We start from the raw sequence: 57,671 nt of genomic DNA on the forward strand, positions 1-57,671 counted from the left end.
GCTCCTCGAGCTGCTGCTCGTCGAGGACCTCGACGGTGAGCGGCAGGCCCTCCGCCTGGGCGACCGCGACGTCGGCGACGTCCGCCGGACCGAGGTCACCGGCGGCCGTGTTCACGAGGTCGCGGACGAGCGCTGCCGCGTCCGCGACGATCGCCGGGCGGACGGTGGTGTCGGCGGCGGTGTCGGCCGGTGCGACGACCTCGATGCGCTGGTCGCCCCGCGTCGGGGCGGTCGTGCCCGTGCCCTTGTGGCGGGTGAAGGCGTAGGAACCGAGTGCCGCGCCCTCGAGGGCGGCGTCGACGAGCTCGGCGCTGTCGGTGGGGAGTGCGAGCGCGATCGACGACACCTGGGGCAGCTGTCGGACGGCGCTGCCGGCGGCGGCCCGGACGGACGCCGCGTCGACCGTCGAGCCCAGGCCGACGAGTGCGATGCCGGTGGCGGCGACGCCGGTCCCGGGCAGGCGGACGAGCTGGTCCTTCGCGCCGGTGACGCCGATGGACCCGAGGTCGAGGTCGGCGAGGGCGTCGAGCGCCCCGGTGGCCGAGGGGACGATCGCGGGGGAGCCGCCGTCGGTGCCCGCGCGGACGCCGAGCACGAGGACGTCGGCGGCGACGTCGGAGGGGGTCGAGGTGGTGGTGGAGAGCGTCGGTCGGACCATGCGCCAAGCCTAGCCAGCACGTGTTCGCCGAGAGCGTCGGGTCAGTGCGCGGGACCGGTCGGGGGTGCCGCCTAGCATGGGGACGGTGAACCACCCCGAGGACCTGTACTCCGCTCCCGACGGCGCGCCGACCGTCCCGGCCGGGCTGCACCTGGTCGCGGGCCTGACCGGCTTCGTTGACGCGGGCGGTGCCGTCGCGCAGGTCGCGGCGTCGATCCTCGACGGCCTCGAGCACGAGCTGGTCGCTGAGTTCGACCCGGACGTCCTGCTCGACTGGCGTGCCCGCCGTCCGGTCATCACGTTCGAGCACGACCACATCACCGCCGTCGAGCCGCCGCGTCTGGCCCTCCACCTGGTGCGCGACGAGCTCGGGCAGCCGTTCCTCTTCCTCACCGGGTACGAGCCCGACTTCCAGTGGAACCGCTTCGTCGACGCGGTCACGGGGCTCGCCGAGCGCCTGCACGTGGCCGACACCACCTGGCTGCAGGCCATCCCGATGCCCGTCCCGCACACGCGCCCGATCAGCCTGACGGTGTCGGGGACGCGTGCCGACCTCATCGAGCAGATGAGCGTCTGGAAGCCGGAGACCCAGGCACCCGCGAACGTCCTGCACCTGGTCGAGCACCGGCTGACGCAGCTGGGCGAGCAGGTCACCGGGCTCGTCCTGCTCGTCCCGCACTACCTCGGCGACACCGAGTTCCCCGACGCCGCGGTCACCGCGCTGTCCAGCATCTCGGCGGCGACCGGCCTGATCTTCCCGACCGACGCCCTGCGTGAGTCGGACCGCGAGTTCCGTACCCGCGTCGACGAGCAGGTCGCGGGCAACCCCGAGCTGCAGCGCCTGGTCGGCGTGCTCGAGGAGCGGCACGACACCTACATGGAGGGCAACCCGGTCGCGTCGCCCCTCACGAACGTCGACGGCGAGGTCCCGACCGCCGACGCCATCGCGGCCGAGCTCGAGCGCTTCCTGGCCGACCGTCGGTCCGACGGCGACGCACCGACCGACTGACGGCGGGCTGACCGGCACCGCGTCCGGCCTGGAGGCTCCTCCACAGCCCGCACCGAGCCTCCCGTCCTCCACAGCGTGGGTCGGGCGCGGGGCGCGCGTCGGTAGCCTTGTCGGGTGAACTCCCGCCGTGCCTTCCTCGTCTGGGGCGTCGCGGTGCTCGCCTACGTCCTCGCCGTCGTCCAGCGCTCGTCGCTCGGTGTCTCCGGGGTCGACGCGCAGGACCGCTTCGCGGTCTCGGCGGCGGTCCTGTCCACGCTCGCGGTGGTGCAGATCGCCGTGTACGCCGGCCTGCAGATCCCGGTCGGCATCGCGCTCGACCGGGTCGGCCCGCGGAAGCTCGTCCTGCTCGGCGCCGCGCTGCTCGTGGTCGGGCAGGCCGTCGTCGCGTTCTCGCCGACCATCGGTCCGGCCATCGCGGGCCGAGTGCTCGTCGGGGCGGGCGACGCGATGACGTTCATCTCGGTGATCCGCCTCGTCCCGATGTGGTTCACCGGGCGGATCCTGCCGCAGATCTCGCAGTGGACGGGCAACCTCGGTCAGATCGGGCAGGTGCTGTCGGCCTTCCCGTTCGCCGTGCTGCTGCACACCGCGGGGTGGACCCCGGCGTTCGGGGTCGCCGCGGCTGCGAGCCTGGTCGGTCTCGTGCTGGCGGTCGTCTTCGTCCGCAACGGACCCGTCGCGGTGCGCACGGACACCATCCCGCTGCCCCTGCCGCACTCGTGGCGCGGGGCCTTCCGCACGTTCGGGCACGCGCTCCGTCGCCCCGGCACGCAGCTCGGGTTCTGGTCCCACTACGTCACGCAGTCGTCCGGCACGGTGTTCTCGCTGCTCTGGGGCGTCCCGATGCTGCGCGGCCTCGGCTACACCCCGTCCGAGGCCGCGGGCTTCCTCGCCGTGATCGTCGTCACGGGCTTCGTCGTGGGGCCGGTGCTCGGCGTGCTGTGCGCCCGGTTCCCGCTCCGCCGGTCGAACCTGGTGCTCGGCATCGTCCTGGCGCTCGGCGTGGTCTGGACGGCAGTGCTGCTCTGGCCGGGCCACCCGCCGACGTGGCTGCTCGTGCTGCTCGTGCTCGCGATGGGCGTCGGTGGCCCCGGGTCCCTGATCGGCTTCGACTTCGCCCGCAGCTTCAATCCCGTCGGCTCGCTCGGTTCCGCGAACGGGGTCGTGAACGTCGGGGGGTTCCTGGCCGCCTTCGTGATGATGTTCCTCATCGGGACGCTGCTCGACGCCGTGTCGGGCGTGACGGGTCGCACGGTGTTCGCCTGGGAGAACTTCCGCGTCGCGCTCACCGTGCAGTACGTCGTGGTCGGGTTCGGCGTCGTCATGCTGCTGCTCGCCCGCAGACGGACCCGGCGGGAGATGCACGCACAGGACGGAATACGGGTGGGCCCGCTCTGGGTTGCACTCGTTGCGCGCCTGCGGAAGAAGGCCGTGCAATAATGGAGGACGGACCCGTTCGGGCCCCCCGTGTCCACGTCGCCTCGTCGCGCCGCGGAAACCGGGGGACTTGACATGGGTCCTCATGCTGCCCGGAACGGTAGGACCTGACGACGCGGGGGACCGCGGCCCAGGCCCTGGGCGGCGAGGGAGGCCACGACCCCACGAACGTGGCACGACGAGAGAGGTGATCGCATGGCTGCCCGGAGCACGACGATCGATCCCACGAAGGACACCGAGCCCGAGGCCGTCGCGGCGGACGACGCCGACGCGGCCGAGGGGAAGGCTGCGCCGAAGAAGCGCGCCACCAAGACCACCGCCACGAAGAAGACCGCCGCGAAGGCCGCGCCGAAGAAGACCAGCACGCGCGCCAAGAAGCAGGCCGACGACGAGGACGAGGACGACGAGGCCGTCGAGCCCGCGGACGAGGCCGTCGACGCGACGGACGACGCCGAGGACACCGAGTCCGAGTCCGAGGAGAAGGACGCCAAGCCGGACGCCGCCGCAGCGGTCGCCGCGGGTGCGCTCGTCATCTCGCAGTCGGACGACGACGAGGCCCCGGTCTACTCGACGACCATCACCGGCGCCACCGCCGACCCGGTCAAGGACTACCTCAAGCAGATCGGCAAGGTCGCGCTCCTCAACGCCGAGCAGGAGGTCGAGCTCGCGATGCGGATCGAGGCCGGCCTGTTCGCCGAGGACAAGCTGCAGCACTCGACGGGCCTGTCGAAGCCCGAGGAGCGCGAGCTCCGCTGGGTCGCCCGCGACGGCCAGCGCGCGAAGTCGCACCTGCTCGGCGCGAACCTCCGCCTCGTCGTCTCGCTCGCGAAGCGCTACACCGGTCGCGGCATGCAGTTCCTGGACCTCATCCAGGAGGGCAACCTCGGTCTGATCCGTGCGGTCGAGAAGTTCGACTACACGAAGGGCTTCAAGTTCTCGACGTACGCCACCTGGTGGATCCGTCAGGCGATCACCCGCGCCATGGCCGACCAGGCCCGCACGATCCGCATCCCGGTGCACATGGTCGAGGTCATCAACAAGCTCGCCCGCGTGCAGCGCCAGATGCTGCAGGACCTCGGTCGCGAGCCCACTCCGGAAGAGCTCGCCCGCGAGCTCGACATGACCCCGGAGAAGGTCGTCGAGGTCCAGAAGTACGGCCGCGAGCCCATCTCGCTCCACACCCCGCTGGGTGAGGACGGCGACTCGGAGTTCGGCGACCTGATCGAGGACACCGAGGCGGTCGTGCCGGCCGACGCGGTGGGCTTCACGATGCTGCAGAAGCAGCTCGAGAGCCTGCTCGACTCCCTGTCCGAGCGCGAGGCGGGCGTGATCCGCATGCGCTTCGGCCTCGGTGACGGCCAGCCGAAGACCCTCGACCAGATCGGTGACACGTTCGGCGTGACGCGCGAGCGCATCCGTCAGATCGAGTCGAAGACGATGGCGAAGCTCCGCCACCCGTCCCGGTCGCAGTCGCTCCGCGACTACCTCGAGTAGGCCGATGCGCTTCCTCATCCCGATCCTGGTCGGGCGGATCCTCCGCGCCCTCGCCCGTGCGCGGGGCGGCGGGTCCGCCTACCCGGGGTACATCGTCCTGAAGCTCGTGCCGGACTTCCTGCAGCACGTGACGAAGCAGTTCCCGAACGGCGTCGTCTTCGTGCTCGGCTCGAACGGCAAGTCGACGACGACGCACATGATCTCGGACATCGTCCGCGCGCACGGCCTCCGCGTGTTCACGAACCCGTCGGGCGCGAACCTGCCGCAGGGCATCGCCTCGGCGCTGCTGTCCGAGGTGTCGCTGACCGGCAGGCTCAAGGCCGACATCGGCATCCTCGAGGTGGACGAGGCCTTCGCGGTCGAGCTCGCCGGCATCTTGTCGCCCTCGACGGTGACGATGCTCAACGTGCAGGTCGACCAGCTCTACCGGTTCTTCGAGACCGAGCGCGTCGCGACGATGATGCTCGACACCGCGGCGCTGTCGACGGCGAACGTCATCACGAACCGCGACGACCAGTTCCTCGACGCCTACGACGCCCGCTCCGGGCAGCGCGTGCTCCGCTTCGGTGCGAGCACCGAGGTCGTGGCGGCGGCGCCGAACGGCCTGCAGAACGCCGACGACTTCGACCGGACCGCCGGCGAGCCGAACCCGGCGGAGTCGGAGGTCGTCGCGAACACGGGTGACGGTGCGACGATCCGCTTCGACGGCGTGGACATCCCCGTCCGCCTGCCGGCGCGCGGTCTGCACTACGCGGTGGACGCAGCTGCTGCGACCGCGACCGCGAGTGCCGCGCTCGGCGCGCAGTTCCGCGCCGACGCCGTGACGAAGGCCTTCGGCACGATGAAGCCGGCGTACGGCCGCGGTGAGCGGCTGCCCATCGCCGGCGAGGCCGCCGAGTTCACGATGTTCAAGAACGCGGCCAGCCTGCAGCTCAACCTCGACGCCCTGCCGGACCGTCCGGAGCAGGTCCTCATGGCGATCGACGAGGGCACGCCGGACATCTCGTGGATCTACGACATCGACTTCTCGAAGCTCGACCACGTGGACGTCGTCTCCGGTGACAAGGCGTGGCAGATCGCGATCGCGCTCGAGCACGCCGGTGTCCGCATCGGCCGTGTCGAGCCCGACGTCGAGGCCGCGATCCGGCACATGGAGCAGCTCGGCTCGACGACGTCGGGCACGAAGAACTTCATCGTCAACTACGAGATCATGATGATCGCCCGCAAGGCCCTGGGCCACGGCGACATGGAGAAGACCGCATGACGGCCGACCGGCTGACCATCCTGCACGTCTACCCGCGTCAGATGGGTGTCTCGGGCGACCGCGGCAACGTCGTCGCCCTGCGGCGCCGTGCCGAGGCCGCGGACATCACGACCGAGGTCGTCGAGTACGCGCCCGGTGACGACCTGCCGACCGCGGCCGACGTCGTGGTGGTGGGCAACGGTCCGCTCAGTGCGATGCGCTCGCTCGGTGCCGACGTCGCGCGCATCGGGGCGCCGCTCCGCGAGTTCGCCGCGTCCGGTGTGCCGGTCGTCGCGGTCGGCGGTGGCTTCGACCTCGCGACGAACGAGGTCGTCCCCACCGAGGGCTCGCCGGTCGCGGGCTTCGGTGTGTTCGACGCGCGGGCCGTCCGCGGTGCCGAGCGCCGCGTGAACTACTTCGTGCTCGACACGCGCTACCCGGTGCTGCCGGGAGCGCCGAAGCGTCTCGCGGGGTTCGAGGACCACGCGACCCGGATCGAGCTCGGCGCGGGCGTGGAGCCCTTCGCCGACGTCGTCTCCGGCGGCGGCAACCAGGCCGGGTCCGCCGTCGAGGGCGCGTTCGCGGGCGCGTCCTTCGGGACGCACACGCAGGGCCCGATCCTGCCGCTCAACCCGCAGCTGACCGATGCGGTGCTGTCCGCGGCGACCACCCGCCTCGGGCGCGAGTACGTCGCGGACCCGGAGCGCACGGCGACGATCGACCGGTACGCGCGCGAGGCGCGCGCGACCATCGACCGCTACGTCGACAAGGCGTTCAAGCGGATCGCCTGACGCGACCCACCCACACCCACGCGACCCACGAACGGACGGGAGGCGCGGTGCCAGCTGGCACCGCGCCTCCCGTCCGTTCGTCTGGTGACGACTACTTCGACTCGTGGAGTCGGCTGCTCTCGTCGTGCCACTCGAGCGCGGTCGCCGCGAGCTTGTCCTTGAACTCGGCGCCGTGGTGGGCGCAGAAGTAGAGCTCGCCACTGGCCATGGTGGCGCGGATGTACGCCTGCGCTCCGCAGCTGTCGCAGCGGTCAGCGGCGGTGAGCTGGTGGCTGCTGGCTTCGTCGATGGAGAGGTCGTGCACGGTCTGGGTCATTGCTGTGCTCCTCACGGATCGCAGGTGGTGCGGGGTGGACCCCCATTTGAACACGTGGTGGCTGGGAGACGTGCATCGCGGACGGCCTGTTTCGCTGAGCGCGGACCGGATGTCCCCACTCCGAGGCGCGCCGCTCTCCGGAGCCGTGGCTGTCGGAGCCCGTCGGTACGATCGGGAGGTGAGCTCCGACTACTCTGCACGCCACCTCTCCGTCCTCGAGGGACTCGAGGCCGTTCGGAAGCGTCCCGGCATGTACATCGGTTCGACGGACTCCCGTGGGCTCATGCACTGCCTGTGGGAGATCATCGACAACTCCGTCGACGAAGCACTCGCCGGGCACGGTGACGAGATCGGGGTCGTGCTGCACGCCGACGGGTCGGTCGAGGTCCGTGACACCGCCCGCGGCATCCCCGTCGACGTCGAGCCGAAGACCGGGCTGACGGGTGTCGAGGTCGTGTTCACCAAGCTGCACGCCGGCGGCAAGTTCGGATCCGGGTCGTACGCGGCTTCGGGCGGGCTGCACGGCGTCGGGGCCTCCGTCGTGAACGCGCTGTCGGAGCGCCTCGACGTCGAGGTCGACCGCGGCGGCAAGACGTACGCGATGTCGTTCCACCGCGGCGAACCGGGGACCTTCGCCGGTGACGGACCCGACGCCCCCTTCACACCGTTCACCTCGGGCAGCGAGCTGCGTGTCGTCGGCAAGGTGAAGAAGGGCGTGACCGGGTCGCGCATCCGGTACTGGGCGGACCGGCAGATCTTCACCCAGGACGCCCGCTTCAGCACGGGTGACCTGGTCAACCGTGCACGCCAGACGGCCTTCCTGGTGCCCGGGCTCGGCATCACCATCACGGACGAGCGCCCGGCGTCGATCGAGGCCGCCGCGCAGCGCGCCGAGGCGACCGGCACCACGGTCACGCCCGGTCCGGTCATCGAGCGCTTCCGGTACGAGGGCGGCATCAGCGAGTTCGTCGAGCACCTCGCCGTCGACTCCGCGGTCACCGACGTCTGGCGCATCCAGGGCACCGGGACGTTCACCGAGACCGTGCCGATGCTCGACGACAAGGGACACATGGTGTCCACCTCGGTCGAGCGCACGTGCGAGGTCGACATCGCGCTGCGGTGGGGGAGCGGGTACGAGACCGTCGAGCGGAGCTTCGTCAACATCATCGCGACGCCCAAGGGCGGCACGCACCTGACCGGCTTCGAGGCCGGCATCGTCAAGGCCGTGCGCACCCAGGTCGAGGCGAACGCCCGCAAGCTCAAGGTCGGGCAGGACAAGCTCGAGAAGGACGACGTGCTCGCCGGCCTCACCGCCGTGCTGACCGTGCGCCTGCCGGAGCCGCAGTTCGAGGGGCAGACCAAGGAGGTCCTCGGCACCCCCGCGGTCCGCAAGATCGTCGACCAGGTCGTGTCGAAGCACCTGACCGACATCCTCAGCTCGACGCAGCGCACCGAGAAGGCCCAGGCCGCGACCCTGCTCGAGAAGGTCGTCGCCGAGATGAAGACCCGCATCTCGGCCCGGGCGCACAAGGAGACGCAGCGTCGCAAGAACGCGCTCGAGAACTCCTCCCTGCCGACGAAGCTCGCCGACTGCCGCAAGCAGGACGCCGAGGGCACGGAGCTGTTCATCGTCGAGGGCGACTCCGCACTCGGCACCGCCAAGCTCGCCCGCAACAGTGAGTACCAGGCGCTGCTCCCGATCCGCGGCAAGATCCTCAACGTGCAGAAGGCGTCGGTGTCGGACATGCTGTCCAACGCCGAGTGTGCCTCGATCATCCAGGTCATCGGCGCCGGGTCGGGCCGCTCGTTCGAGATCGACCAGGCCCGCTACGGCAAGATCATCATCATGTCGGACGCCGACGTCGACGGCGCCCACATCCGCACGCTCCTGCTGACGCTGTTTTTCCGCTACATGCGCCCGATGATCGAGCAGGGCCGGGTGTTCGCCGCGGTGCCGCCGCTGCACCGGGTCGTCGTGGTGAACCGCGGCAAGCCGAACGACACGCTGTACACCTACTCCGAGGCCGAACTGCAGGCGGTGCTGAAGAAGCTCGCGAAGCAGGGCAAGAAGTACCAGGAGCCGATCCAGCGGTACAAGGGCCTGGGGGAGATGGACGCGGACCAGCTCGCCGAGACCACGATGGACCGGGCGCACCGGACGCTCCGCCGCGTGAACGTGACCGATGCCGAGAGCGCCGCGAAGGTGTTCGAGCTGCTGATGGGCAACGACGTCGCGCCGCGCAAGGAGTTCATCCTCGCGGGGGAGGGCCTCGACCGCGACCGCATCGACGCGTAGCCGGCGCCCGCGCCGCGCCCCGCCCCCTGCCGACTTCACGGGCCCAGCGACAGTTCACGGGCACGCTGGCCCGTGAACTGTCGCTCAGCGCGTGAAGTGCCGAGCCCGCGCGGCCGCGCGGCCGCCCGGCCTACGCCTCGCCGGCGGTGCCGTCGAGGGCCGCGGCGCTGCCACCGATCGAGCCGATCACGGCCTCGAGCGGAGCCCCCGACCCGTCGCGCTTCGACAGCCAGTCGGGCAGGGTCCGAGCAGCGCCGTCCGACCCGACGGCGTGCGGCGGCGCGATGCCGGCCCACGCCACCGTCAGGCCGTCCTCGCCCTTCAGGAACGCGTGCGCCCGGACGCCCTGGGTCGCACGACCCTTCGCGGGGAACTCAGAGAACGCCGACACCTTCGCCCGCCCGGGGTCGGTGCCGGGCAGCGCGCCCGAGGCCGTCGACACCGTGGCCACCACGGCGTCGTCGGACCGGGCGACGGACCCGAACCAGATCACCGACGCGCCGGAGGCCAGGGAGACGCCGGCGACACCGCCTGCGGGCAACCCCTGCGGCCGGACGCCCGAGGCCGGGAACCGCAGCAGCTGCGCGTTCGACGTGATGAACACGAGGTCGTCCGACTCCGGCGCCTGCGCGGCCCCGACGACGGTGTCCTTCGGCTTGAGCCCGATCGCGACGAACTCGTCCTTGTCCGGCCAGGCACCGGTGGCGACGCGCTTCACGACGCCCTGCGCGGTTCCGATCGCGAGCGAGTCGATCGCACCGGCCGACAGGTCGACGAGCGCGACGACGGTCTCGGTCCGGGCGATCCCGAGGTAGTCGGACACCCGCACACCGGCGTCGAGCCGGACGGACGCCGGCGGCACCGCGGGGACGTCGACGGGGGAGAACCGCAGGACGCGCCCGGTCGAGGTCAGTGCTCCGACCTGCCCGCGGACGGTCGAGAGGACGGTCGAGCGGACCGCGTCGTGCTTCGACCGCTTCGGCACGCGCACGATCCCGAGGTCGGTGTCGGGGATGTCCACCCGCACGAGTCGCCCGGTGGTCGAGAGCAGCACGCGGCACGGGGCGTCGGCGATCTGCAGCGACTCGGGGTCGACCGCAGCCTTGCGGCCACCCCGCACCGGGGCATCGGCCTCGGTGAGCAGGGTGCGGCGCGGGGTGGCGAAGCGGTCGGACACCTCGGTGAGCTCCTGCGCCACCTGGGCACGGAGTCGGGCGTCCGAGGCCAGCAGTTCCTCGAGCGCGGCGATGTCCGCGAGCAACTGGTCGCGCTCGCCCTCGAGCTCGAGGCGGGAGAACTTCGTCAGGCGCCGCAGTCGCAGCTCGAGGATGTACTCGGCCTGCACCTCGGACAGGTCGAACACGGTCTGCAGGCGCGATCGCGCTGCCTCGGAGTCGTCCGACGAGCGGATGACCTCGATGACCTCGTCGATGTCGAGGATCGCGATGAGCAGGCCCTCGACCAGGTGCAGCCGCTCGCGACGACGGGCGAGCCGGTACTCGGACCGCCGGGTGACGACGTCGATCCGGTGCTGCACGTAGACGTCGAGCAGCTCGCGCAGGCCGAGGGTGCGCGGTGACCCGTTGACGAGGGCGACGTTGTTGATCCCGAAGCCGTCCTCGAGCGGGGTGTGCTTGTAGAGCTGCTCGAGCACCGCCGTCGGGTTGAACCCGGACTTGATGCCGATGACGAGCCGCAGCCCGTGGTTCCGGTCGGTCAGGTCGTTGACGTCGGAGATGCCGACGAGCTTCTTCGCCTGCACCCCGTCCTTGATCTTCTCGATCACGCGCTCGGGGCCGACCAGGTAGGGCAGCTCGGTGACGACGAGACCGGCCTTCCGCGGCGTGAGGTTCTCGACGCTCACCTTGGCGCGGGTGCGGAACGAGCCGCGCCCGGTGGCGTAGGCGTCGCGCACCCCGGAGAGCCCGACGATCGTGCCGCCCGACGGCAGGTCCGGCCCCGGCACGAACTCCATGAGCTCCTCGAGCGTCGCCGTCGGGTTCAGGAGCAGGTGCTTGGCGGCCTCGACCACCTCGCCGAGGTTGTGCGGCGCCATGTTCGTCGCCATGCCGACCGCGATGCCCGACGCGCCGTTGACGAGCAGGTTGGGGAACGCCGCCGGCAGCACGCCCGGCTGCATGATCTGGTTGTCGTAGTTCGGGACGAAGTCGACGACGTCCTCGCCAAGGCCCTCGGTCATCGCCATCGACGGCTCGGCCAGGCGCGCCTCGGTGTAGCGCGCGGCAGCGGGGCCGTCGTCGAGCGACCCGAAGTTGCCGTGCCCGTCGACCAGCGGCACGCGCATCGTGAACGGCTGCGCCATCCGCACGAGCGCGTCGTAGATGGCACCGTCGCCGTGCGGGTGCAGCTTCCCCATGACCTCGCCGGTGACGCGGGCGCTCTTCACGTGCCCTCGGTCCGGCCGCAGTCCCATCTCGGCCATCTGGTACAGGATGCGTCGCTGCACCGGCTTGAGGCCGTCGCGCGCGTCCGGCAGGGCCCGCGAGTAGATGACGGAGTACGCGTACTCGAGGAACGAACCCTGCATCTCCTCGGAGACGTCGACGTCCTCGATGCGCTCACCGTCGGGCAGGCCGACTGCTTCCGTGCGTGCCATGGGACCTTTCTGGGAGGATCGTGGGGTGCCCCCCAGCGTACCGAGCGCCCCAGACACCACCGCGAACCTCGCCGACGTGCTCCCGAGTTGCCTCGTCGCGCTCGGCGCCGCCGACGACACGTGGTTGCGCACCACCGGCCGGGAGGCACGGATCACCCTCCGTCCCGCCCGCTCGGTCGTCGTCGTCCTGGTCGACGGTCTGGGGTCCTCGGCGCTGTCGGCCCGCGCCGGACACGCTCGCTGGCTCACCGCCGCCACCGGCGGCGGCACCCTCAAGCGCCTGCGCAGCGGGTTCCCGACGACGACCGCGGCGGCGCTGAGCACCCTGACGACCGGCCGGTCACCGGGCACGCACGGCGTTGTCGGCTACAGCGGCTGGGACCCCGACGGCGAGCGGGTCGTCAACCTGCTGTCCGGGTGGGACGCCGAGGTCCCCGCGGGCTGGCTGCTCAGCGAGACCGTCTTCACCGAGGCCACCGCGCTCGGCGTCGACCCCGTGGTCGTCGGCCCGGCCCGCTACGAGTCCTCGGGGATGACCGCGAACGTGCTCGGAGGAGCGCGGTACGCCGCCGCGGACAGCATCGCGCAGCGGGTCGACGCCGCGCTGGCCGCGACCGCGTCCGGACGCTCGCTCGTCTACCTCTACGTACCGGAACTCGACTCGATCGGGCACAAGCGCGGGTGGGAGTCGGACCGCTGGACCGCGGCGCTCGAGTCGCTCGACGGCGAGCTCGCCCGGCTCGCGGCCCGCTGTGCTCCCGACGTGGGCATCCTCGTGACGGCCGACCACGGCGTGCTCGACGTGCCGGCCGAGGCGAACATCGCGATCGACCCGGCGCTGCTGACGGACGTCGTGGGCATCGCCGGGGATCCCCGCTGCCGCCAGCTGGCCGTCCGCCCGGGTACCGACGTCCCGGCGCTGGTCGAGGCCTGGCGCACGCGCTACGGCAAGAAGGCGTACGTCGCCAGCCGTGACGAGGCGGTGGCCGCGGGCTGGTTCGGCGCGGTCGACGACCGGGTGCTCCCGCGGATCGGCGACGTGGTCGTCGTGGCGCGGGGTTCGTGGGCGTTCAACGACGACCGCGAGGCCGACCCCCGGAAGGAGCCGAAGCGGATGATCGGCCAGCACGGCGCGATGACGGACGACGAGCTCTTCGTGCCGCTGCGCCTGGCGGGGGCGTTCGCGAGCTGACCGCACCCGACGCGTCGGCGGCGCCGGGGCGCCCGACCGGACCCGGGCACGGACGACCGCAGCCCCGCGACGCGACGAGCGTTGCGGGGCTGCACCGGGCCTCCAGTCCGGACGGACCGGACGGGGACCAGGGGATCAGGCGGGGTCCTCCGGGCGGGTGCCGAAGACGATCTCGTCCCAGCTCGGCATCGACCGACGGTTCCGCTTCTTGCGCTCGGAGCGGCTGTCGGTCTCGGGAGCCGATGCCGGACGGTCGTCGCGCTCGGGGGCAGAAGCCGGCGAGTCCCAGCCCTGCAGCGGCACGTCCACGACGCTGATCGAGGTGCCGCGCGGCTCGTCCTGCTGCTCGGTGAACGACGCAGCCTCGCGCTCACCGCGACGACGGCGGAGTGCCTCGAGCAGGTCGGCGGTCTCGTTGCCGGGCGACCGCTCCTCGACCGGCGCGGCGCCGATGCGGGGGAGGGGTGCGCGGAGCGGGCGCTCCTGCGCCTCGGGAGCCGGGGCGTCCTCGGTCTGCTCGACGCGGAAGGCGCCGGAGTCGAAGCGGGTGCCGTCGGCGTCGTGGTGGTCGTTCTCCACCGCGCGGAGGCGCGGGGCGATGCCCTCGTCGTCGGTGTGCGACAGGCGGTGCGCGTCGCCGTTGTCCGGGGTGAGGGTGGAGGTCTTCGGGTCGAACAGCCACTGTGCGTCGTGCTCGACCTCGGACGCGGTGTAGCGGACGCGCACCTGCCAGCCCTGCTCGGCGTTCTTCCACGAGGCCCACTCGACGCCGGTCGCGTCGCCGGACTCGAGCTTCGCCTCGATGGCCTCGCCGAACGTGTCGGGGGCCTCGGCGTCGGTCGGCGTCACCGGTACGCGGCGGGCGGCGTCGAGGACGAAGGCACGCTCGGCCAGCACGGGGCCCTCGAAGCGGCGGACGTACTCGACGTCGACGTCGAGCGCAGCGGCCACGTCGGCAGCGTCGGCACCGCCGCGGATGCGCGCCTGCACGTCCTTCGGCGACACGCGCTTCTGCGGACCGGCGTCGGGGTTCGCCTGACGGACCTGGCTCGACAGCGCCGCGGTGACCGGCAACCGGAACTCGGTGCCGCCGTCGGTCGCGAGCAGGAGTGCCCCGGACTCGACTCCGATGACTCTCACGTCTTGCATGGTTGCGCCTCCCGAGCGTTGCGTACGGTCGTGCTCGTACCTTGCAGGAGTATGCAGCCGCGGGCGTCCGATCCCGCGGAGGCGCACGGGCGTGCCGCGCACTCCCGCACCCCGGGAATGTCCGGGTCCGGCACCGGGTTGCACGGCCTGACGATCCCGCACGGCGTTCGGTTTGCGCTCTCGCGGGTCGTGGTGCAAACTGTCGCCGCCGATCATCGGCGACGACCTCTCGACACGAGAAACGGATGGGCATGGCCACCGATTACGACGCCCCCAGGAAGACCGACGACTCCTCTGACTCGGAGTCGATCGAGGCCCTCAAGGAGCGCGTGCCCGACAAGATGTCGGGGGTCGTCGACGATGATTCCGACAACCCCGGCAGCTTCGAGCTCGCCGGACAGGACCTCAGCGACGTCGACCTCGACGTCGTCGTGCTGCCGCCGCAGGTCGACGAGTTCACCTGCGTCGAGTGCTTCCTCGTGAAGCACCGCTCGCAGCTCGACCACGAGTCGAAGCTCGGCCCCGTGTGCGCGGAGTGCGCGGCGCTCTAGGCACGCTGCTCGTCGGACGGCCCGTCACCCCTCGTGGGTGGCGGGCCGTTCCGCGTGTGCGGGGAGTGCGCCGGGCGCGAGCGGGCGTACCTGGCGGAGGCGGGCGTACCTGGCGGAAGCGGGCGTACCTGGCGTTCCGGAACGACCAGGTACGCCCGAGACCGCCTGGTACTGCACCCGTTGTGGGAAGGAACGGGCGGGGCGGGAGGGAGTGGCGCCTCCCGGCCGGCCGGAGCGCCGCACGCCCGACCGGGCCCCGCCTCAGGAACGCAGGGCATCGACGATCGCCTGGGGGTTGCGAGCACTGACGAGCCAGTACGGCGTCGGATCCGCCGGGTCCGCGACCTCGACGCGCACGACGCCGCGCACGTACCCGCGGAAGAGCGTCCACGCACGGGCGTCGAGCGCCGGACCGCGCTGCGTCGTGGCGGCAGGGCCCTCGTACGCGGCGACCTCGCCGACGAGCGTCCGCGGCAGGTGCGCGCGACCGGCGCGGAACTCGGTGTCCGTGACCTCGATCGTCGGTGCGAGCGCCCAGAGCAGCACGACGATCCCGAGGTACATGCCGATCGCCACGAGGACGCCGGCGAGGACGCTGATCGGCAGGAACACGAGCAGGCTCGCGGGGATGACGAGCGCCGTCGCCAGGTAGAGGGCGGGCGGAGCCCAGAGTCGTTCGCGGTACACGGTCACCCCTCCATCCCACCACGACTCGGGGCAGGTCACGGAACGGTCACGGAACGACCGGGCTCGTGCACTACCCTCGTCTCGTGACCGAACCAGTCGACGTGCTCTGGACCGGGGAGAACGCCCCCGTCCACGCCCACCCCGGAGACGCCGGAGCCGACCTCGTCTCGACCGAGGCCTTCGTGCTGCAGCCGGGGGAGCGCCGCCTCGTCGGCACCGGGCTCCGCATCGCGCTCCCGGACGGGTTCGTCGCCTTCGTCGTGCCCCGGAGCGGGCTCGCGGCGAAGCACGGCATCACGATCGTGAACGCCCCCGGGACGGTCGACTCCGGCTACCGCGGCGAGGTCAAGGTCGCACTGCTCAACACCGACGCCTCCGAGCCGTACGAGGTGCACGTCGGTGACCGGATCGCGCAGGTGATCGTCATGCCGGTGCCGCGGGTCACGTTCACGCGGGTCGACGAGCTGCCCGAGAGCGTCCGCGGTGTGGGCGGCTTCGGCTCGTCGGGCTACGGTGACCAGCGCAGCGGTGCCCTGTCCGGCGCCGCGCACACCCAGGAAGGAACGGGCGAATGAAGTTCGGTCGACGCAAGCGGGACGAGGTCGAGGTGGCGGACGCCGTCGCCGACGACGCCGTGGTCGCGGGGACGACGCCGGAGGTCGACATCGCGACCGACGCCGACGCCGACCTCGACGAGGTGGACGCGGTCGCCCCGACCGACAAGTCGGCGCCGTCCGACCGCGCCGAGAACGGGCCGCACGACGAGACCGAGGCGAACCTGGTCCGCCCGTACGTCGACCTGGGCGGTGTGAAGGTGCTCCCGCGCGAGGGCCTGCACCTCCGCCTCGAGGTCGAGGAGGGCTCGCAGCGCGTCGTCGCCGTCGGGCTCGACTACGACGAGTCCACGCTCCAGGTCCAGCCGTTCGCCGCGCCCCGCTCGACCGGCCTCTGGCACGAGATCCGCGCGCAGATCGCCGACCAGATCGAGCGCCAGGGCGGTCGTGTGGAGGAGGTCGACGGCCCGTTCGGCCCCGAGCTCCGTGCCCTCGTGCCGGTCGTCGTCGACGGCTCGGGAGCGACCGACGGCGCCCGCGCCGCACGCTTCGTCGGCGTCGACGGCCCCCGCTGGTTCCTGCGCGGCGTGATCGCCGGCAAGGCCGCCGAGAGCCCGGAGGACGCCGCCGAGATCGAGGAGCTGTTCCGCTCCGTCGTCGTGGTGCGCGGTACCACGCCGATGCCGCCGCGCGACCTCATCCCGCTGCACATGCCGAAGTCGACGCAGACCGCGGTCTGACGACCGGCTCCCGACGACCGCTCGCGACGCGAGACACCGACGACACGGCCTGGAGGCACGGTGCCGGACCACGACGAGACCCCCCGTCCCGCAGGAACGCCGGACGAGACCGGCGTGCCGGCTCCGCGCACCGGCACGCCGGACGACGCTGCGCCGTCGTTCGCGGCGCAGTTCCGTGCCGCCGTGCAGAACGCCGGCATCGCCCGGGTCGCCCCGGGTGAGGCACCCTCCGGCCGTGCCCTGCTCGGTGCGGTCGGCGGTGTGCGCGGGCTCGCCGAGTCGGTGCTGCCGGGCTTCGCGTTCCTCGTCGTCTACGCCGTCACGAAGGAGCTCGTCCCGAGCGTCGTGATCCCGGTGCTCGTCGGGCTCGTCTTCGTGGTCGTCCGCCTGGCACAGCGGCAGTCGCTCACGATGTCCTTCGCGGGCATCGCCGGCGTCGTGGTGTCCGCCGCCCTGGCGCTGTTCACCGGCCGTGCCGAGACGAACTTCATCCCGGGCATCGTCATCAACTCGGTGTGGCTCGTCGGGCTCCTCGTCACCCTGGCGGTCCGGTGGCCGCTCATCGGCATCGTGGTCGGCTTCCTGCTGCCGCCGAACGAGGACGGGTCCCACGTCGACTGGCGCGCCGACCCCGCGAAGCGCCGCGTGCTCACCGTCGCCACGTGGATCTGGGTCGGGCTCTTCGCGGTCCGGCTCGCGGTCGAGGTGCCGCTGTACCTGACGGCGCAGGTCGAGCTCCTCGCCGCGGTGAAGCTCGTGCTCGGTGTGCCGCTCTACGCCGCCGTGCTCTGGGTCACGTGGCTGCTCGTCCGCACGGTGTTCGTGCGCCGGGAGGACACGGCCGCGGTGTAGAGTTGTCTCGACATCGAGACAGTTTCCCGGGGGCGCGCCCGCACCGTCGGGATTAGGTTTGCCTTGCTGGTGGGACGTTCCGACGCCCGCGATGATGAGGGCACACCGATCAGTAGGGAGGCGGCACAGTGGCTGCAGTCAACAGCTTCGGCTCGAAGGACACGCTCTCGGTTGGGGGTGTCGACTACGCGTTCCACCGGATCGACACGGTGCCGGGGCACGAGAAGCTCCCGTACAGCCTGAAGGTGCTGCTCGAGAACCTGCTCCGCACCGAGGACGGCGCGAACGTCACCGAGGAGCAGATCCGCGCGCTCGGCTCGTGGAAGCCCGAGGCCGAGCCGGACACCGAGATCCAGTTCTCGCCGGCCCGCGTGGTCATGCAGGACTTCACGGGCGTGCCGTGCATCGTCGACCTCGCCACCATGCGCGAGGCGATGGCGCAGATCGGCGGCGACCCGAACAAGATCAACCCGCTCTCGCCGGCCGAGATGGTCATCGACCACTCCGTCGTCGCCGACCTGTTCGGCCGCGAGGACGCCCTCCAGCGCAACACGGACCTGGAGTACGAGCGCAACGGGGAGCGCTACCAGTTCCTCCGCTGGGGCCAGACCGCGTTCGAGGACTTCAAGGTCGTCCCACCGGGCACCGGCATCGTGCACCAGGTCAACATCGAGTACCTGGCGAAGGTCACGTACACGCGTGAGTTCGACGGCGAGCTCTACGCGTACCCGGACACCCTGGTCGGCACCGACTCGCACACGACGATGGTGAACGGCCTCGGCGTGCTCGGCTGGGGCGTCGGCGGCATCGAGGCCGAGGCAGCGATGCTCGGCCAGCCGGTGTCGATGCTCATCCCGAAGGTCGTCGGCTTCAAGCTCTCCGGCTCGATCCCGGCCGGCGTCACCGCGACCGACGTGGTGCTCACGATCACGCAGGAGCTCCGCAAGCACGGCGTCGTCGGCAAGTTCGTCGAGTTCTACGGCGAGGGCGTCTCCGAGGTCCCGCTCGCGAACCGCGCCACCATCGGCAACATGTCGCCGGAGTTCGGCTCCACCGCCGCGATCTTCCCGGTCGACGCCGTCACGCTCGACTACCTGCGCCTGACCGGCCGGTCCGAGGACCAGATCGCCCTGGTCGAGGCCTACTCCAAGGCCCAGGGTCTGTGGCACGACCCGTCGGTGGAGCCCGCGTACTCCGAGTACATGGAGCTCGACCTGTCGACGGTCGTCCCCTCGATCTCCGGCCCGAAGCGCCCGCAGGACCGCATCGAGCTGTCGAAGGCGAAGGACCAGTTCGAGGTCGACCTCGCCAACTACGCGAGCATCGACCACACCCACGAGGACAAGGCCGTCGCGGACACGTTCCCGGCGTCCGACCCCGTCGCGGCCGCCCCCGGTGACGAGCACGCCGTCGACGACCTGCAGGACGCCCCGGCCTCCGAGGTCCCGGTGCACGCCTCGAGCGCACCCGGCACGGTCTCGAAGCCGACGTCGGTGTCCGTCGCCGACGGCGACACCTTCACCATCGACCACGGTGCCGTCGCGATCGCCGCGATCACCTCGTGCACGAACACGTCGAACCCGTCGGTGATGATGGCCGCGGGCATCCTGGCGCGCAACGCCGCGAAGAAGGGCCTCAAGGCCAAGCCGTGGGTGAAGACCACCCTCGCGCCGGGCTCGAAGGTCGTCACCGACTACTACGAGAAGGCCGGGCTCACCAGCTACCTCGAGGACCTCGGCTTCTACACGGTCGGCTACGGCTGCACCACCTGCATCGGCAACTCGGGTCCGCTGCCCGAGGAGATCTCGCAGGCCGTGCAGGACAACGACCTCGCCGTCACCGCGGTGCTCTCCGGCAACCGCAACTTCGAGGGCCGCATCAACCCCGACGTGAAGATGAACTACCTGGCGTCCCCGCCGCTGGTCATCGCCTACGCCCTGGCCGGGTCGATGCACTTCGACTTCGACAAGGACGCCCTGGGGACCGACCAGGACGGCAAGGACGTCTACCTGCAGGACATCTGGCCCGACGCGGCCGAGGTGCAGGACGTCATCGACTCGTCGATCGACACCGAGATGTTCACCCACGAGTACGGCTCCGTGTTCGAGGGCGACGACCGCTGGAAGAACCTGCCGACCCCGACGGGCGACACGTTCGAGTGGGACCAGGAGTCGACCTACGTCCGGAAGCCCCCGTACTTCGAGGGCATGACGATGCAGCCCGACGCGGTCTCGGACATCTCCGGCGCCCGCGTGCTCGCGAAGCTCGGCGACTCGGTCACGACCGACCACATCTCGCCGGCCGGTTCGATCAAGGCCGACAGCCCCGCCGGACGGTACCTCGACGAGCACGGCGTCGACCGGAAGGACTTCAACTCCTACGGCTCGCGTCGCGGCAACCACGAGGTGATGATCCGCGGCACGTTCGCGAACATCCGCCTGCGCAACCAGCTGCTGGACGGCGTGGAGGGCGGCTACACCCGCGACTTCACCACGCCGGACGGCGAGCAGTCGTTCATCTACGACGCGTCGCAGCACTACCAGGAGCAGGGCATCCCGCTCGTCATCTTCGGTGGCAAGGAGTACGGCTCCGGCTCGTCGCGCGACTGGGCGGCGAAGGGCACGAACCTGCTCGGCGTCAAGGCGGTCATCACCGAGAGCTTCGAGCGCATCCACCGCTCGAACCTCATCGGCATGGGTGTCGTCCCGCTGCAGTTCCCGGCGGGCGAGACGGTGGAGTCGCTCGGCCTCGACGGCACCGAGGTCGTCTCGATCTCCGGGCTGACCGAGCTGAACGAGGGCCGCACCCCGAAGACCGTGCACGTCACGGCGGAGCCGAGCGAGCACTCGCCGGCCGGCAAGCAGACGGTCGAGTTCGACGCGGTCGTCCGCATCGACACCCCCGGTGAGGCCGACTACTACCGCAACGGCGGCATCCTGCAGTACGTGCTCCGTTCGCTCGTCTGATCTCGTCCGCGAAACGCAACCCAGGCGGTTCCGCGCAGCGTCACAGCGCTGCGCGGGACCGCCTTCGTCGCGTTCTGCGGAGGGTGGCGGGGCGGACTGGAGGCGCGTGGCGGGCCCGCCACGCGCCTCCCGTCCGTGTCCCGGTTGCGCGGATAGTGTGGGGACCTGCCCCACGAAAGGAGCGCCCGTGAGCCTGCTGAGCAGCATCACGTCGCCGCGCGACCTCAGGCGTCTGTCGGACGCGCAGATGACGGAGCTCGCCGCCGAGATCCGTCGGTTCCTGGTCGCCGAGGTCGCGAAGACCGGCGGGCACCTCGGACCGAACCTCGGTGTCGTCGAGCTGACGCTCGCGATGCACCGTGTGTTCGACTCGCCGCACGACCCCTTCGTGTTCGACACCGGGCACCAGTCCTACGTGCACAAGCTCGTCACCGGGCGGCAGGACTTCTCGCGGCTGCGCGAGCGCGGGGGGCTCGCCGGCTACCCGCAGCGGAGCGAGTCGGAGCACGACATCGTCGAGTCCTCGCACGCGTCCTCGTCGCTGTCCTGGGCGGACGGGATCTCCCGTGCCTTCCGGCAGACCGGGCAGGACGACCGGACCGTCGTCGCCGTCGTCGGCGACGGGGCGCTGACGGGCGGGATGACGTGGGAGGCGCTCAACAACATCTCGGACACCAACGACCGGCGGCTCGTCATCGTCGTCAACGACAACGGGCGGTCGTACGCGCCGACCATCGGCGGCATGGCACGGTTCCTCAGCTCGGTCCGCACGCGCCGTGAGTACCGGGCACTGTTCGAGAAGTCGCAGGCCGTCGCCTCCCGGTTCGGCGCACCCGGGCGGGCGTTCTACCGCGGTGTGCGCGGCGGCCTGCACGGCTTCCTGTCGCGGTTCACGAACAACGAGGCGCTGTACTCGAACCTCGACATCAAGTACATCGGCCCGGTGAACGGGCACGACCAGCGGGCGATGGAGGCAGCGCTCCGACAGGCCAAGGCCTACGGAGCGCCCACGATCGTGCACGCGATCACCGAGAAGGGCCACGGCTTCGAGCCGGCGCTCCGTGACCAGGCGGACCAGTTCCACGCCGTCGGGCACATCGATCCCGAGACGGGGGAGTCGCTCGACGTCTCCGCCGGACCGACGTGGACGTCCGTGTTCGCGTCGACGCTGGCGTCGGTCGGCGCCGAGGACGAGCGCATCGTGGCGATCACCGCCGCCATGCTCCGCCCCACCGGGCTGCACCTGTTCCAGGAGCAGCACCCCGAGCGGGTGATCGACGTCGGCATCGCGGAGCAGCACGCCGTGACGACCGCCGCGGGCCTGGCCTACGGCGGCCTGCACCCCGTCGTGGCGCTCTACGCGACCTTCCTCAACCGGGCGTTCGACCAGGTCCTGATGGACGTCGCCCTGCACCGGGCGGGCGTGACCTTCGTGCTCGACCGCGCCGGTATCACCGGACCGGACGGACCCTCGCACCACGGGATGTGGGACCTCGCGCTGCTGCAGGTCGTCCCGGGGATCCGGATCGCCGCACCGCGTGACGCCGCGACGCTGCGTGAAGAGTTCCGCGAGGCCGTGGCCGTCGACGACGCCCCGACGGTGCTGCGCTGGTCGAAGGGGTCGGTCGGACCGGACATCCCCGCCGAGCGCCGGCTGCCGGACGGGGTGGACGTGCTGCGTTCCCCGTCGTCGGACCAGGAGCCGGACGTGCTGCTCGTCGCGGTCGGGTCGATGGTGCCCGTCGCACTCGAGGCCGCGACGCTGCTCGAGGCACAGGGCATCGGCGCGACCGTGGTGGACCCGCGCTGGGTCGTGCCGATCCCGGCGTCGCTCATCGAGCTGTCGCGCGACCACCGCCTCGTCATCACGATCGAGGACGGCGTGCGCGTGGGCGGTGTCGGGACGCGGCTGCGGCAGGACCTGCGCGCCGCCGGGGTCGACACCGGGGTGAACGAGCTCGGGCTGCCCGACGAGTTCATCGACCACGCGTCGCGGTCGCAGATCCTGGCCGACGTGGGGCTGACGGCGCAGGCGATCGCGCGTGACGTCATCGACCAGGTGGTCGGCACGAAGCTGCCCCAGGCGAAGCCGGCGCGGACGCGGGAGTCCGCCGACCGCTGAGGCTGGCCACGGATGTCCGCAGTTGTTACTGTGTACACATGAACAGCATCTCGGAATCGTTGTCGACGCGGGAGTTCCGCGCCGACCTCGCCGCTGTGATGGGGCGCGCGACCTTCGGGCACGAGCGGATCGCCGTCACGCGCAACGGCAAGGTCGCCGGGGTGGTCATCGGCATCGACGACCTGGAGCTCCTCGAGCAACTCGAGGACGCAGCAGACATGCGTGCGTACCGCGCAGCGAAGGCCTCGGACGACGGCGAGCGGGTCTCGCTGGATGAGCTCCGCGGGGAGGCGTGAGCCGGTACCGCGTCGAGTTCACCTCTTCTGCAGCGAGAGCGATCCGGAAGCTCCCGAAGAACGTCCGGACGCGCTTGCTCGACGCCGTTGCCGCCCTGGCCGACGAACCACGTCCGCCTGGTGCCCGCAAGCTCGCCGGTGCCGAGATCGCGTGGCGGGTGCGCGCCGGCGACTACTGGGTGATCTACGAGATCGAGGACCTAGCACTGCTCGTCACGGTCGTCCGGGCTGCCCACCGTCGTGAGGTCTACCGGTAGGACCACGATGGTGCGCGGTTCGGCGAGCGTCGGCGTCGGCGCGGGCGTCGAACCATGAAGCCGACATCGAACCAGGACGAGTGCCTGGTTCGATGTCGGTTTCGTGGTTCGATCGCCGAGCGGCGGTCAGCGCGAGGCGGGGCCGACGACCTTCGGGTCGTGGAACGTGCCGCCGAAGACGCGCTCCGAGGCGCCGGAGCGGTCGAGGTACGGGCTGATGCCGCCGGCCTGGAACGGGTAGCCCGCGCCGAGGATCAGCCCGAGGTCGATCTCCTCGACGTGCTCGACCACGCGGTCCTCGAGCATGCGGTGCACCTCGTCAGCCAGGGCGTCCTCGAACCGCTGCTGCATCGTGGCCGCGTCGACCGGTCGCGCGTCCTTCTTCGACGGCGCGACGAGCTTCACGGCGGCGGGGTCGTACCCGGTCGCGTTGCCCTTCTTGTCGCGGGTCAGGATCGTCCCGTGCTCCGCGATCCGCTTCAGCCCGTCACCCGGGTAGAAGCGCTCGGGCCACGCTGCGTGGTGGGAGTCCAGCACGTGCGCGCCGACGGGCAGGCCGACGAGCTCGAGCAGCTCGAACGGTGACATCGGCAGACCGAGCGGAGCCGCGCCCTCGGCGACGGTCTCGAAGGGGGTGCCCTCCTCGACGCCGTGCATCGCCTCGCCGAGCACGCGGGCGAGCACCCGGTTCACGACGAAGCCCGGCTGGTCGGCGGTGATGATCGCGGTCTTCTTCAGGGTCTTCGCGACGGCGAGGGCCGTGGCGAGGGCCTCGTCCGAGGTCTTCGCGGCGCGGACCACCTCGAGGAGGGGCATCACGGCGACCGGGTTGAAGAAGTGGAAGCCGACGAGCCGCTCCGGGTGATCGAGCACCGACGCCATCTCGTCGACCGACAGCGACGAGGTGTTCGTCGCCAGGATCGCGTCGGGCGCGATGACCTGCTCGATCTTCCGGAACACGTCCTGCTTGACGGACATCTCCTCGAACACGGCCTCGATGACCCAGTCGGCCTCCGCGAACGCGTCGTACGACACCGAACCGCTCACGAGTGCCTTGATGCGGTTCGCGTCGTCCGGGGAGACCCGCTTCTTGGCGAGCAGCTCGTCGACCGAGGACCGGATGCGCTCGACGCCGGCGTCGACCCGCGACTGGTCGACGTCGGTGATGACGACCGGGACCCCGAGCCGTCGGGCGAACAGCAGCGCGAACTGGGACGCCATGAGCCCGGCACCGAGGACGCCGACCTTCGTGATCTTCTTCGCCTCGACGCCCTCGGGAGCACCGACGGGCTTCTTCGCGCGCTTCTGCACGAGGTCGAACGCGTACATCGACGCGGCGAACTGGTCACCGGCGAGCAGGTCGGCCAGGGCGTCGTCCTCGCCGGCGAAACGCTCGTCGAGCGACCCCGACTTCGCCGCGGCGACCAGGTCGAGTGCGCGGAACGGCGACTTCGGAACGGTGCCGATCTTCGCGGCGACCTGCTGCCGAGCCACCTTGACGACGGTGCCCCACGCGGCCTTCTCGAGCATGCCCGGCTCGTTCTTCCGGACGACCTTGGTGCGGCCGGCGACGACGCCGTCGGCCCAGGCGACCGCGGACGGTAGGAAGGTGACGGACGGGATGAGCGCGTCGCCGATGCCGAGCTCGACGGCGGCCGGTCCGTCCATGAGCCGGTTGTTCTTGAGCGGATTCTCGACGATGACGCGGAGCGCCTTCTCGGGTCCGATCAGGCGGGGGAGCAGCGTGGCGCCACCCCAGCCGGGGATGATGCCGAGGAAGACCTCGGGCAGGCCGATGCCCTGCGCCGCCGACGAGAACACCCGGTAGGTGCAGTGCAGGGCGATCTCGAGCCCACCACCGAGCGCGATGCCGTTCACGAACGCGAACGACGGCACACCGAGGTCGGTGAGCTTGCGGAGGGTGGCGTGCCCGAGTGCGCCGAGCTCGTGGGCGACCTCGCGCGAGGGGAGCGCCGCTGCCTGGGACAGGTCGGCGCCGGCGGCGAAGCAGTACTCCTTGCCGGTGATCGCGACCGCCTGGATGGTGCCGGCGGATGCCGCAGCGCGCAGGGTGTCGAGCACGTCCGACAGCTCGCGCATGGTCCGCGGGCCGAGCGTCGAGGGCCGCTTGTAGTCCTTGCCGTTGTCGAGCGTGACGAGGGCGAGCGTGCCACCGGACGGCAGCGGCACGTGCTTGACGTACGAGTGGGTGACGACCTCGTCGGCGCTGAGCTCGGTCAGCTGGTCGATCGGGGTGGTGGTCATCGTCAGGCCGCCTTCCGTGCCGCGCTCTTGCTGAAGTTCGGGTTCTCCCAGATGACGGTGCCGCCCTGGCCCAAGCCGATGCACATCGTCGTGATGCCGTACCGGACGTCCGGCCGCTCGGCGAACTGCGCCGCGAGCTGGTTCATCAGGCGCACACCGCTCGACGCGAGCGGGTGCCCTACTGCGATCGCGCCACCCCACGCGTTCACGTTCGGGGAGTCCTGCGCGATGCCGTAGTTGTCGAGGAACGCGAGCACCTGCACGGCGAACGCCTCGTTGATCTCGAAGAGGCCGATGTCGTCGATGGTCAGGCCCGCCTTGCGGAGCGCCTTGTCCGTCGCGGGCACGGGGCCCACGCCCATCACCTCGGGCTCGACGCCGGCGAAGGCGAACGAGACCATGCGCATCTTGGTCGGCAGGCCGTGCTGCTTCGCGCCGTCCTCGGAGGCGAGGAGGCTCATCGTGGCACCGTCGTTGAGACCGGCCGCGTTGCCGGCGGTGACCCGTCCGTGGGGCCGGAACGGCGTGCGCAACGCAGCCAGGGCCTCCAGGGTTGTGCCCGGCCGCGGCGGCTCGTCGGTCGTGACGATGTCCCAGCCCTCGCCGGTGTTCACCTCGACCGGGATCACGTCCGGCTGCAGCTTGCCGGCCGACCACGCAGCGGCGTGGCGCTGCTGCGACTGGACCGCGAAGGCGTCCGTGCGGTCCTTCGTGATGGCGGGGAAGCGGTCGTGGAGGCGCTCGGCGGTGCTGCCCATCACGAGCGCGTCGGACGCGACCATGCGCTCCGCGACGAAGCGGGGGTTGACGTCGGCACCGAAGCCCATCGGGTGGCGACCCATGTGCTCGACCCCGCCGGCGATGGCGACGTCGGCCGCGCCGAACGCGATCGCGCCGGCGAGCGTGGTGACGCTCGTCATCGCACCGGCGCACATCCGGTCGATCGCGTAGCCCGGGACGGACTTCGGCAGTCCCGCGAGCATGCCGACCGTGCGACCGAGGGTCAGGCCCTGGTCGCCCTGCTGGGTCGTGGCGGCCACGGCGACGTCGTCGACCGCCGCGCCGTCGAGCTGGCTGTTCCGGTCGAGCAGGCCGCGCATCGCGTGGACCGCGAGGTCGTCGGCGCGAGTCTTCCAGAACACCCCCTTCTCACCGGCTCGTCCGAACGGTGTGCGCACACCGTCCACGAACACGACGTCTGCTGCCTTGGCCAATCCGGGCCTCCAGATCCTCTTCGATCGAGTCGGGGCACGTTCCGCCCCGACCGGCCGGGCCGAGCCCGGCGACGGTACCGACGCTATGCCCGCCGGCTGGGCGGACGCATGCCGGTTGGGGTGTTCCTACGAGCCGGTGTTGCTCTCGGCAGCAGGCTGCTGTGCGGCGTCGACAAAGGCGTGCGCGATGATCGACGCCGTCTCCTCGACCTGCCAGGGCCGGGCGTCGTGCGTGGCGAGCGCGGCCCCGACGGTCTCGGTCGCGATCGGCGTCGGCGGCTCCCAGGACACCACCCGGAGGGTCTCCGGGGTGAGCAGGTTCTCGACGGGGATGTCGAGTTCCTCGGCGCGCGCGACGACGGCGGCCCGTGCGGCCTTGTACCGGAGGTCCGCCTCGGGGTTGCGGTCCGCCCAGGCACGGGGCGGCGGGAGCGTGGCCTCGCCGGTGCCGCGGAGTTTCGGCAGGTCCTCGGTGGTCCGGCCTTCCTCGACGGCCGCCCACCAGCGGTCGAGCTCGGACCGGCTCGCGCGACCGGTGAAGGCCTTCACGGCGCTCAGTTCCGACTTCGAGGCCGGGTTCGCCGCGGCGGCCGCCACGATCGCCGAGTCCGGGATGATCCGCCCCGGAGCGGTGTCGACCTCGCGGGCGTACGCGTCGCGTGCGGTCCACAGCGACCGGGCGATCGCCAGGGCTCGGGCACCGCGGAGCGCGTGCATGCCGGACAGGCGGCGCCACGGTTCGGCCTTCGGCGGCTTCGGGGCGCGGGTCAGGACGGCGGCGAACTCCTCGGCGGCGATCCGGGACTTGCCGGCGGCGTCGAGCACCGCGGCGAGGGCGTCCCGTAGGTCCGGGAGCAGCTCGACGTCGAGTGCGGCGTAGACGAGCCACGCCTGGGGGAGCGGACGCGTCGACCAGTCGGCGGCGGAGTGCGCCTTGGCGAGGGTGATGCCGAGGAGCTGCTCGACGACCGCGCCGAGACCCACGCGCGGGAACCCGGCGATCCGTGCACCCAGCTCGGTGTCGAAGATGCGGGTCGGCACGAGGCCGACCTCCTGCAGGCAGGGCAGGTCCTGCGAGGCGGCGTGGAACAGCCACTCCTCGTCGACGATGGCCTCCTGCAGCTCGGCGAAGTCGCCGATCGCGATCGGGTCGAACAGGAACGCACCGGCACCCCGGCGGAAGACCTGGATGAGGTAGGCGCGCTGCGAGTACCGGTAGCCGCTCGCGCGCTCCGCGTCGACCGCGACCGGGCCGCGCCCGGCGGCGATCGCGGCGACCGCCCGCAGGTACTCGTCGCGGTCCTCGATCACGCGGACGGTGGCGTGCGAGTCCTCGAACGCGGGATCGGCCGAGCGCGCGGGGTCAGCCGAGCGCGCGGAGTCGGCCGAGCGCGCGGAGTCGGCCGAGCGCGCGGAGTCGGCCTGGCTGGCGGGGTCGGTCACTTCGTGGTCCTCCTCGGAGCCAGCAGGGTCACGCCGTCCGACGCCGGCGGGAGCCCCGCGAGCATCGCGACGATCTCCTCCCAGGCCTCGACGTGCGCGGTCAGGTCCTCGTCGCGGGGCGTCCACGAGGCCCGGAGCTCGAGCTGTGCGCCGTCGCCCTGGGCCGCGAGGTCGCCGTAGCCGCGCGAGATGATCTTGGTCGCCGTGCCCGACGCCCGGTCGTACGTCGCCCCGTGGGCCGCGAGCGCGTCCACCAGCCAGCTCCAGGTCACGTCGGCGACGAACTCGTCGACGCCGATCTCCGGTTCGAGCGGTGCTTGGGCGAACGTCACGACGCGGAACGCGCCGCCCCAGCCCTCGGGCTCGTCGGGGTCGTACAGCGCGATGAATCGGCCGGTCCCGAGGTCGGAGTCGATGCCGTGCACGGCCCCCGAGACGTCCGCCGCGAGGGCGATCGAGTGCGGCGCGATCCGTGACGGTGAGGGGATCTCCGTCACCGTGGTCTCGGTGCGGGTCCGGCCCGATGCGACGAACGCGCGCAGGCGTTCGAAGGCCTCGGGCTCTCGGGATTCGGACACGCTTGCAGACTAGGCTCCGGACCATGTCCCGATCAGCGCGACCCGCCGAGGACGTCGTCCAGGAGACCGCACGATCGGCCGGTCTCGTCGCGCTCGGGGCCGGCGTCGCCGCAGCCGCAGTCGCGACGGCTGTGCTCGGCGGGTTCGTCGCCGCGGTGGCGCGGGCGGTCGTCACGCCCGACCGGAAGCGCGTCGAGCGGGTCCCGATCCACGCGGTCGACCCCGGGCGGATGACGGTCACCATCGAGCGGACCGCCGACACCGAGCTGCAGGGCCGCTACAGCCTCTGGTTCGGCGGCGGAACCGGGCACATGCGCATCGGCGAGGTGCTCGGCACGACGGACACGACCGTCACCCGGCGCATCATCGCGATCGACGCCGGCGACCCGACCGCTGCTCGACGCGGACGCTGGGGCGGCTGGTTCTACCTGACGCCGGGCGAGCTCGACGTCCCGGTCGAGGACGTCGACATCCCGACCCCGAACGGCCCCGCACCGGCGTGGGTCGTCCGCGCCGACGACCCGGACGCGCCCTGGGCGGTGCTCGTGCACGGCCGTGGGGTCACCCGCGCCGAGACGATCCGCGCCGTCCCGGTCTTCCGTGCCGCCGGGTACTCGGTCGTGCTCGCGTCGTGGCGGAACGACGGCGTCGCCCCGCGCAGCGACGACGGTCGCTACGGACTCGGCAGCACCGAGTGGGAGGACGTCGACGGTGTCCTCCGCTGGCTCGCCGCGCAGCAGGCGCGGAGCGTCGTGCTCATGGGGTGGTCGATGGGCGGCGCCGTCGTCCTGCAGACGCTCGTCCGGTCGCGCTTCGCCGGGCTCGTCGACGGGATCGTGCTCGAGTCGCCGGTCGTCGACTGGCACGCCGTGCTCAAGTCGCAGAGCCGGGTCCTGAAGCTGCCGCGCCCGGTGCGCAAGATCGCCCAGCGCATCCTCCGCACGCCCGTGCTGCACCACGTCGCCGGGCTGCACGACCCGGTGGACCTGCGCGAGCTCGACATGGTCGCCCGGGCCGACGAGCTGTCGGTGCCGATCCTCATCCTGCACAGTGACGACGACGGCTTCGTGCCGTCGTCGGCGTCGCATGAGCTGGCGCGGGTGCGGCCGGACATCGTGCGGCTCGAGGTGCAGACCTCCGCGCGGCACACGAAGCTCTGGAACCACGACGCCGACTGGTTCGACGCGAGGATCCTCGCGTGGCTGACCGAGGTGGTGCAGCCGACGGACGCGACCAGCGCCCGGTAGACGCGACTGCAGACGGCCTGGAGGCACGGTGCCAGCTGGCACCGTGCCTCCCGTGCGTCCCGGGTCAGCTCCTGTCTTCGCCCTGATCGTCCGCGGGTCGTCGCGCGATCGTCGTCGCGAGGACCGCCGTGCGGTCCGGCGTGAACGCGACGGTCACCACCGCCCCGGGCACGTCGAGCGCACAGAAGGGGAGGTCGTCAGCGCCGGAGCGGGACACCGCGGCGACGAAGGACTCGAGGTCGAGGACCGTGGAGCCCCGCTCGGCGGCCAGACCGTACTTGATCGCGAACGTCTGTGCGGTCGATCGAGCGCCCTGCTCGAAGAGCCTGACGCGATCGTCGGGTGCGAGGAGTCGGACGAGTTCGAGCGCCCGGTCCGCACCGGGTGCTGCGGAGGCTCTGAGGAGCGTCGCGAGTTCGTCGGCGCCGATGGTCTCGACCCCGGCGGATCGGTCGGTGACCGTGGCGGACAGGAATGTTCCGTCCGTTGCCCGGAGCAGGATCGTGACGAGCTCGTCGCCGAAGTCGACCTGCCGGACGAGGACCGGTTCGTCCCCGAGCGCGTCGAGGGGCGCCACGAGGGCATCGTTGCCGGGCTCGCCCGCTCGTCTGCTCCGGCGGAGCGCGCGAGCCAGCGCAGCGGCGGGGGCGTCGTACGCGAGCACATCGGTGCCGTCCGGGACAGCGGCCAGGACCTCGTGGGCACGGTCGGGGACGCCGAGGCATCTGGGGAGAGTGAGGCGGAGCAGTGGCACGCTCGTGCCCGGGGTCGTCACGTCAGGCCTGCACGAGGATGTGGGGAGCAGCCGTCGTGTGACGGGCGTGGCCGTGCCGACTACCGAACACCGTGACCTCCGTCGCGCTCGTCCGCGGCGCGGATGAGCTGGTCCGGCCGGGGGAGTTCGGTCGGCATCTCCGTCGTGAACCACGGGAGCTCGACGGAATCGATCCGGCCGTCGAGCATCCTTACGAGGACCTCACCCGCGAGCGGTGCCTGGTCGGTGCGGTAGGCCAGTGATCCCGGGAGGGGACCGTCGGGGAAGTCGGTTCGGGGTGTCTCCTCGAGCACGACGTCCCAGATCCGCGGAGCTGTCTCGTGGACGGCCCGCACCGCCTCGGCCTGCAGTCGGAGCTCCGCCGTTCCCGGCGCGGGGAGCGTGTCGAGGAACGCGAGCAGGAGCGACTGGACGCGGTACGCCGCATCGTCAGCGTTCCGGCTGCCGATCGAGGGTACCTCGACCGCCGGACCGAACAGCCGCTCGAACGCTTCCGAGACACCGATGACCGAGGGATCGAGGACCACGGTGGCCTCGCCGCTGTCGAAGAAGTCGATGCGGAGGACCGCCTGGGCGGGGTCAGCGGCGGCGCCGAACGAGACGCCGAAGAACTCGCCGTCGATCAGCTGGTCGTTGTCGCGGACGAGTGTCAGCATCTCGTCGTGTGAGAACCACAGGCCAGGTGGCGGTGCTGCTCTGAGACGACGGTCCCACTCGTGCACGTTCACGGTCGATCCCGAGCGCATGACGATGTCGAGATCGGTGACGAGCCACCGGAGCGGTGGGACGGTCAGCGATGTGAAGACGTCGTGGAACGCGGGGAGCAGGTGTTCGTCCGACGGCCGTGTCCGGAAGGACAGGAGGCCGCTTTCGGTCTCTGGGTGGTGGAGCCAGATGGCAGGGCCCCCACCCGGCATGATGATGATCCGGGTCGGCGGCGTCTCCGGTCCGATGTAGTGCCACGACTCGAACTCAGGGTGCGGTCCGGCGCTCAGACGCGAGCCATCGGAGAACGTCATCGACAGCGTCGATCCCGTGGCGTGCGCCTCGGTGACCACGAGCGTGTGCAGGCGGAGAGCCGGCACCAGCCCCGACTTGTCGCCCTCCGGATCGATCATCGTCGCGGCGTCGGGGGACCGACCGAGGGAGAACGGACACTCCAGGATGACGGTGGCGCCGTTCGAGAGCAGGAGTCGGAGCGAGTAGTCGACCCAGATGGCGTCGACCGTCTCTCCGACGAGGAGCAGGGGGACGTCCTCGACGACCACTTCGCTCATCGCGCGCTCTTCCTCGGGCGGTCCGGAGTCAGGCGTGCTCGCTCAGCCGGTCGAGCGGGCAGCTCGGGTGCTCGAGCGTCCGCCTCGGTCCTGTAGATCTCGCCCCAGGCGATGCTCGCGAGCATGGCTTCGGCAGACAGATCGACATCAGGCAGACATATCTGCACGAAGTGCGGGAAGGCGGGGATTGTCCAGAGGTCCTCATCCTCAAACCGACTCCACAGCAACAACTCACTGATGCCGAGCGGGTGACCGATCTCCTGACCGTTGACGGGTGGATCGCAGCTGACCATCAGCGCATGACGACCGTTCGGAAGCTCAACCGGTCGATCGACCTCGCACCGGAAGACGGACGAGAAGCGCCGCTGTCCATGGACGAGAGGAAGAACACTTCATGCATTTCAGAACTCCGGTCTGATGCCGATATGCACGATCAATCGAACAGCTCCGACCACGCAATCCCCGGTCGGTAACGAACTTCTTCGAAAGCCGGCAGCCAGCGACCGATGCCATGATGAGCCTGAATGGCTTTCTCCAAGATCAGTGGCGAGTCGATCGCGCGACGAGGAACCTCCTTCGACTCGGGTCCTGAAGCGCGCCGAACCCTGGAGCCGCTGAAATCCGTGATCTTGACGCCATCGAGTTCTGCAGCCCCGTAGGTGAAGGCAGGTAGGTACCGCTCAGAGTCGGCAGCAGCGTGTCCGATGATCTCCCACATCCCTGGTCGAAATCGGGAGTCAAAGATCAGCCGGGCGAACAGCGGTTGCGACCCCGTTAGATCCTCGAGTTGGAGCGACGGGTCCTGGTCAGCTCCGAAGATTTGGTCGAAGACGATGACATAGAGAGCAGATTTGTACTCGCCTAAGACTTGGCCGACCGAGCGGCGCTGGTCGTCAACGGGAATCGTGAACACGTCTCCGATGGCCACGTCGTAGACGCTCTTCGCGCTGTTCAACATCCAGCGAGCGATGCCGTGATGAGCCTCGAACGCTCTCTCCAGTGCCACTGGCGAGGGGATCGCGAGACGTTGACGCTGGCCCCGGTGCAAGCCGAACTCATTCCGGGAAGAGTTCCGACGATGATGGCATCGGCGCCCAGCGCACCTTCTCGAGAACGGGATTGCTGGGTTCCACACCGGCAGCCATCATCAGGAACTTTTCGATGAGCATGGGCGATCGCGTCGTTTTCGGCGGGATGGTAGCGGCTTCTTCCGCGGTCGCGGCGCGGGTCCTCGTCTCGTCGAAACTCGTGAGTCGGACGCCCCCGGTCTCCGGCAGCCCCCACGTGGAAGCGGGCAGATACCGCCGATTGTCGGTCTGTGCCTGCGTGACCACTTCCCACATCCCCGGCCGGAATCGCGCGTCGTAGGTCCAACTGGCCACGATCGGCGGGTTCATCAGCGAAGCGAGCGCATCGGGGATCGCGACCGGATACCGAACGAGGTGATCGAAGACAACGACGAACATCGCCCCCTCGCCGACATGCAGAACTTGACCGACGTAGGCGCGATCGTCGTCGACCCTTACGCTGAACACATCGCCGACCGTCGCCTCCAGCACGTCCTTCGAAGCACTCAATACGGATCCCCTCCTGCTGCTTGGTAGCGCGCTTCGCGCATTTGGTGTCGTTTGTTTTCGAGCAACCCATCAGGATTGCTCTTGTTGGTCGGGCCGCCGAGGCGTCGAATATGGTATTCCTCGAGCCTGTCGAGGTGCTGACCAGGCGTACCGCGGTCGATCACTCGGTACTCATAGATCGCATCCGGATTCGCCCGAGCGTGTTCGCGTTGACGTTTCTCGAAGCGCTCCAAGTCCTTGGCCTGACCGACATAAGGCTTCTGACCGCCGAGCCCATCCTCTCGCAGGTAGATCACACCTTGATGTGGGATGGGTGCTTCGTCGCCGAGCTTGTTCACCGCCGACGGCAGGTGCACTTTCGACATTGTGCCGCCGGTCGCGGCCGACGTCGCGGCACCCTCAGCAGCGGAACCCAGGAGCTTGCCTGGCGTGAGCGGCTGACCGCTGACGACCGTGTTCGCTACGTTCTCGACCGCGCCCTCGACGGCGTTCCCGACGAAGTGCTTGCCGAACGCGGCCCCGAGGCCGCCCCCGACCATCCCGAACGCCCCGCTGACGGCGACCTGCCCCCAGTTGACCTCGCCGGTCGTGGCCTTCTGGATGATCGTGTCCGCGCCGGCACCGATGAGCATCCCGCCCAGCGGACCGCCGACGCCGGTGAGCATGAGTGCACCACCCGCGACGACCATCGCCCCGCCCGCCACGTACTCCCAGTTGTCCTTGAACCAGTCACCGGTTGCCGTTGCCGCCCGCGCCAGCGGCCCCTGCTCGGCGGCGGCGTACGCCTCGAGCTCGGCGTCGGTGATCGGCGCGAGGCCGAGTGGATCGACCGCATGGAGCGGGTCGTTGCCGGCGAACGAGTACGGATTTGCGCCCCAGGCTGCCCCCGCTGGCGCGGTGATCGGGTCGGCCGAGAGGAAACCGCGGGTCGTGGGGTCGTAGGCGCGCGCGCCCATCCACTCGAGTCCGGCGACGACGGGGGTTCCGTCCGCGCCGAAGGAAAGCGCCCTCTTGGCATCGCCGGCGACCGAGGCGAGGAGCTGCCACGGATCGGCCTCGGGCGTGCTGCGGGCCGTCCGCCAGCCCGTCGCGCCGGTACCCTCCGAGCCGCCGAGCAGTCCGACGGGCGTACGGAGCACGGGGGAGTCGTCGACGGCCAGCAGGGTGGGAACGGGGGCGCCGGCGTCCCAGTCGAGTCGGACGCCGTCGACGTCGACGAGGTCGCCGAGCGCATCCACATGGGTCGATGTGCTCGACGAACCCGAGGCGATCAGACGGAGCCACCCCCGCCCGTCCCACGAGTAGCGCGTCGCCGTGCCGTCCGGGGCGGTGCTCCGCACGCGCCGGCCGCGCGCGTCGTAATCGTGGGACGTCCGTCCCTCGGGCCCGGTCACCGCGACGAGCTGGCCCGCATCGTCGTACTCGAACGTGCGAGTGGTGTCCTCGGTGTGTTCGACGACGAGTCGGCCGGCGGCGTCGTAGGACCAAGCGGTCTCGACTCCGTCGGTGTCGGCACGGACGAGTTGCATCGCTGCGTCGTGCTCGTAGACCGTCGTCGTGCCCGGTCGCTCGATCCCGACGAGCCGACCGTCTCGATCGCGGGTCAGATGTGTCGTCGCCGTCGAGTCCCCGTCGGAGCGGGTGTGCCCGACGACGAAACCGCGGTCGTGGGACCAGGAGTCGCTCGTCCCTGCCGTGCGCACCGCCGTGAGTCGTCCGGCGCCGTCGTACTCGTGATGGACGGCGCCGAACGCGGTGTGCTCGACGGTGCCCGGCCGACCCGCGGGATCACGCTCGATGCGCGTCACGGAGCCGTCCGGCGCATGCACCGAGGTCCGCAGGCCGTCCGCGTCGTACGTCCATCGCGTCTCTCGACCGTCCGTCACTCGGCGGACGAGGAGACCCCGCGGGTCGTACTCCAGCAGGTGGGCACTGGCAGCGTCCGGCCGGGTGTGGTCGGAGATGGTCACGGTCCGCGAGCGCGGGTCGCGCTCGATGCGAGCGACCAGTGCGTCGTCCACGTACTGGGCCGTCTCTCGACCGGCTGCGTCGTACTCCCACCGGAGCACGGTGCCGTCGGGCTCCGTCTGGGAGACCTGGCGACCGGCAGCGTCGTACGTCGCGCTCGTCGTGCGGCCGAGGGGATCGGTCGAGGTGGCGACCTTGTCGAGCTCGGTGTAGGTCCGCGTCGTGACTGCTCCGCGCGGATCGGTGGTACGGACGAGCCGCCCGCGATCGTCGTACTCGTAGCGCGTCACCCCGCCGAGGCCGTTGGTCGCCGCGACCAGCTGCCCCGCGGCGTCGTACCGGAACGAGCGGCGACCGAACCTCGGGTCACGTGCCTCGACCACGCGCCCCGCCCGGTCGTAGCGGTACCGGACCATCCCGAGGGCCGGCGCGTCGACGGAGATGACCCGACCGACCGCGTCGTACTCGGTGCGCTCGACGTCGCCGTTCGCAGACGTCCGCTCGATCACACGTCCGTCGGCGTCGTAGCGGAGTGACGTCCGACCGCCGAGCGGATCCGTGGCGGTCGCCGGTCGTCCGCACCGGTCGTACGTGTAGGTCGTCGTCCGACCGGCGGGGGTGGTGACCGCAACGACGCGGCCCGCGAGGTCGCGATCGAATCGGGTCAGCCCGCCTTCGCCGTCCAGCGACTCGACGACTCGACCAGCCGCGTCGCGCACGGTCACGGCGGACGACCCGTCGCTCTGCAGGACGCTGACCGGCCGACCCAGCGCATCGGTGCGGACACTGACGTCCTCGAACGCCGAACTGACGGTAGTGGTGCCGTCGGCGCGCTTCCGGTCGGCAGCGGTGCGGACACCCGTCGGGTCCAGGGTCGCGGTGACGGCACCGACAGCGTCGTACTCACGGATCCAGGAACCACCGGCGGGGTCGACGACGGTTCGCAGCCGCGAGAGTGCGTCGTGCACGAACCGCCACTCCGCCCCGTCGGGCAGGGCGACTCCGGAGACGTTGCCGAGCTCGTCGAACCGCTTGGTGGTCCGGCGGCCGAGCGGGTCGGTCGTCGCGGTCATCTTCCCGTGTGCGCCGTACTCGACCGCCGTCCGGGCTCCCATCGGATCTGTGTTGGCGATCACGCGCCCGGCATCATCGTGCTCGAACCGCCACACGCCACCGTCGGGAGCTTCGCGAGCGGTCAGCAGACCTGCCGAGTCGTAGCGGTACGAGGTCCGGGCACCGAGCGGGGTGATCGCCTCGACGACGCGTCCCGCTGCATCGCGGACGAAGCGCGCCGTCCCCCCGTCGGCCTCCTCGATCGCGACGAGGTCGCCGTGTTCGTCGTGGTGGAACGTGACGACCACGCCTGTCGGGTCTGTGCAACGCGCCAGCTGCCCGGCACGCCACTCGAGGAGCGTCCGTCCGCCGACGGGATCGGTGATGACCGACGGATCGCGGTCGTCGCCGCGGTACTCGTACTCGACGATCCCGCCGTCGGCGGTGACCACGGTGGTGGTCCGGTCCTGGTCGTCGTACGCGTACGTCACGTCGGCGCCGTCCGGGGTCACGGTGCGCGTGCGGCGTCCGCGGTCGTCGTACCCGTGCACCGTCACTGACCCGTCCCGCTCGGTGACGGAGATCAGGTGTCCGTGCCGGTCGTAGGACATCGACTGTCGTGCGCCTTCGGCGTCGACGATCCCGACCACACGACCGTTGCGGTCGGCGATCCAGGTGTTGGCGTTGCTGCCGTCCGTGTCGGAGACGGAGGTCACCCTGCCCTGCAGGTAGGAGAACCGGACGGTCCGCCCGAACGGCGAGCGCTGTTCGACGACACGGCCCCGGTCGTCGTAGGTGTTGATGCACTCGACGACGCCGGTCGCGGCGGTCACCTGGTCGATCAGGCCTGCGTCGTTCCAGCGGTAGCGTCGGGTTCCGATCTCGCCCTCGACCGCCACGAGCCGACGGAGGTCGTCGTACCGGTACTGCAGCACTCGGCCCTCGGCGGAGCGGACGGTTCCCACTCGGTCGCCGTCGTACTGCACCTCGACCTGTCGCCCGAGCTCGTGCTGCAGACGTATGATCCGGTCGTGGTCGTCTCGGTGCACATCGACGCGGCTCCCAGCACCTCGGCTACTCGAACGCCACAAGCCAGCAGGTGAGAACGACCACCACCCGCCGCCGTTGTCCTGCACGATCATCGCGCCGTGCTCCGAGGTCAGCCAGAGGTCCTGACCGACTCCGCGACCCCAACCGTCGCCCTCGCGCGGGAAGTCGACCTGGCGCCCGTCCTCGAGCACGATCGAGGCCAGCTCGTCGCCGAGCTCCAGACGGACGTCGAGCACCGACGACCAACCGACCCCGAACGCCCCGACTCGGGTGTCGAGCGAGTTGTACATCCGCGAGAACCGCAGGGACGCCGCAGCGCCGCCGAAGGTCAGGTCGTCCTCCGGCTCGAGGAAGTTGCCCGTCGCGGTGTTCACCGGATCGTCGGCGAACCCGTTGGTGGGTGGTGTCCCCATGGCGGAGAACGGGCCGATCGTGAAGTCGTCGCGTCCGACCGCGACCCCGGCCGACGCCAGCGCCGCCGCGATCGAGGCGTCCGAGAGCGTCGCCGGTCCGGACCCACCGCCGGCGGCCTCGAACTGCGCGGCCACCGTGTCCGCCCACGAGGCGTCGTGACCGTTGTCCGCGAGCCAGTCCTGCACCGCCGTCACGAGGGACTGTGCGTGCAACGTGCCCCAGCACGAGTTGCACCCAGACTCGTAGTCGGCCAGGGCGTTGCGGAACGACGACACGGCGCCGGACAGGGAGTCGTCGGCACCTCGGGTGGTCGAGGCGAAGGACCGGAGATCGGCCGGCACCGCCGATGACGTGCCCCCGCTGCCGCCACCGCCCGCCGGGATCGTGCGACCGCGCACCGAGACGGCATCGGCCTGGAGCTGGGGCTCCGGCTCGGGTGCCGGCGGCTTCGGGTCGTCCTCGGCGCCGAACCACGTCGACACCTCGTGCGCGGCACCGACGAAGAAGTTCTCCTCGCGCTCGCGCTTCCGGGCCTCCCACGCCTTCGCGTCGGCCCGTCGTCGGTCCTCCTGCTTCGCCGCGTCGCGCAGCTCGTCGACGAACCCGACGAGGGAGGACAGTGCGTCCGAGAGCTTGCTCGCGCTCCGCGAGGCGATGCCGGCATTGTCGGCGAACACCTGCGAGAAGTACCCGCGGAACTCGCGTTCCGCGTTCGTCACCGCAGCGGAGCGCGTCGCCGTCTGTCCGTCGATCGCGGACCCCAGGTTGCGCGCCGCGGTCTTCAGCGCGTCAGCGTCGCCGTACGAGTACCCCGTCGGATCGTTGCCGTGGACCTTTGCCATGTCGTCTCCCCCCGATGACTCCTCGATCTTGGCACGGCAGCAGCGAGGATGACCAGCGAGGGAAATGTCGCGTACCGACGGACTGACGGACTGGAGGCACGGCGCCAGCTGGCACTGTGCCTCCCGTCCGTCAGCAGGTCGCGATCAGGCCGCGACGGCCGCCCGCACCTGCCGCTGCACCCGACCGAGCATGCCGACCATGCCCCGGATCCGCAGCGGACTGACCGCCTCGGTGAGCCCGAGCGTCAGCGGGTAGTCCACCGGCACCGCCAGCACCTCGGTCGCGGTCAGCCCCGACAGCCCCTGCGCCAGGATCGACGCGAAGCCACGGGTGGTCGGTGCCTCACGCGGAGCGGTCGCGTGCATCCGGACCACGTCCGACGCGTCACCCTCGGCACCAACCGTGACGGTGATGAACACGGGGGACTGGCACTCCTCGACGCGTTCGAGCTCGTCCTCGTGCCCCTGCAGCCGCTCGGGCAGTGCGGGGAGCTCGTCGGAGAACTCGAGGAGCAACTGCAACCGGTCCTGCTGGGACAGCTCGAGGAAGTCGTCGCGGATCTCGGCGAGGGAGGAGGGGAGTGGTGCGTCCGTCATCGGGAAGGAACGGTACCCGGCTCGGAACCCGTGGCGATCGGGACGCGCACGGCGCTGCCCCACTCGGTCCACGATCCGTCGTAGTTCCGGACGTTCTCGTATCCGAGCAGGTGCTGCAGCACGAACCAGGTGTGGCTCGAGCGCTCGCCGATGCGGCAGTACGCGATGACCTCGTCGGCGTCACCGATGCCGGCACCCTCGCGGTACACGGCGTCGAGTTCCTCGCGGCTCTTGAACGTGCCGTCGGCAGCGGCCGCGGTGGCCCAGGGGATGTTCACGGCGGTGGGGACGTGCCCCGCGCGCAGGGCGCCCTCCTCCGGGTAGTCCGGCGCGGTGGTGCGCTCGCCGGAGTACTCGGGGGCGCTGCGCACGTCGATGAGCGGCTTGCCGAGGTGCTCGAGCACGTCGTCCTTGAAGGCGCGGACCTGCTCGTCGCGGCGCTCCACGACGGGGTACTCGACCGGGGTGACCTCGGGGCGGTCGGTGGTGAGTGCACGGTCCTCGGCGATCCACTTCGCCCGGCCGCCGTCGAGCAGACGGACGTCCTCGTGCCCGAACAGGGTGAAGACCCAGAGGGCGTACGCGGCCCACCAGTTGTTCTTGTCGCCGTAGATCACGACGGTGGTGTCGCGGGCGATGCCCTTGCCGCCGACGAGTCGGGCGAACGCCTCGCCGTCGATGTAGTCGCGCTGGACGGAGTCGTTGAGGTCGGTGTGCCAGTCGATCTTCACCGCGCCGGGGACGTGGCCCGTCTCGTAGAGCAGGACGTCCTCGTCGGACTCGACGACGACCAGGTCGGGGGAGCGCGTGCCGGCGTCGAGCTGCTCCTGGAGCCACTCGGTCGACACCAGGCGCTCCGGGTGGGCGTAGGCGGCGAACTTCTCGGACGGGTCGACCGGTGCGGTCATCGGGGGTACCTCCAGGTGCGGGACGGCTGCGGCACGGCGAGGCTAGGATCGGACCTCGGTGCCCGCGGGCAACGGTACGCGGACGTACCGACCACCACCTGCAACGTGACACCGCACGACATGCTTCCCGGAGGGGCCACACTTGCCTGCACACCTCGTCGACCGCGACCCGCAGGTGACACCCCAGCAGATGGCCGCGGCGCTCGTGCCGCCGCCGCAGTTCGCCGACGCGTCGTTCGCGAGCTACCGGCCCGACCAGGAGTACCCGTCGCAGGCGGCGGTCCGCGACGCGGTCGAGGCCTTCGTCGCCACCCGGCCGGAGCCGGCGAAGCGCGGACTGTTCGGCCGCCGCCGCGAACCGGTCCAGCCGGCGCGCTCGGGCGTGTACCTGGACGGCGGGTTCGGTGTCGGCAAGACCCACCTGCTCGCCGCGGCCTACCACGCCGAGCCCTCGCGCAAGACCTTCGGCACGTTCATCGAGTACACCGCGCTCGTCGGCGCTCTCGGGTTCCAGGGCACGGTCGACCTGCTCCGCGGGACGTCCCTCGTCTGCATCGACGAGTTCGAGCTCGACGACCCGGGCGACACGATGGTGATGACGCGGCTCATCAAGGAGCTGTCCGAGTCGGGCACCCGGTTCGCGGCGACGTCGAACACCCCGCCCGGCGCCCTGGGCGAGGGCCGCTTCGCCGCTCAGGACTTCCTCCGCGAGATCCAGGCGATGTCCGACCGGTTCGACACGATGCGGATCGACGGACTCGACTACCGCCGGCGCGCCGTGGACGAGTCCGCCCGCACGGTCGACGACGTCGCCGGTGCCCTGCCCGAGGGGTCGACGACGCTCGACGACTTCCGCGCGGTGGTCGCCCACCTGGCCAGCGTGCACCCGTCGAAGTACGTCGCCCTGGTCGAGGGGCTCGACGCCGTCGGGCTCACCGACGTGCAGGCGTTCACCGACCAGACCGACGCGCTGCGCTGGGTGGCGCTCGTCGACCGCCTCTACGACGCGCAGGTCCGCATCGTCGCGTCCGGTACGCCCCTCGACCAGGTCTACCCGCAGGCGATGCTCGACGGCGGCTACCGCAAGAAGTACCTGCGCGCCGCATCGCGCGTGGTCGCGCTCTCCCGCGCAGCCGACTGAGCCACCCTGCGGACGGGAGGCGCGTGGCGGATCCGCCACGGGCCTCCCGTCCGACACGTCCGGCGTCCCGTCAGCGGTGTCGGACCGGTCTTCCGGCATCCGGAAACACACCGTTCACACGGGAGCGCAACGCGTTACACCCGCGAAACACATCGTGCTCCCTCGCGAAACGTCGCCTCGCCAGACTCATCAGCACCCGAGGCGGAACCGAGAGCCGCCTGCATTCGCGAGAGGTGAACAGATGCTTGATCAGGGCAACACGGCATTCGTGTTGATCATGGCGGCGCTGGTGTTGTTCATGACACCCGGCCTGGCCTTCTTCTACGGCGGCCTGGTGAAGGCCAAGTCCGTCATCAGCATGATGATGATGTCCTTCGGAGCGATCGCCCTGGTCGGCGTCCTCTGGGTGCTCTACGGCTACGCGATCGCCTTCGCCAACCACGGCGCGGGCACGAACGTGGCGGGCATCGTCGGGTTCTTCAGCATCGACTGGAACCAGATCGGCCTCGGTCAGGCGTTCGAGGAGGCCAAGGCGTCGACCATCAACGCGGCGTACCCGTCGATGGCGTTCGTCGGCTTCCAGGCAACCTTCGCGATCATCACCGTCGCCCTGATCTCCGGAGCGATCGCCGACCGCGCCAAGTTCGGCGCGTGGATGATCTTCGCCGGCGTCTGGGTCACCGTCGTCTACTTCCCGGTCGCCTCGTGGGTGTTCAACCTCACCTCGGGCATGTTCGCCACGTGGGGCGTCATCGACTTCGCCGGTGGCACCGCGGTGCACATCAACGCCGGTGCGGCGGGTCTCGCCCTGGCGCTCGTGCTCGGCAAGCGCGTCGGCTTCGCCAAGGGCGCCCACAAGCCGCACAACCCGCCCTTCGTGCTCCTCGGGGCTGCCATCCTCTGGTTCGGCTGGTTCGGCTTCAACGCCGGCTCGGAGGGCGCCGCCGACGGCATCGCCTCGCTCGCCTGGGTGAACACCCTCGCCGCCCCGGCCGCCGCGATCCTCGGCTGGCTGCTCATCGAGAAGATCAAGGACGGCAAGGCCACCTCGGTCGGCGCCGCCTCGGGTGCCGTCGCCGGTCTCGTCGCCATCACCCCGGCCTGCGCCGCCCTGACCCCGGGCTGGGGCATCCTGCTCGGCTTCCTCGCCGGTGTGGTCTGCTGCTTCGCGATCGACTGGAAGTACCGTCTCGGCTTCGACGACTCGCTCGACGTCGTGGGCGTCCACCTGGTCGGCGGCATCTTCGGCACGCTCTACCTCGGCTTCTTCGCCGACACCACCGGCCTCATCTACTCGGGCTCGTTCGAGCAGCTCGGCAAGCAGGCCGTCGCCGCCCTGACGGTCCTCGTCTACTCGTTCGTCCTGGCCTTCGTGATCGGCTTCGCCATCGAGAAGACCATCGGCTTCCGCGTCAAGACCGAGGACGAGGTCGCCGGCATCGACACCGCGGTCCACGGCGAAGAGGGCTACGTCCTCTACGAGGAGCGCGACGAGACCCCGGTCTCGGTCCGCTAGGCACCGCACCACCCGCACGACGGGCCCCGCGCACACAGCAGGCGCGGGGCCCGTCGTCGTGTGCGGGCGTCGCGTGTAGGGCGTCTCGTTTGAACCAGGGATCCGACATCGAACCAGGCCAGCGGGCTGGTTCGATGTCGGAACGGTGGTTCAACTGCAGCCACCGGCACACGGAGTGACGCGACCACGGCCGGGAGGCGCGGTGCGGGTCCGACCCGCACCGCGCCTCCCGGCCGTGCTCGTCGTCACGACGCGTGGTGCGCCGCGGGATCAGGTCACCAGGCGTAGTCCTCCGGCGCGGTGTCGTGTCCCGGGAAGATCTCGTCGAGGCGCGCCAGGGCCGCCTCGTCGAGACGGATGGCGACGGCGCGGACCGCGGACTCCCACTGCTCCATCGTGCGGGGGCCGGTGATCGGGGCGGTGACGCCGGGCTGGTGCAGCAGCCACGCCAGGGCGAGCTCACCCGGGGTGTGGCCGAGCTCCTTCGCGAACGACTCGTACGCCGTGAGCTGGTCGCGGTGCCCCTCGACGTACTCGGCGCTGCGGCCGGACAGACGACGGGAGCCGTTCTCGGTCTTCTCGATGACGCCACCGAGCAGCCCGCCCTGCAGCGGCGACCACGGGATCACCCCGAGGCCGTACTCGCGCGCCGCGGGCAGCACCTCGCGCTCGACGTCGCGGACGACGAGGTTGTAGATCGACTGCTCGCTCACCAGGCCGAGGCTGCCCCGGCGCGCGGCGGCCTCCTGCGCCTGCGCGATGTGCCAGCCGGCGAAGTTCGACGAGCCGACGTAGAGCACCTTGCCCTGCTGCACGGCGACGTCGATCGCCTGCCAGATCTCGTCCCACGGGGTCGCGCGGTCGACGTGGTGGAACTGGTAGAGGTCGACGTGATCGGTCTGCAGGCGGCGGAGGCTCGCGTCGAGCGACTGCCGGATGTTCAGCGCGCTCAGCTTGCCGCCGTTCGGCCAGTCGGTCATGTCGCCGTAGACCTTCGTGGCGAGGACGGTCTTCTCGCGCCGGCCACCGCCCTTTGCGAACCAGCGGCCGATGATCTCCTCGGTGGCGCCCTTGCCCACCGAGCCGCCGTAGCCGTTCGCCGTGTCGAAGAAGTTCACGCCGAGCTCGTGCGCCCGGTCCATGATCGCGTGCGAGTCGTCCTCGCTGGTCTCCGGTCCGAAGTTCATCGTGCCGAGCACCGCTCGTGACACCGACAACCCTGTCCGTCCGAGGTGTGTGTAGTCCATGGGTCCGGTCTACGCGGGTGCGGGTGTGCGAACCAGGCCCTGCGGGTGCCGGTCACGTGCGAGGCGTAGAAGGGGGTTCGCCGTTCCTGCCGGCCGACGGCATACGGTTCCACGGAGAAAGGACGCACCATGCCCGCGAAGGACGAGATCCCCAGCACCCTGCAGCGATCGCCGAAGCATGCGCAGGACATCTTCACGGAGACCCTCGACTCGGCGAACGAGACCTACGGGCCGGGGGAACGCGCGCACCGAACCGCGTACGCCGCGGTCAAGCACGAGTACGAGAAGGTCGGCGACCACTGGGAGGAGAAGGACTCCTCCGGCCCGTCCGACACCGGCGCCGCGGGGACACGCGGGTCCGGGGAGACGCAGGGCGGCGTCGACGCGAACGCCTCGAAGGCACACCTGATGGACGTCGCGAAGCGCCTCGACATCAGCGGGCGCTCGAAGATGGACAAGGACGAGCTCGTGCAGGCGATCAAGCGAGCGAACGACCGGGCGACGGCAGCTGCGCGCAAGTGAGGCGCGGCGTGTCGGCGGTCCGGCCGAGCTCGGTAGCGCATGCTCCGCGCGGCATGGGTGGTGCACGCAGGGGAGTAGCGTGCCGCGGGTGAACACGCCAGCACTCCGTGGCAGCCGCATCCTCGGCTTCGGCCACCACCAGCCCGACCGGGTCCTGACCAACGACGAGCTGTCGACCATGGTCGAGACGAACGACGAGTGGATCACCACCCGCACCGGCATCAAGACCCGCCGCATCGCGGGACCGGACGACAGCGTCGTGTCGATGGCCATCGAGGCCGGCCGGATGGCCATCGCCGACGCAGGCCTCGAGCCCGCCGACATCGGACTCGTGATCGTCGCCTCGACCACACACCGCGAGCGGTCGCCGTACACGGCCGGCCGGGTCGCAGCCGCCCTCGGCATGACGAACGGCCCGGCGCCGATCGACATCAACACCGCGTGCAGCGGCTTCGAGTACGCGATGGCCCTCGCCGACCAGTCGATCCGCGTCGGGGCATCGGACACTGCGCTCGTGATCGGCTCGGAGACGCTGTCGAGCATCGCCGACTGGACCGACCGCTCGACCTGCGTGCTCGTGGGTGACGGCGCCGGGGCGGTCGTCATCGGTGCCTCGGAGACGGCGGAGATCGGGCCGGTGTCGTGGGGGAGCGTGCCGCACCTCAACGAGGCCGTGCTCGTCACCCGCGATCCGGAGTACTTCACGCAGCAGGGTCGGTCGATCTACCGGTGGGCGATCACCGAGGCCGAGGGTCACGCCCGCAAGGTCGTCGACGCCGCCGGGGTGACCCTCGACGACATCGCGGTGTTCGCGTTCCACCAGGCGAACCTCCGCATCATCGAGCCCCTCGCCGAGGCACTCGGCGGAGCGGACAAGTACGTCGTGCGCGATGTCGTCGAGTCGGGGAACACCTCTGCCGCGAGCGTGCCGCTCGGGTTGTCGAAGGCGTGGCACCGTGGGGAGCTGCCGGAGGACGCGCTCGCGCTGCTGTTCGGGTTCGGCGGTGGGTTCGCGCACGCCGGGCAGGTAGTGCGGACGCCGAAGCGGCGCGCGTGACGTCGTGAGCAGGTGACGGACGGGAGGCGCGGTGCCGGGTGGTACCGCGCCTCCCGCCCGTCGGCGCTCCGGACGGACGCAGCAGACGTCACGGGCGGGACGGTCCCGATGGGCGTCCGTCGGTGGGTGCGACGAGCGCCCGGATGCGGTGGGCGCGCGGGTCTGTCGGGCGTTCAGCGGGCCTGAGGCCCGTCAGTCGCGCTCCTCCCGGTGCGGAGTGTCGGCCCACAGGTCCTCGTCGTCACGGTGCTTCCGGCGTCGGCGCTCGGCCCGGCTCGTCTTCTCTCCGGTACCGGTACCGGCACCAGCCCCGGCACCGCCGCCTGCGGTCCGACCGTTCGTCTCCTCGGCACCGCGACCGCGGGCGAGGGCACGTTCCTCCTTCGTCGGCTTCGCGGGCAGCACCACGGTGAAGTGTCGAGGAGGCATGCCGAAGCCCTCGCGCGACGCCTGGATCACCTTGCGGCCGAGTGCATGGTTCCCGAGGCCGCCGACCGCAGCCCCGATGCCGAACGGCAGCGCCCGGCCGAGCACCGACGTGCCCTGCCGTGCGGCGAAGCGCTTGATGAACTGGTCGCGGACCTTCCCGCCGATGCCGCTCACCACCTGCTTCGGCAGCGACGAGGTCACCATCTCGCCCCAGAACGCCTGGCGGGCCTGGCCCCCGGCCGCCTGCGTCGCGAGCTGCTTCACGAGCTGCGTGCCGGGAGCGCCGAGGATCAGGGCCATCACGAGCGTGCGTGAGCGCTCGGGGTCGTCGAGCGCGATCCCGTGCACCTCGGTCACCGACTGCGCGAAGAGGGCCGTGGCCTCGAGGAACCCGACCGTCTCCGCACCGCTCAGCCCCAGCGCGGCGATCATGCCGACGCCCGGGATCACCGCACTCGCACCCACCGCGGCGCCGCCGGTCGTCACCGCCGCGAGGTACTGACGCTCGAGGATCTGGATCACCTCGGCGGGGCTCGCGTCCGGGTGCCGGCGGCGCACCGCGTTGACGTGCGCGACCACCACCGGTCGCTGTACCGCGATGACACGGTCGAGCAGCTTCGTCCACCCGCTCGGACTGTCCGGCATGGGGGTCCGGTCGTCGCGGGTGTCGGGCTGGACCGGGGCGGGCGGCATCGGCACGATCGCCCCGTCGTTGTGCTGTCGGGCCATGAGGGTGACGGTACCCGGGGGTGGTGGGAGCTCCGCTCGCACAGATCACCGAGCGCGACCGCTCCCTCGTGGTCACCGGCACGGCACGCCCGCCCGCAGGAGCTTCGCGCGCAGTCGCTCGGGCGCCATCAGGTCCGACCAGACGACCCGGACGACGGTGCGGACCTCGGGGAAGGACCGGACGAAGTCCTCGCGCTGCTTCTCCTGCCAGTGCGCCGCGGCGGCCTCCGGGCCCTCGCCGTACTTCGCCCGCCCGTCGACCTCGACCACGACGCCGTGGTCGGGAAACCAGAAGTCGACGACCGCGGTCCGTTCGCCCGACCGCGTGAGCAGGTGCTGCTGCACGGGCTCCGGCGCTCCGAGCTGTCGGAAGCGCACCCGGCACACCGACTCCGCGGGGGAGTCCGACAGCGCCGACCCCATCCCGACCGCCGTCGCCGCCTTCGTGCGCCCCTTCGGCCGGAGCAGATCGAGCTCCTGCTGCAGGTCGGCTGGTGTCGCCTGTCGCCAGCGGAGGACATGGTCGACGACGGGCAGGGCGGTGAGCAACGGGCGCGCGGCTGCGAGGTCGGTCGCGGTCCGGCTCGGGGTCGTCGTCGGCCGTCCGTGCGGGTCGCGGAACACCTTCGGTGGGCGAGCCTCGGCGCCGTGTCGGACGAACCAGGAGCTGACCCTGGTGCCGCTCGTCAGCGGATCGACGACCTGGACGCGCACGGGCCAGTCGCCGACCACCGGCAGGCCGAGCACCGCGCAGGCCGATTCGTGGCTGAGGACGTCGTGTTCGCGCAGCCGCGGGAGCGAAGCGCGGACGAGCAGGACGTGCCGCTGCTCCGGATCGAGCGCAGCGGCCGTGCCTGCCGGGACGAGCACACCCGGGCGGACACGTTCGTAGGCACCTCGCACCGTCGCCCGCTCGAGTGCCCGCCGTTCTGCGCTCGGCAGGTGTGCGGTCCGTACCAGGTCGACCTCGTCAGCTGTCCTCATGCATCGAGGGTCGTCGACAGCAGGTCACGCGCGGACGCGATCGGCGCACTCCGTGGAGAACTCTCGCCGGACGCGTGCGTGTGCAGGAGTCACGACGATCCATGCGAGTGCAACATTCGACGTCGCACTGGTCGATCGACGGGTGCGATGTCGCACGATGCGCGCGCACACGATGCGGGCGCATGGAGCGACGTTCCGCGTGTCGATCGACGCGCGCCATGTCGAAGAACGCGCGCCGACGCGCCGACGCGAGAGCGCCGACGCAAGCCCCCCGCCCCGACGCAAGAGCGCCCCGCGCCCTACCGCCGCGCGAGCTCCGCGCGCAGCGGCAGGTCCTGGTCCTCGAGGATGAACTGCGCGCCGACGGCCGTCCGGGCGTGCACGACGACCGGCGCGAGCAGGTTCACCGTGGTGCCGGACGCCCCCGGGTTCGCGACGACGAGCAGCATCGCGTCGGCGGGGTCGGTCAGGCCGATCGTCGCCGCCTGCTCGTCGGTGAGCTCGGGCGCGTAGTCGGGCAGGTGCACCGCGGCGTCGAGCAGGAAGAGCCGGGCGTCGTCGCCGTGCAGGGCGAAGAGGCCCTCGGCGCCCTCGACGGGCTCCAGGGTGAACACGGGCGCCGGCGCGAGCCCGAACGGGGGCGTGGGGAAGGTCAGGTCGATGCTCATCGGAGGTAGTCCATCAGGGTCGGCTGCAGGACCTTCGCGGTGACGGCGAGGGCTGCCTGGTAGGTGGTCTGCTGCACCTGCAGGTCGAGGACGGCGCCGGCGAGGTCGAGGTCCTCGATACCGGCGCGGCGGGTCTCCAGGGCGACGGACGAGGTCTTCAGGGCGTCCTGGGCGCTCAGTGCCGCCGCGTGCCGCACACCGACGTCGGCCTGCGCCGCGCGGAGCGTGCCGAACGCCGCGTCGACGTCGTTGAGCTTCGGGTTCACGTCCACACCGTTCTGCAGGTCGGCGACGATGCCGTCGATCACCGAGAAGACCGAAGACGAGCCGGAGCCGAACGCCGCGGTTCCCGGGGTGTCCACGCGCACGGTCTGGGCGTCGCCGACCCGTCGGGACACCGCGGTCGTCGAGGCGGCGAAACCGGAGCCGGACGTGTACGCGTCGGGTGCCGTCGACGAACCGGCGAACACCGACCGGGTGCCGTAGGTCGTGTTCGCGGCGGACTCGAGGTCGGCCTTCAGCGCCCGGAACTGCGCGATGAACGCGTCGCGGGCGGTGTCGTCCATCACGCCGGAGTTCGCGGCCTGCACGGTCAGGTCCCGCACCGTCGCGAGCACCGAGTGCGCTCCCGACAGGGCGCTGTCGGTCGTCGCGAGCCAGCCGACGGCGTCGTCCGCGTTCCGCGCGTACTGCGCGGCGGCGGCCTGCTCCTTCCGCACCTGCATGGACGAACCGGTGCCGACCGGGTCGTCCGACGGCTTCGTGATCGCCTGCAGCGTTGTGGCACGCTGCGTGGCCTCGGCGACGCGGGCGGCGTTCGCCTGCAGCCGCTCCGTCGCCGACGCGATCGACATCTGGGTGGTCACACGGGTGATCACGGTCAGCCCCTCCCGACGAGTCCGACGCGGTTGATGAGCGTGTCGAGCATCTCGTCGACCGCGGTGAGGACGCGCGCCGCGCCCTGGTAGGCGTGCTGGTAGCTGAGCAGGGCGACGTTCTCCTCGTCGAGGTCCACGCCGGCGCCCGACTGCTGCTGGGTGCGCGCGCTGGTCAGGGCGAGCCCGGTGAGCGTCGCCTCCGATCCGGCCGTCCGGGAGGCACTGCCCACCCCCGCCACGAACGTCGCCCAGGTGCTGTCCGCACCCCCGGCGGCCGAGCCGAGTCGCGAGAGCGCGTCGGCGAACGAGTCGTCGAGTTCCCCCGCCGCGTTCCGCGTCGCCAGGCCGTCGCCGTCCGTCGGGACGACCGAGAGCCCCTGCGCCGCCGGCGTGCCCGCGGCGAGGGCGAAGAACGGCTGCCCGGTGGCCCCGGTGGGCGTGGTGCCCTTCGCGTGCTCGGTGTTCACGGTCTCGGCGAGACGGGTCGCGACCCGGTCGTACGCGGCCGAAGCCTCGGCGATCGCGCCGCCGGTGCCGCCCGAGGCCGGGGCGAGGAGCGACAGCGCACCGCCGATCGAACCGCCGTCGAGCGTCACCGCGCCGGCGCTGCCCGAAGTCCAGCGCAGGGTGACGGCCTGCCCGTCGCCGAGACGTGCGCCGCCCTCGAGCGCGACGGTGCGGACGGTGTCGCCCTGCACGAGCGGGTTGCCGCCCAGGAGCACGTCGACGGTGCCGTCGGTGTTCGTCCGGACGGTGCCGCCCGCGAACCCGGCGATCTGCTGGGTGAGCTGGTCGCGCTGGTCGAGCAGCTCGTTCGCGTTGCCGCCGGCGGCGAGCGTCGACCGGATCTGCCCGTTCAGGTCGGCGACCTGCGCCGCGGCGTCGTTGAGCTGGTCGACCTGGGTCGCGGCGGTCGACCGGACGGTGCTCCACTGCGTGTCGAGGGCCGTCGAGCCGGCGGCCAGGGTACCCGCGACGGTGGACGCCGTGGCGATCACGGAGGAGGCGGCGCCCGCGTCGTCCGGGTGCGCTGCCAGGTCGCTCCAGGCGGACCAGAAGGCGTCGAGCTGTGCCGACAGGCCGTTCTTCCCGGGTTCGTGCAGGCCGTCCTCGATCGCCGAGAGCCCGGTCGCGCGGGTCTGCGCCCACGCCGAGGAGCCGGTCGCGGTACGGAGGCCGGCGTCGAGCGTCAGGGAGCCGAGACGGGCGATGCCGTCGATCGACACCCCCTGGCCGGCGAGGGCAGCGGTCCCGCGGACGAAGCCGGTCTGCACGGCGGGGATCGAGGACTGAGTGACGCGCTGACGGGTGTACCCGGCGGTGCCCGCGTTCGCGATGTTCTGCCCGGTGACGTCGATGCCGGCGCGGGCCGCCGTCAGGCCGGAGTAGGCGGTCGCGAGGGATCCGAAGGTGCTGACCACGGCGCTACAGGGTCCCCTCGAACAGGCGAGCGCCGTCGGCCCGTGAGCCGGAGCCGCCCGAGGCGTCGTAGGTCGCGGCGTCGCCGACCGAGCCGGCGAGGGTCTCCTCGGTGGCCTGCGCGGCGGTGCGGAGGAAGCGGTCGTTCTCGTCGCGGAGCGCGCCGATCTGCGTGGTCAGCTCGACCATCGCGGTCAGGTGCGCGGTGAGGATCTCACCCCAGGGGCCGTTCGGTGCGGCGGCCACCACGTCGCGCAGGGGGGCGTCCGGGTCGACGCCCCACTCCTCGGCGACGGCGGCGCTCGACGCGGCGCGCTCGAGTCCGGTGCTGCGGAGGCGCTCGAGGACCTGCTCGACCTCGCGGCTGGCGTGCGAGACCCAGCGGGAACGCCCGGCGGCGAGCAGGAGCTGCTCCTCCTCGAGCTTGAACGTGAGCAGTTCGAGCAGTTCGCGCTCGCGCCAGAGGACGGCGGACAGGTCGTTCACGCTCATGGCTCCTCGCTGGTGGGGTCGGGTTCGGCGACGGTCGGGTCGTGCCGGTCCGCCTTCCGGTGGACACCGGGGACTATCGACGCCGGGCCGTCCGTCGTAAGCGGACCACGGCGGTGAAGGTGAGCAGGGGTCGGGCGCGAGCGGCGGGGCGGAAGAGGGTCGAGCCTCCCGACCGCCGTTCACCGGGGGACGCGCCGTCACCCAGATCGGGGGACAGGAACGGTCGTTGCGGCCCGTGTGTCCGCCGAAGTGCGGACCGCTGGAACCCCGCGTCCCCCCGCACTGGGGACGTTCACAGCCTGCTCCTGGGGCTTCCCAGCCGATACATTCGGAACGCACCGCAGGGGCCCGCCCCCGCACCGCGTCGCAGGGGCGCGGGTGCGCCGCCCGGAGGGAACCGGGTGGTTCTTCGTCGACCGCACCGGCCTCCAGAGGGCCGGTGTCCGTCGCGCCCACGGACGGGTCAGTCAGCACGTCGACCAGGGGAAGCCAATGGACCGGAACGCACGCAACGCGATGATCGTGGAGCACCTGCCGCTCGTCGGCTACATCGTGTCGGACGTCCGAGCGCGCGCGACCCACCTCGACCGCGACGACCTGGCCGCCGTGGGGTCCCTCGCACTCGTCGCCGCCGCCGAGGCGTTCGACCCGGACCTCGGCGTGCCGTTCGGCGCCTACGCCCGTACCCGGATCACCGGCGCGATCGCCGACGACATGCGGTCGGCCGACTGGGCATCGCGCGGCACCCGGAAGCGCATCCGCGAGACCCTGGCGACGCAGGAGGCCCTGTCCGCCCGGCTCGGCCGCTCCGTCGGCGTGCAGGAGATCGCCGACGCGATGGGCGTCGACCGCAAGACCGCCGCCGACGCGATGTCCGACGCGGGCCGCACCGTCGGCACGCTCGACGAGACCGTGCACGACGTCGTCGTGTCCGACCAGCCGCTGCCCGGCGAGGACCTGCTCGAGGCCGAGAAGCGCCGGTACCTGCGCGCCGCCGTCGCCGCGCTGCCCGACCGGATGCGCTACGTCGTCGAGAACGTCTACTTCGGCGACCGGTCCGTGACCGAGGTCGCCGCCGAGCTCGGGATCACGCACTCCGCGGTGTCGCAGCAGCGGTCCGAGGCGATGCGGCTGTTGCGCGACGGACTCGCCGAGCACTACGGCGACGGCACCGCGGTCGAGCCGGTGTCCCGCACGACCGCCGCGCGGCGGAGCGCGTACCTGGCGCGGGTCGCCGCGAACGCCGCCGCCGGGGTCGCCCGGGCCGTGCAGGACGCGTCGGCGCCGACGGCCGTGGTCGCCAGCTGATCTTCGGCGAGGAGAATTCCTCGCCGACACCTAACGACCTCGGCGCACCTGCCGAGAGTCACGGATGTCAGCCCATGGACGGGCAGGCACCACCACCCAAGGATTCACGGAGGAAACCACCATGGGTATGTCCATCAACACCAACCTCTCGGCACTCAACACGTACCGGAACCTCAACGCGACGCAGAACGACCTGTCGAAGTCCCTCGAGAAGCTCTCGACGGGTCTCCGCATCAACCGCGCCGCCGACGACGCTTCGGGCCTGACGATCTCCGAGGGACTCAAGTCGCAGGTCGGTGGCCTCACGGTCGCCGCCCGCAACGCGCAGGACGGCATCTCCGTCGTGCAGACCGCTGAAGGTGGCCTCACCGAGACCCACTCAATCCTCCAGCGCATGCGCGACCTCGCCGTGCAGGCGGGCAACGACTCGAACAACGAGACGTCGCGTGAAGCGATCAAGACCGAGGTCGGGCAGCTCCAGCAGGAGCTCGGCCGCATCGCGGACTCGACCAACTTCAACGGCATCAAGCTGCTCGACGGCAAGGCTGCGACGTCCACGGCCGGCGCCGCGACCGCTGTCGGCAAGCTGACCTTCCAGGTCGGCGCCAACGGTGACGACTCCAGCAAGATCGTCGTCGACCTCAGCGGCGCGAACGTCAGCAAGATCGCGTCGAACCTCACGGTGGACGCCGCCGCCGACGGCACGGCCGCGAAGCTCGACTTCACGACCAACGCCGGCGCGCAGTCCGCGATCACGGCGATCGACGCCGAGATCAAGAACGTCTCCGCCGCTCGTTCGAACATCGGTGCGGTCCAGAACCGCTTCGACCACGCCATCAACGTGACGAACGTGGCCAAGGAGAACCTGACCGCCGCTGGTTCGCGCATCACCGACGTCGACATGGCGCAGGAGATGGTCAAGTACACCCGCGACAACATCCTGAGCCAGGCCGGCACCTCGATGCTCGCGCAGGCGAACCAGAGCACCCAGGGTGTGCTCTCGCTCCTCCGCTAGCACCACCGACGCCGTCGTCCGGAGGAGTTCTAGTCCTCCGGGCGGCGGCGTCACCACACCCACGACCACCCCCGACGACAGGGAGCCCCGCGATGTCGACGTCGTCCGTCTCGGGCAACAGTCTCGCGATCGACGGTCTGGTCAGCGGTCTCAAGACCTCGGACCTGATCAACTCGCTGATGACCATCGAGCAGGTCCCGCAGACCCTGCTCAAGAACAAGCTCACCGACACGAACTCCTTCGTGTCGTCGCTGCAGACGATCAACTCGCTGGTGCAGACCCTTGCGACGAAGGCCGGCGACGCCGCCAAGGCCACCTCGCTCGACGTGTACGGCGCCACGAGTTCGTCCACCGGTGTCACGGTCGCAACCGACGCCACCGCCTCCGCCGGCTCGGTCAGCTTCCAGGTCGGATCGACCGCGGCCGCGCACGTCGGGGTCACCGCCGCGATGTCGACCTGGGCGTCGGCAGCCGAGCCGCTGACGCTCGTCGGGGCCGACGGGAAGAAGACCACCGTCACACCGACCTCGGGGTCACTCGACGACGCGGTCACCGCCATCAACAAGGCCGGTGCCGGTGTGACCGCCACGAAGGTCGCCGCCGGCACCGACACGGACGGCACGAAGCTCTACCGCCTGCAGCTCAGCGCGACGAAGACCGGCGCAGCGGCGTCGTTCTCGCTCTACCGCGGGACCTCGGACGACGTGACGGCGGGGACGGCGACCAGCGTCTTCACGCAGCCCGGTGCCGCGATCGTCACGCAGGGCAGGGACGCCAGCGTCACGCTGTGGGCGGGGACCGCCGCCGCGCAGACCGTCACGAGCGCGACGAACACGTTCGACGACCTGCTGCCGGGACTCGACGTCACGGTCACGCAGACCACCACCGACCCCGTGACGGTCACGGTGGCGCAGGACACCACGAAGGCGCAGGCCGTCGCGTCCGGGCTCGTCGACGCGCTCAACGCCGTCACCTCGTACTACGCCACGAACACCGCGGTGACGAGCACCACGAGCCCGACCACCGGGACGACGTCGACGAAGGCCGGGGTCCTGACGGGGGACGGCACGACCCGCGACGCGGTGCAGCGACTCACGACGACGATGTCGACGCCGGTGAACGGGAAGTCGCCGTCGTCGATCGGCATCGTCATCCAGAAGGACGGCACCTTCAGCTTCGATGCCGACGCCTTCCAGAAGGCGCTGGCGGACGACCCGCAGGGCACGCAGGCGATCCTCTCCGGGGTCGCGACGAACGTCGGCGCCGCGGCGACGGCCGCGTCGGACAAGTACACGGGATCGATCACGACCTCGATCACCGGGCAGCAGTCGGTCGCGAAGGACCTCTCGACGCAGATCGACAACTGGTCGGACCGCCTCACCGCTCGCCGGGCAACGCTGCAGGCGCAGTACTCCGCCCTCGAGACCAGCCTCAGCAAGCTCCAGTCCCAGTCGGCGTGGCTCTCGAGCCAGCTGGCGTCGACGTCGAAGTGACGGGAACGACCATGAACGCCTTCGACCTGCAGTCGGCTGCCTTCCGGCAGGCCGCACAGCCGCGCACGGTGACCGACCAGCGCCGCGCGCAGTACACGAACGAGGCCGTGCTGTCGGCGACGCCCGCGCAGCTCGTCACGATGCTCTACGACCGGCTGCTCCTCGACCTGCACCGCGCCGAGGCCGCGCAGACGACGTCCGACTGGGAGGCCGCGCGCGAGCAGCTCCTGCACGCCCAGGCGATCGTCGGCGAGTTGTCGTCGACACTGCGCATCGACGTGTGGGACGGCGGCGAGGGGCTCCTCGCGATCTACAACTACGCGTCCACGTCCCTGATCACGGCGAACGTGCACCGCGACGTGCAGGCAACGCGCGACTGCATCCGGATCCTCGAACCCCTGCGGCAGTCGTGGCACGAGGCGGCCGCAGCGCTCGCGACGACGCAGGCGCCGCAGGTCGGCAGCGGGGGAGCACTCGGTGTCGCCTGATGCGGGTGAGATCGCTACCGACGACGTCGCCGTCGATGTCGGCCGCCGCGAGTGGGCGGCGCTGCTCGACGCCCTCGAACGCGAGCTGACGACGACCGCGGCGTCCGCGGCGGACGCCACCGTGCCCGCCACCTCGCAGACCGCAGCCGAGGTGCCGGACGCCACCGCGTGGACCGAGCCGACCACGCTCGGGCCGGTGCCGCGCGCACTGGTGGGTCGCGCCTCCCGGCTGTTGGCCGCGCAGCGCGACCGGCTCGCGGAGCTCGAGACGGAGCGGCGGCAGACCCTGGAGCACCTCGGTGCGCTCCGCCAGGTCGCCGCGACGGACGAGCCGCGCGGCTCGGTGTACCTCGACGCATCCGCCTGAGCACCCTTCGCGACATCGCTCGTGGATCGACGCGCGCTTCGTCGCACCATGCGGCCGCATCTGATGCACGTGCACGCATCGACATCGCACCGGTCGATCGACGGGTGTGATGTCGGAGACCCCACGCGCACGCCGCGCACCGAGCCCCCGCCGCCCCCCCCCCGTTCGGGGCGAGCCCTAACGCCCCGCCCGCCCCCGCCGACAGCGCCCCGCGAGCACGGATCGCTCACTCGTTCGGCCACGGATCGGCCACCGCCAATCGGCGACGTCGCACGACGTCGCACACCGAGGGGACGGGCCACCCGTGTTCGATTCCGTGACGAGCGTCGCGCTGCAGAGCGCGCTCGACGGGCTGTCGCTGCGGCAGCGCACCATCGCGAACAACATCGCGAACATCAACACGCCGAACTACCACGCCGAGAAGGTGCGCTTCGAGGACGCCCTCGCGCAGTCGATCGTGCACGGTGACGGGCACGCGACCGCGACCACCGCGCGCAGCCTCGAGCCGACGAACGAGAACGGCAACAACGTCAACCTCGACCAGGAGACCCTGTCGAACATCGACACGGTCCTGCGCTACCAGTTCGCCACCCAGGCGGTCGGCGGCGAGGCGACGGCCCTCCGCGCGGCGATGCGGACGAACTCGTGACGACCTTCGACGCGATCGGCATCGCGAGCACCGGCATGACCGTGCACCGGAAGTGGCTCGACGCGATCTCCGACAACATCGCGAACGTCAACACGGTGCGGTCGATGGACGACTCCGCCTTCCAGGCCCGCTACGTCGAGGTGCAGGAGGGTGCGGGCACGTCCGGCGCCTACGTCAGGGGTGCGGCGTTCGGCAGCGCCGCCGGCCGGGTGACCTACGACCCGGACAACCCGCTCGCGAATGCCGAAGGCTACGTCCGCATGCCGGACATCGACCTCGGGACGCAGATGGCGGACCTCATCATGGCCCAGCGCGGCTACCAGGCGAACGCCGCCGTGGTCGACCGTGCCAAGACCGCCTACGAGGCGGCACTGCAGATCGGGAAGAACTGATGCCCATCGACGCCCTGAACGGTGTGACCACCAACGCCATGACCCGCGCGTTCGCCGGAGCCACGGATGCCGCGACCGGTGCCGGCGCGCTCGGCGGTGCGGCCGGCGCCGGCGCGGTGCAGGCGACCGGCGGTGACGGCTTCGCGGCGAGCCTCGGCAACGCGGTCGACGGACTGCAGCAGCTGCAGAGCACGTCGAAGACCCTGGCACTCAAGGCCGTCACGGGCAACCTCGACGACATCCACGACGCCACCATCGCGTCCACCCGCGCCCAGGTCACCCTCGAGCTCGTCGCCGCCGTCCGCAACAAGGGCGTCGACGCGTTCAACGAGATCATGCGGATGCAGGCCTGATGCCCGCCGCGGTGCAGAACACGTGGGGGCGCATCGTCGCCTACGTGAAGGGCTTCTCGGCCGCACAGCGCACCATCGCGCTGATCGGT

General features: G+C 71.1%; 52 protein-coding genes (2 of these 52 only partly in view). 29 read left to right on the forward strand and 23 right to left on the reverse strand.

The window, feature by feature from the left end:
• Window positions 1-658 carry the beginning of a leucyl aminopeptidase gene (locus C1N91_RS07070; RefSeq protein ID WP_137767161.1) on the reverse strand. Its footprint begins 824 nt before the window's first position, so only the first 658 of its 1,482 coding nucleotides appear in the window; the start codon lies at window positions 656-658; its stop codon lies beyond the left edge, outside the window.
• Between the two features lie 76 nt (window positions 659-734).
• Between C1N91_RS07070 and C1N91_RS07075 the strand changes: the two genes are divergently transcribed.
• The 5 genes from C1N91_RS07075 (at window position 735) to C1N91_RS07095 (ending at window position 6,632) form a co-directional block, all read left to right on the forward strand.
• Complete coding sequence (locus tag C1N91_RS07075) at window positions 735-1,667, forward strand: proteasome assembly chaperone family protein (RefSeq protein WP_137767162.1); 933 nt, start codon at window positions 735-737, stop codon at window positions 1,665-1,667.
• Between the two features lie 114 nt (window positions 1,668-1,781).
• Window positions 1,782-3,107, forward strand: coding sequence for an MFS transporter (locus C1N91_RS07080; RefSeq protein WP_137767163.1), 1,326 nt, complete (start codon window positions 1,782-1,784; stop codon window positions 3,105-3,107).
• Window positions 3,108-3,299: 192 nt separating this feature from the next.
• Entirely contained in the window at window positions 3,300-4,598 is a 1,299-nt protein-coding gene (locus C1N91_RS07085; RefSeq protein ID WP_137767164.1) for an RNA polymerase sigma factor, read from the forward strand.
• A gap of 4 nt (window positions 4,599-4,602) precedes the next feature.
• Window positions 4,603-5,862 carry a MurT ligase domain-containing protein gene (locus C1N91_RS07090; protein ID WP_137767165.1) on the forward strand — a complete coding sequence of 420 codons (1,260 nt, stop codon included), beginning with the start codon at window positions 4,603-4,605 and terminating at the stop codon, window positions 5,860-5,862.
• Window positions 5,859-6,632 (forward strand): type 1 glutamine amidotransferase, encoded by a 774-nt coding sequence (locus tag C1N91_RS07095; RefSeq protein WP_137767166.1) that lies wholly within the window; start codon window positions 5,859-5,861, stop codon window positions 6,630-6,632. Before C1N91_RS07090 ends, C1N91_RS07095 begins: the two co-directional genes overlap by 4 nt.
• Window positions 6,633-6,723: 91 nt before the next feature.
• On the opposite strand, the gene C1N91_RS07100 is transcribed toward C1N91_RS07095, so the two are convergent.
• Window positions 6,724-6,948: a DUF7455 domain-containing protein gene (locus tag C1N91_RS07100; RefSeq protein ID WP_058728615.1), complete on the reverse strand. Its 225-nt coding sequence runs from the start codon at window positions 6,946-6,948 to the stop codon at window positions 6,724-6,726.
• Window positions 6,949-7,126: 178 nt separating this feature from the next.
• On the opposite strand from C1N91_RS07100, the gene C1N91_RS07105 reads away from it, so the two are divergent.
• A complete protein-coding gene (locus tag C1N91_RS07105) occupies window positions 7,127-9,244 on the forward strand; it encodes a DNA gyrase/topoisomerase IV subunit B (protein ID WP_137767167.1) in 2,118 nt (705 codons plus the stop codon).
• A 130-nt stretch (window positions 9,245-9,374) separates the two neighbouring features.
• Here the strand turns inward: C1N91_RS07105 and C1N91_RS07110 are convergent, their stop codons facing one another.
• Window positions 9,375-11,861 (reverse strand): DNA gyrase/topoisomerase IV subunit A, encoded by a 2,487-nt coding sequence (locus C1N91_RS07110; protein WP_137767168.1) that lies wholly within the window; start codon window positions 11,859-11,861, stop codon window positions 9,375-9,377.
• Between the two features lie 25 nt (window positions 11,862-11,886).
• Between C1N91_RS07110 and C1N91_RS07115 the strand changes: the two genes are divergently transcribed.
• Window positions 11,887-13,053 carry an alkaline phosphatase family protein gene (locus C1N91_RS07115; protein WP_254678379.1) on the forward strand — a complete coding sequence of 389 codons (1,167 nt, stop codon included), beginning with the start codon at window positions 11,887-11,889 and terminating at the stop codon, window positions 13,051-13,053.
• 135 nt (window positions 13,054-13,188) lie between these two features.
• Here C1N91_RS07115 and sepH read toward each other — a convergent pair whose 3' ends face one another.
• Window positions 13,189-14,193: a septation protein SepH gene (gene sepH, locus C1N91_RS07120; protein ID WP_175415947.1), complete on the reverse strand. Its 1,005-nt coding sequence runs from the start codon at window positions 14,191-14,193 to the stop codon at window positions 13,189-13,191.
• A 260-nt stretch (window positions 14,194-14,453) separates the two neighbouring features.
• Here sepH and C1N91_RS07125 point away from each other — a divergent pair, with 260 nt between their 5' ends.
• Window positions 14,454-14,753: a DUF4193 domain-containing protein gene (locus C1N91_RS07125; RefSeq protein ID WP_031272446.1), complete on the forward strand. Its 300-nt coding sequence runs from the start codon at window positions 14,454-14,456 to the stop codon at window positions 14,751-14,753.
• Window positions 14,754-15,014: 261 nt separating this feature from the next.
• Here the strand turns inward: C1N91_RS07125 and C1N91_RS07130 are convergent, their stop codons facing one another.
• The gene (locus C1N91_RS07130; RefSeq protein WP_137767171.1) at window positions 15,015-15,446 is read right to left on the reverse strand and encodes a DUF3093 domain-containing protein; all 432 of its coding nucleotides are present in this window, start codon (window positions 15,444-15,446) and stop codon (window positions 15,015-15,017) included.
• Between the two features lie 77 nt (window positions 15,447-15,523).
• On the opposite strand from C1N91_RS07130, the gene dut reads away from it, so the two are divergent.
• The 7 genes from dut (at window position 15,524) to C1N91_RS07165 (ending at window position 23,227) form a co-directional block, all read left to right on the forward strand.
• Window positions 15,524-16,015, forward strand: coding sequence for a dUTP diphosphatase (dut, locus tag C1N91_RS07135; protein WP_137767172.1), 492 nt, complete (start codon window positions 15,524-15,526; stop codon window positions 16,013-16,015).
• The gene (locus C1N91_RS07140) at window positions 16,012-16,734 is read left to right on the forward strand and encodes a DUF3710 domain-containing protein (RefSeq protein WP_254678380.1); all 723 of its coding nucleotides are present in this window, start codon (window positions 16,012-16,014) and stop codon (window positions 16,732-16,734) included. Before dut ends, C1N91_RS07140 begins: the two co-directional genes overlap by 4 nt.
• Window positions 16,735-16,794: 60 nt before the next feature.
• A complete protein-coding gene (locus tag C1N91_RS07145) occupies window positions 16,795-17,586 on the forward strand; it encodes a DUF3159 domain-containing protein (protein ID WP_254678381.1) in 792 nt (263 codons plus the stop codon).
• Between the two features lie 128 nt (window positions 17,587-17,714).
• Entirely contained in the window at window positions 17,715-20,552 is a 2,838-nt protein-coding gene (locus C1N91_RS07150; protein WP_137767173.1) for an aconitate hydratase, read from the forward strand.
• 187 nt (window positions 20,553-20,739) lie between these two features.
• Window positions 20,740-22,674, forward strand: a complete 1,935-nt coding sequence (gene dxs, locus C1N91_RS07155) for a 1-deoxy-D-xylulose-5-phosphate synthase (protein ID WP_137767174.1) — start codon at window positions 20,740-20,742, stop codon at window positions 22,672-22,674.
• A gap of 38 nt (window positions 22,675-22,712) precedes the next feature.
• Window positions 22,713-22,970 (forward strand): type II toxin-antitoxin system Phd/YefM family antitoxin, encoded by a 258-nt coding sequence (locus C1N91_RS07160; RefSeq protein ID WP_137767175.1) that lies wholly within the window; start codon window positions 22,713-22,715, stop codon window positions 22,968-22,970.
• Window positions 22,967-23,227: a type II toxin-antitoxin system RelE family toxin gene (locus C1N91_RS07165; RefSeq protein ID WP_137767176.1), complete on the forward strand. Its 261-nt coding sequence runs from the start codon at window positions 22,967-22,969 to the stop codon at window positions 23,225-23,227. Before C1N91_RS07160 ends, C1N91_RS07165 begins: the two co-directional genes overlap by 4 nt.
• A 126-nt stretch (window positions 23,228-23,353) precedes the next feature.
• Here C1N91_RS07165 and C1N91_RS07170 read toward each other — a convergent pair whose 3' ends face one another.
• From C1N91_RS07170 to C1N91_RS07185, 4 genes are all read right to left on the reverse strand, one after another.
• Window positions 23,354-25,492 carry a 3-hydroxyacyl-CoA dehydrogenase NAD-binding domain-containing protein gene (locus C1N91_RS07170; protein ID WP_137767177.1) on the reverse strand — a complete coding sequence of 713 codons (2,139 nt, stop codon included), beginning with the start codon at window positions 25,490-25,492 and terminating at the stop codon, window positions 23,354-23,356.
• Window positions 25,493-25,494: 2 nt separating this feature from the next.
• Window positions 25,495-26,706, reverse strand: coding sequence for a thiolase family protein (locus tag C1N91_RS07175; protein ID WP_137767178.1), 1,212 nt, complete (start codon window positions 26,704-26,706; stop codon window positions 25,495-25,497).
• A 126-nt stretch (window positions 26,707-26,832) separates the two neighbouring features.
• A complete protein-coding gene (locus C1N91_RS07180) occupies window positions 26,833-28,017 on the reverse strand; it encodes an HRDC domain-containing protein (protein ID WP_137768711.1) in 1,185 nt (394 codons plus the stop codon).
• A gap of 128 nt (window positions 28,018-28,145) precedes the next feature.
• Window positions 28,146-28,727: a DUF3000 domain-containing protein gene (locus tag C1N91_RS07185; protein ID WP_137767179.1), complete on the reverse strand. Its 582-nt coding sequence runs from the start codon at window positions 28,725-28,727 to the stop codon at window positions 28,146-28,148.
• A gap of 23 nt (window positions 28,728-28,750) precedes the next feature.
• On the opposite strand from C1N91_RS07185, the gene C1N91_RS07190 reads away from it, so the two are divergent.
• Entirely contained in the window at window positions 28,751-29,974 is a 1,224-nt protein-coding gene (locus C1N91_RS07190; protein WP_175415949.1) for an alpha/beta fold hydrolase, read from the forward strand.
• Between the two features lie 64 nt (window positions 29,975-30,038).
• Here C1N91_RS07190 and C1N91_RS07195 read toward each other — a convergent pair whose 3' ends face one another.
• From C1N91_RS07195 to C1N91_RS07225, 7 genes are all read right to left on the reverse strand, one after another.
• A complete protein-coding gene (locus C1N91_RS07195; RefSeq protein WP_137767181.1) occupies window positions 30,039-30,749 on the reverse strand; it encodes a hypothetical protein in 711 nt (236 codons plus the stop codon).
• A 59-nt stretch (window positions 30,750-30,808) separates the two neighbouring features.
• A complete protein-coding gene (locus C1N91_RS07200) occupies window positions 30,809-32,026 on the reverse strand; it encodes a DUF6188 family protein (RefSeq protein WP_137767182.1) in 1,218 nt (405 codons plus the stop codon).
• A gap of 433 nt (window positions 32,027-32,459) precedes the next feature.
• The gene (locus C1N91_RS07205; protein ID WP_137767183.1) at window positions 32,460-33,032 is read right to left on the reverse strand and encodes an Imm26 family immunity protein; all 573 of its coding nucleotides are present in this window, start codon (window positions 33,030-33,032) and stop codon (window positions 32,460-32,462) included.
• 49 nt (window positions 33,033-33,081) lie between these two features.
• The gene (locus tag C1N91_RS07210; protein ID WP_137767184.1) at window positions 33,082-33,603 is read right to left on the reverse strand and encodes a hypothetical protein; all 522 of its coding nucleotides are present in this window, start codon (window positions 33,601-33,603) and stop codon (window positions 33,082-33,084) included.
• A complete protein-coding gene (locus tag C1N91_RS07215; RefSeq protein WP_137767185.1) occupies window positions 33,600-38,930 on the reverse strand; it encodes a DUF6531 domain-containing protein in 5,331 nt (1,776 codons plus the stop codon). The genes C1N91_RS07210 and C1N91_RS07215 overlap by 4 nt, the downstream gene beginning before the upstream one ends.
• A gap of 144 nt (window positions 38,931-39,074) precedes the next feature.
• Window positions 39,075-39,527: a SufE family protein gene (locus C1N91_RS07220; protein ID WP_058727766.1), complete on the reverse strand. Its 453-nt coding sequence runs from the start codon at window positions 39,525-39,527 to the stop codon at window positions 39,075-39,077.
• On the reverse strand, window positions 39,524-40,435 hold the full coding sequence (locus tag C1N91_RS07225; protein ID WP_137767186.1) for a sulfurtransferase: 912 nt from the start codon (window positions 40,433-40,435) through the stop codon (window positions 39,524-39,526). Before C1N91_RS07225 ends, C1N91_RS07220 begins: the two co-directional genes overlap by 4 nt.
• A gap of 190 nt (window positions 40,436-40,625) precedes the next feature.
• Between C1N91_RS07225 and zapE the strand changes: the two genes are divergently transcribed.
• On the forward strand, window positions 40,626-41,576 hold the full coding sequence (zapE, locus tag C1N91_RS07230; protein ID WP_175416089.1) for a cell division protein ZapE: 951 nt from the start codon (window positions 40,626-40,628) through the stop codon (window positions 41,574-41,576).
• A 241-nt stretch (window positions 41,577-41,817) separates the two neighbouring features.
• The gene (locus C1N91_RS07235) at window positions 41,818-43,092 is read left to right on the forward strand and encodes an ammonium transporter (RefSeq protein WP_137767187.1); all 1,275 of its coding nucleotides are present in this window, start codon (window positions 41,818-41,820) and stop codon (window positions 43,090-43,092) included.
• Between the two features lie 275 nt (window positions 43,093-43,367).
• Here C1N91_RS07235 and C1N91_RS07240 read toward each other — a convergent pair whose 3' ends face one another.
• Window positions 43,368-44,339: an aldo/keto reductase gene (locus tag C1N91_RS07240; RefSeq protein WP_137767188.1), complete on the reverse strand. Its 972-nt coding sequence runs from the start codon at window positions 44,337-44,339 to the stop codon at window positions 43,368-43,370.
• Between the two features lie 129 nt (window positions 44,340-44,468).
• Here C1N91_RS07240 and C1N91_RS07245 point away from each other — a divergent pair, with 129 nt between their 5' ends.
• Window positions 44,469-44,861, forward strand: a complete 393-nt coding sequence (locus tag C1N91_RS07245; protein WP_137767189.1) for a ChaB family protein — start codon at window positions 44,469-44,471, stop codon at window positions 44,859-44,861.
• Window positions 44,862-44,949: 88 nt separating this feature from the next.
• The gene (locus C1N91_RS07250; protein ID WP_137767190.1) at window positions 44,950-45,918 is read left to right on the forward strand and encodes a beta-ketoacyl-ACP synthase III; all 969 of its coding nucleotides are present in this window, start codon (window positions 44,950-44,952) and stop codon (window positions 45,916-45,918) included.
• A gap of 192 nt (window positions 45,919-46,110) precedes the next feature.
• On the opposite strand, the gene C1N91_RS07255 is transcribed toward C1N91_RS07250, so the two are convergent.
• The 6 genes from C1N91_RS07255 to C1N91_RS07285 form a co-directional block, all read right to left on the reverse strand.
• Entirely contained in the window at window positions 46,111-47,076 is a 966-nt protein-coding gene (locus tag C1N91_RS07255; RefSeq protein WP_175415950.1) for a hypothetical protein, read from the reverse strand.
• Between the two features lie 72 nt (window positions 47,077-47,148).
• The gene (locus C1N91_RS07260) at window positions 47,149-48,060 is read right to left on the reverse strand and encodes a hypothetical protein (RefSeq protein WP_137767191.1); all 912 of its coding nucleotides are present in this window, start codon (window positions 48,058-48,060) and stop codon (window positions 47,149-47,151) included.
• Between the two features lie 299 nt (window positions 48,061-48,359).
• A complete protein-coding gene (gene fliW, locus C1N91_RS07270; RefSeq protein WP_137767193.1) occupies window positions 48,360-48,728 on the reverse strand; it encodes a flagellar assembly protein FliW in 369 nt (122 codons plus the stop codon).
• Window positions 48,725-49,606 (reverse strand): flagellin N-terminal helical domain-containing protein, encoded by an 882-nt coding sequence (locus tag C1N91_RS07275; protein ID WP_137767194.1) that lies wholly within the window; start codon window positions 49,604-49,606, stop codon window positions 48,725-48,727. The genes fliW and C1N91_RS07275 overlap by 4 nt, the downstream gene beginning before the upstream one ends.
• A gap of 2 nt (window positions 49,607-49,608) precedes the next feature.
• Complete coding sequence (gene flgK, locus C1N91_RS07280) at window positions 49,609-51,027, reverse strand: flagellar hook-associated protein FlgK (RefSeq protein WP_137767195.1); 1,419 nt, start codon at window positions 51,025-51,027, stop codon at window positions 49,609-49,611.
• Between the two features lie 4 nt (window positions 51,028-51,031).
• On the reverse strand, window positions 51,032-51,517 hold the full coding sequence (locus C1N91_RS07285; protein WP_058728377.1) for a flagellar protein FlgN: 486 nt from the start codon (window positions 51,515-51,517) through the stop codon (window positions 51,032-51,034).
• Window positions 51,518-52,009: 492 nt separating this feature from the next.
• Between C1N91_RS07285 and C1N91_RS07290 the strand changes: the two genes are divergently transcribed.
• The 9 genes from C1N91_RS07290 to fliF form a co-directional block, all read left to right on the forward strand.
• The gene (locus tag C1N91_RS07290; RefSeq protein ID WP_137767196.1) at window positions 52,010-52,825 is read left to right on the forward strand and encodes a sigma-70 family RNA polymerase sigma factor; all 816 of its coding nucleotides are present in this window, start codon (window positions 52,010-52,012) and stop codon (window positions 52,823-52,825) included.
• 121 nt (window positions 52,826-52,946) lie between these two features.
• On the forward strand, window positions 52,947-53,840 hold the full coding sequence (locus C1N91_RS07295) for a flagellin N-terminal helical domain-containing protein (protein WP_175415952.1): 894 nt from the start codon (window positions 52,947-52,949) through the stop codon (window positions 53,838-53,840).
• A 92-nt stretch (window positions 53,841-53,932) separates the two neighbouring features.
• Complete coding sequence (fliD, locus tag C1N91_RS07300; RefSeq protein WP_137767197.1) at window positions 53,933-55,333, forward strand: flagellar filament capping protein FliD; 1,401 nt, start codon at window positions 53,933-53,935, stop codon at window positions 55,331-55,333.
• 11 nt (window positions 55,334-55,344) lie between these two features.
• Window positions 55,345-55,821 (forward strand): flagellar export chaperone FliS, encoded by a 477-nt coding sequence (gene fliS / locus C1N91_RS07305; protein WP_224442987.1) that lies wholly within the window; start codon window positions 55,345-55,347, stop codon window positions 55,819-55,821.
• Window positions 55,811-56,188 (forward strand): hypothetical protein, encoded by a 378-nt coding sequence (locus tag C1N91_RS07310; RefSeq protein WP_137767198.1) that lies wholly within the window; start codon window positions 55,811-55,813, stop codon window positions 56,186-56,188. The genes fliS and C1N91_RS07310 overlap by 11 nt, the downstream gene beginning before the upstream one ends.
• 304 nt (window positions 56,189-56,492) lie before the next feature.
• The gene (locus C1N91_RS07315) at window positions 56,493-56,837 is read left to right on the forward strand and encodes a flagellar basal body rod protein FlgB (protein WP_058728372.1); all 345 of its coding nucleotides are present in this window, start codon (window positions 56,493-56,495) and stop codon (window positions 56,835-56,837) included.
• The gene (locus C1N91_RS07320; RefSeq protein ID WP_254678382.1) at window positions 56,834-57,229 is read left to right on the forward strand and encodes a flagellar basal body rod protein FlgC; all 396 of its coding nucleotides are present in this window, start codon (window positions 56,834-56,836) and stop codon (window positions 57,227-57,229) included. Before C1N91_RS07315 ends, C1N91_RS07320 begins: the two co-directional genes overlap by 4 nt.
• Window positions 57,229-57,582, forward strand: coding sequence for a flagellar hook-basal body complex protein FliE (gene fliE / locus C1N91_RS07325; protein ID WP_175415953.1), 354 nt, complete (start codon window positions 57,229-57,231; stop codon window positions 57,580-57,582). The genes C1N91_RS07320 and fliE overlap by 1 nt, the downstream gene beginning before the upstream one ends.
• Window positions 57,582-57,671, forward strand: partial view of a flagellar basal-body MS-ring/collar protein FliF gene (gene fliF / locus C1N91_RS07330; RefSeq protein WP_137767199.1) — the 5' portion only. It continues 1,587 nt past the right edge of the window; 90 of the gene's 1,677 nt are visible here — the first part of the coding sequence; it begins with the start codon at window positions 57,582-57,584; its stop codon lies off the right edge, out of view. The genes fliE and fliF overlap by 1 nt, the downstream gene beginning before the upstream one ends.

Source organism: Curtobacterium sp. SGAir0471 (assembly GCF_005490985.1).
Lineage (GTDB): Bacteria > Actinomycetota > Actinomycetes > Actinomycetales > Microbacteriaceae > Curtobacterium.

Excerpts from the sequence above, each read along its gene's own strand:
- C1N91_RS07075 (WP_137767162.1), top strand. The coding sequence starts at position 735 with ATGGGGACGGTGAACCACCCCGAGGACCTGTACTCCGCTCCCGACGGC.
- C1N91_RS07085 (WP_137767164.1), top strand. The coding sequence starts at position 3,300 with ATGGCTGCCCGGAGCACGACGATCGATCCCACGAAGGACACCGAGCCC.
- C1N91_RS07090 (WP_137767165.1), top strand. The coding sequence starts at position 4,603 with ATGCGCTTCCTCATCCCGATCCTGGTCGGGCGGATCCTCCGCGCCCTC.
- C1N91_RS07095 (WP_137767166.1), top strand. The coding sequence starts at position 5,859 with ATGACGGCCGACCGGCTGACCATCCTGCACGTCTACCCGCGTCAGATG.
- C1N91_RS07100 (WP_058728615.1), bottom strand. The coding sequence starts at position 6,948 with ATGACCCAGACCGTGCACGACCTCTCCATCGACGAAGCCAGCAGCCAC.
- C1N91_RS07110 (WP_137767168.1), bottom strand. The coding sequence starts at position 11,861 with ATGGCACGCACGGAAGCAGTCGGCCTGCCCGACGGTGAGCGCATCGAG.
- C1N91_RS07125 (WP_031272446.1), top strand. The coding sequence starts at position 14,454 with ATGGCCACCGATTACGACGCCCCCAGGAAGACCGACGACTCCTCTGAC.
- C1N91_RS07140 (WP_254678380.1), top strand. The coding sequence starts at position 16,012 with ATGAAGTTCGGTCGACGCAAGCGGGACGAGGTCGAGGTGGCGGACGCC.
- C1N91_RS07160 (WP_137767175.1), top strand. The coding sequence starts at position 22,713 with ATGAACAGCATCTCGGAATCGTTGTCGACGCGGGAGTTCCGCGCCGAC.
- C1N91_RS07170 (WP_137767177.1), bottom strand. The coding sequence starts at position 25,492 with ATGACCACCACCCCGATCGACCAGCTGACCGAGCTCAGCGCCGACGAG.
- C1N91_RS07190 (WP_175415949.1), top strand. The coding sequence starts at position 28,751 with ATGTCCCGATCAGCGCGACCCGCCGAGGACGTCGTCCAGGAGACCGCA.
- C1N91_RS07200 (WP_137767182.1), bottom strand. The coding sequence starts at position 32,026 with ATGAGCGAAGTGGTCGTCGAGGACGTCCCCCTGCTCCTCGTCGGAGAG.
- C1N91_RS07215 (WP_137767185.1), bottom strand. The coding sequence starts at position 38,930 with ATGGCAAAGGTCCACGGCAACGATCCGACGGGGTACTCGTACGGCGAC.
- C1N91_RS07220 (WP_058727766.1), bottom strand. The coding sequence starts at position 39,527 with ATGACGGACGCACCACTCCCCTCCTCCCTCGCCGAGATCCGCGACGAC.
- C1N91_RS07225 (WP_137767186.1), bottom strand. The coding sequence starts at position 40,435 with ATGACCGCACCGGTCGACCCGTCCGAGAAGTTCGCCGCCTACGCCCAC.
- zapE (WP_175416089.1), top strand. The coding sequence starts at position 40,626 with ATGGCCGCGGCGCTCGTGCCGCCGCCGCAGTTCGCCGACGCGTCGTTC.
- C1N91_RS07235 (WP_137767187.1), top strand. The coding sequence starts at position 41,818 with ATGCTTGATCAGGGCAACACGGCATTCGTGTTGATCATGGCGGCGCTG.
- C1N91_RS07240 (WP_137767188.1), bottom strand. The coding sequence starts at position 44,339 with ATGGACTACACACACCTCGGACGGACAGGGTTGTCGGTGTCACGAGCG.
- C1N91_RS07245 (WP_137767189.1), top strand. The coding sequence starts at position 44,469 with ATGCCCGCGAAGGACGAGATCCCCAGCACCCTGCAGCGATCGCCGAAG.
- C1N91_RS07255 (WP_175415950.1), bottom strand. The coding sequence starts at position 47,076 with ATGGCCCGACAGCACAACGACGGGGCGATCGTGCCGATGCCGCCCGCC.
- C1N91_RS07260 (WP_137767191.1), bottom strand. The coding sequence starts at position 48,060 with ATGAGGACAGCTGACGAGGTCGACCTGGTACGGACCGCACACCTGCCG.
- fliW (WP_137767193.1), bottom strand. The coding sequence starts at position 48,728 with ATGAGCATCGACCTGACCTTCCCCACGCCCCCGTTCGGGCTCGCGCCG.
- C1N91_RS07285 (WP_058728377.1), bottom strand. The coding sequence starts at position 51,517 with ATGAGCGTGAACGACCTGTCCGCCGTCCTCTGGCGCGAGCGCGAACTG.
- C1N91_RS07290 (WP_137767196.1), top strand. The coding sequence starts at position 52,010 with ATGGACCGGAACGCACGCAACGCGATGATCGTGGAGCACCTGCCGCTC.
- C1N91_RS07295 (WP_175415952.1), top strand. The coding sequence starts at position 52,947 with ATGGGTATGTCCATCAACACCAACCTCTCGGCACTCAACACGTACCGG.
- fliD (WP_137767197.1), top strand. The coding sequence starts at position 53,933 with ATGTCGACGTCGTCCGTCTCGGGCAACAGTCTCGCGATCGACGGTCTG.
- fliS (WP_224442987.1), top strand. The coding sequence starts at position 55,345 with ATGAACGCCTTCGACCTGCAGTCGGCTGCCTTCCGGCAGGCCGCACAG.
- fliE (WP_175415953.1), top strand. The coding sequence starts at position 57,229 with ATGCCCATCGACGCCCTGAACGGTGTGACCACCAACGCCATGACCCGC.